The organism is Pseudomonas sp. TWI628, from assembly GCF_039673865.1.
GTDB lineage: Bacteria > Pseudomonadota > Gammaproteobacteria > Pseudomonadales > Pseudomonadaceae > Aquipseudomonas.
In genome coordinates this window covers 1-57,671 of the sequence record NZ_JBDJMM010000026.1, presented here as the reverse complement: position 1 = coordinate 57,671, position 57,671 = coordinate 1, and the positions used below count along the sequence as shown (strand labels likewise).

General features: G+C 64.1%; 48 protein-coding genes (1 of these 48 running past the window's edge). 24 read left to right on the top strand and 24 right to left on the bottom strand.

Annotated features, from left to right (window positions below; translation table 11 throughout):
- The 3 genes in view from mgrA to ABE528_RS20075 are tightly spaced (at most 28 nt apart) and all read right to left on the bottom strand, a layout consistent with a single transcriptional unit that may run on beyond the window.
- Positions 1-964, bottom strand: the 5' portion of a protein-coding gene (gene mgrA / locus ABE528_RS20085) for an L-glyceraldehyde 3-phosphate reductase (RefSeq protein ID WP_346653886.1). Its footprint begins 80 nt before the window's first position; the window shows 964 of its 1,044 coding nt (coding positions 1-964); it begins with the start codon at positions 962-964; its stop codon lies off the left edge, out of view.
- 8 nt (positions 965-972) lie between these two features.
- On the bottom strand, positions 973-2,295 hold the full coding sequence (locus ABE528_RS20080; protein ID WP_346653885.1) for an LLM class flavin-dependent oxidoreductase: 1,323 nt from the start codon (positions 2,293-2,295) through the stop codon (positions 973-975).
- A gap of 28 nt (positions 2,296-2,323) precedes the next feature.
- Positions 2,324-4,528: a TonB-dependent receptor gene (locus ABE528_RS20075; protein ID WP_346653884.1), complete on the bottom strand. Its 2,205-nt coding sequence runs from the start codon at positions 4,526-4,528 to the stop codon at positions 2,324-2,326.
- Between the two features lie 257 nt (positions 4,529-4,785).
- Here ABE528_RS20075 and ABE528_RS20070 point away from each other — a divergent pair, with 257 nt between their 5' ends.
- The 6 genes from ABE528_RS20070 (at position 4,786) to ABE528_RS20045 (ending at position 13,804) form a co-directional block, all read left to right on the top strand.
- Entirely contained in the window at positions 4,786-5,832 is a 1,047-nt protein-coding gene (locus ABE528_RS20070) for a LacI family DNA-binding transcriptional regulator (protein ID WP_346653883.1), read from the top strand.
- A gap of 109 nt (positions 5,833-5,941) precedes the next feature.
- Positions 5,942-6,874, top strand: a complete 933-nt coding sequence (locus ABE528_RS20065; RefSeq protein ID WP_152957911.1) for a LysR substrate-binding domain-containing protein — start codon at positions 5,942-5,944, stop codon at positions 6,872-6,874.
- Between the two features lie 115 nt (positions 6,875-6,989).
- Positions 6,990-8,435 (top strand): FAD-dependent tricarballylate dehydrogenase TcuA, encoded by a 1,446-nt coding sequence (gene tcuA / locus ABE528_RS20060; RefSeq protein WP_152957910.1) that lies wholly within the window; start codon positions 6,990-6,992, stop codon positions 8,433-8,435.
- Positions 8,422-9,582: a tricarballylate utilization 4Fe-4S protein TcuB gene (gene tcuB, locus ABE528_RS20055; protein ID WP_346653882.1), complete on the top strand. Its 1,161-nt coding sequence runs from the start codon at positions 8,422-8,424 to the stop codon at positions 9,580-9,582. Before tcuA ends, tcuB begins: the two co-directional genes overlap by 14 nt.
- 37 nt (positions 9,583-9,619) lie before the next feature.
- Positions 9,620-10,900, top strand: a complete 1,281-nt coding sequence (locus ABE528_RS20050; protein ID WP_346653881.1) for an MFS transporter — start codon at positions 9,620-9,622, stop codon at positions 10,898-10,900.
- Between the two features lie 108 nt (positions 10,901-11,008).
- On the top strand, positions 11,009-13,804 hold the full coding sequence (locus ABE528_RS20045) for an RHS repeat domain-containing protein (protein ID WP_346653880.1): 2,796 nt from the start codon (positions 11,009-11,011) through the stop codon (positions 13,802-13,804).
- 61 nt (positions 13,805-13,865) lie between these two features.
- Here ABE528_RS20045 and ABE528_RS20040 read toward each other — a convergent pair whose 3' ends face one another.
- On the bottom strand, positions 13,866-14,987 hold the full coding sequence (locus ABE528_RS20040; protein ID WP_346653912.1) for an MFS transporter: 1,122 nt from the start codon (positions 14,985-14,987) through the stop codon (positions 13,866-13,868).
- 240 nt (positions 14,988-15,227) lie between these two features.
- Between ABE528_RS20040 and mexE the strand changes: the two genes are divergently transcribed.
- The 5 genes from mexE to ABE528_RS20015 all read left to right on the top strand — a co-directional run bounded on the left by mexE (position 15,228) and on the right by ABE528_RS20015 (position 24,008).
- Entirely contained in the window at positions 15,228-16,469 is a 1,242-nt protein-coding gene (mexE, locus tag ABE528_RS20035) for a multidrug efflux RND transporter periplasmic adaptor subunit MexE (RefSeq protein ID WP_152957907.1), read from the top strand.
- A gap of 12 nt (positions 16,470-16,481) precedes the next feature.
- Positions 16,482-19,661: an efflux RND transporter permease subunit gene (locus ABE528_RS20030; protein WP_346653879.1), complete on the top strand. Its 3,180-nt coding sequence runs from the start codon at positions 16,482-16,484 to the stop codon at positions 19,659-19,661.
- Positions 19,658-21,076 carry a TolC family protein gene (locus ABE528_RS20025; RefSeq protein ID WP_152957905.1) on the top strand — a complete coding sequence of 473 codons (1,419 nt, stop codon included), beginning with the start codon at positions 19,658-19,660 and terminating at the stop codon, positions 21,074-21,076. Before ABE528_RS20030 ends, ABE528_RS20025 begins: the two co-directional genes overlap by 4 nt.
- A 167-nt stretch (positions 21,077-21,243) precedes the next feature.
- Entirely contained in the window at positions 21,244-22,299 is a 1,056-nt protein-coding gene (locus ABE528_RS20020) for a HEAT repeat domain-containing protein (RefSeq protein ID WP_152957904.1), read from the top strand.
- A gap of 104 nt (positions 22,300-22,403) precedes the next feature.
- Positions 22,404-24,008: a response regulator gene (locus tag ABE528_RS20015; protein ID WP_346653878.1), complete on the top strand. Its 1,605-nt coding sequence runs from the start codon at positions 22,404-22,406 to the stop codon at positions 24,006-24,008.
- Between the two features lie 6 nt (positions 24,009-24,014).
- Here ABE528_RS20015 and ABE528_RS20010 read toward each other — a convergent pair whose 3' ends face one another.
- Positions 24,015-26,039, bottom strand: coding sequence for a response regulator (locus ABE528_RS20010; RefSeq protein ID WP_346653911.1), 2,025 nt, complete (start codon positions 26,037-26,039; stop codon positions 24,015-24,017).
- Between the two features lie 275 nt (positions 26,040-26,314).
- Here ABE528_RS20010 and ABE528_RS20005 point away from each other — a divergent pair, with 275 nt between their 5' ends.
- A complete protein-coding gene (locus tag ABE528_RS20005) occupies positions 26,315-27,001 on the top strand; it encodes a type 1 glutamine amidotransferase domain-containing protein (RefSeq protein WP_152957902.1) in 687 nt (228 codons plus the stop codon).
- Positions 27,002-27,163: 162 nt separating this feature from the next.
- Complete coding sequence (locus tag ABE528_RS20000) at positions 27,164-27,940, top strand: CSS-motif domain-containing protein (protein ID WP_256669386.1); 777 nt, start codon at positions 27,164-27,166, stop codon at positions 27,938-27,940.
- 16 nt (positions 27,941-27,956) lie between these two features.
- Here the strand turns inward: ABE528_RS20000 and hppD are convergent, their stop codons facing one another.
- Entirely contained in the window at positions 27,957-29,033 is a 1,077-nt protein-coding gene (hppD, locus tag ABE528_RS19995) for a 4-hydroxyphenylpyruvate dioxygenase (RefSeq protein WP_346653877.1), read from the bottom strand.
- A 301-nt stretch (positions 29,034-29,334) separates the two neighbouring features.
- On the opposite strand from hppD, the gene ABE528_RS19990 reads away from it, so the two are divergent.
- On the top strand, positions 29,335-30,921 hold the full coding sequence (locus ABE528_RS19990) for a cyclic diguanylate phosphodiesterase (RefSeq protein WP_346653876.1): 1,587 nt from the start codon (positions 29,335-29,337) through the stop codon (positions 30,919-30,921).
- A 32-nt stretch (positions 30,922-30,953) separates the two neighbouring features.
- Positions 30,954-31,841 (top strand): EamA family transporter RarD, encoded by an 888-nt coding sequence (rarD, locus tag ABE528_RS19985; protein WP_346653875.1) that lies wholly within the window; start codon positions 30,954-30,956, stop codon positions 31,839-31,841.
- Here the strand turns inward: rarD and ABE528_RS19980 are convergent.
- On the bottom strand, positions 31,804-33,375 hold the full coding sequence (locus ABE528_RS19980) for a TerC family protein (RefSeq protein ID WP_152957897.1): 1,572 nt from the start codon (positions 33,373-33,375) through the stop codon (positions 31,804-31,806). The two genes, rarD and ABE528_RS19980, sit on opposite strands and share 38 nt — an antisense overlap.
- Positions 33,376-33,635: 260 nt before the next feature.
- Between ABE528_RS19980 and ABE528_RS19975 the strand changes: the two genes are divergently transcribed.
- Positions 33,636-34,217, top strand: a complete 582-nt coding sequence (locus ABE528_RS19975; protein ID WP_152957896.1) for a LysE family translocator — start codon at positions 33,636-33,638, stop codon at positions 34,215-34,217.
- On the opposite strand, the gene ABE528_RS19970 is transcribed toward ABE528_RS19975, so the two are convergent.
- Positions 34,202-34,981, bottom strand: coding sequence for an AraC family transcriptional regulator (locus ABE528_RS19970; protein WP_346653874.1), 780 nt, complete (start codon positions 34,979-34,981; stop codon positions 34,202-34,204). The genes ABE528_RS19975 and ABE528_RS19970 overlap by 16 nt on opposite strands.
- Before the next feature lie 10 nt (positions 34,982-34,991).
- Positions 34,992-35,534 carry a helix-turn-helix domain-containing protein gene (locus ABE528_RS19965; protein WP_346653873.1) on the bottom strand — a complete coding sequence of 181 codons (543 nt, stop codon included), beginning with the start codon at positions 35,532-35,534 and terminating at the stop codon, positions 34,992-34,994.
- Positions 35,535-35,686: 152 nt separating this feature from the next.
- On the opposite strand from ABE528_RS19965, the gene ABE528_RS19960 reads away from it, so the two are divergent.
- Both ABE528_RS19960 and ABE528_RS19955 read left to right on the top strand, forming a co-directional pair.
- Positions 35,687-36,469, top strand: a complete 783-nt coding sequence (locus tag ABE528_RS19960; RefSeq protein WP_152957893.1) for an aldolase — start codon at positions 35,687-35,689, stop codon at positions 36,467-36,469.
- 33 nt (positions 36,470-36,502) lie between these two features.
- Positions 36,503-37,390 (top strand): dihydrodipicolinate synthase family protein, encoded by an 888-nt coding sequence (locus tag ABE528_RS19955; RefSeq protein ID WP_346653872.1) that lies wholly within the window; start codon positions 36,503-36,505, stop codon positions 37,388-37,390.
- Positions 37,391-37,454: 64 nt separating this feature from the next.
- Here ABE528_RS19955 and ABE528_RS19950 read toward each other — a convergent pair whose 3' ends face one another.
- The 3 genes from ABE528_RS19950 to ABE528_RS19940 all read right to left on the bottom strand — a co-directional run bounded on the left by ABE528_RS19950 (position 37,455) and on the right by ABE528_RS19940 (position 40,413).
- Entirely contained in the window at positions 37,455-38,873 is a 1,419-nt protein-coding gene (locus ABE528_RS19950) for a TIGR00366 family protein (RefSeq protein WP_346653871.1), read from the bottom strand.
- A 149-nt stretch (positions 38,874-39,022) separates the two neighbouring features.
- Positions 39,023-39,679 carry a CoA transferase subunit B gene (locus ABE528_RS19945; protein ID WP_346653870.1) on the bottom strand — a complete coding sequence of 219 codons (657 nt, stop codon included), beginning with the start codon at positions 39,677-39,679 and terminating at the stop codon, positions 39,023-39,025.
- Between the two features lie 35 nt (positions 39,680-39,714).
- Positions 39,715-40,413, bottom strand: coding sequence for a CoA transferase subunit A (locus ABE528_RS19940; RefSeq protein WP_110635257.1), 699 nt, complete (start codon positions 40,411-40,413; stop codon positions 39,715-39,717).
- Between the two features lie 140 nt (positions 40,414-40,553).
- On the opposite strand from ABE528_RS19940, the gene ABE528_RS19935 reads away from it, so the two are divergent.
- Both ABE528_RS19935 and ABE528_RS19930 read left to right on the top strand, forming a co-directional pair.
- A complete protein-coding gene (locus ABE528_RS19935) occupies positions 40,554-41,459 on the top strand; it encodes a LysR family transcriptional regulator (protein WP_152957890.1) in 906 nt (301 codons plus the stop codon).
- Positions 41,447-42,268 (top strand): aldo/keto reductase, encoded by an 822-nt coding sequence (locus tag ABE528_RS19930; RefSeq protein WP_346653869.1) that lies wholly within the window; start codon positions 41,447-41,449, stop codon positions 42,266-42,268. The genes ABE528_RS19935 and ABE528_RS19930 overlap by 13 nt, the downstream gene beginning before the upstream one ends.
- A 13-nt stretch (positions 42,269-42,281) precedes the next feature.
- Here ABE528_RS19930 and ABE528_RS19925 read toward each other — a convergent pair whose 3' ends face one another.
- The 4 genes from ABE528_RS19925 to lexA are packed head-to-tail and all read right to left on the bottom strand — an operon-like array spanning position 42,282 to position 48,021.
- The gene (locus ABE528_RS19925) at positions 42,282-45,362 is read right to left on the bottom strand and encodes an error-prone DNA polymerase (RefSeq protein ID WP_346653868.1); all 3,081 of its coding nucleotides are present in this window, start codon (positions 45,360-45,362) and stop codon (positions 42,282-42,284) included.
- Positions 45,359-46,777 (bottom strand): DNA polymerase Y family protein, encoded by a 1,419-nt coding sequence (locus ABE528_RS19920; RefSeq protein WP_346653867.1) that lies wholly within the window; start codon positions 46,775-46,777, stop codon positions 45,359-45,361. Before ABE528_RS19920 ends, ABE528_RS19925 begins: the two co-directional genes overlap by 4 nt.
- Positions 46,778-46,783: 6 nt before the next feature.
- A complete protein-coding gene (gene imuA, locus ABE528_RS19915) occupies positions 46,784-47,404 on the bottom strand; it encodes a translesion DNA synthesis-associated protein ImuA (protein WP_346653866.1) in 621 nt (206 codons plus the stop codon).
- Positions 47,404-48,021 (bottom strand): transcriptional repressor LexA, encoded by a 618-nt coding sequence (gene lexA / locus ABE528_RS19910; protein WP_178120119.1) that lies wholly within the window; start codon positions 48,019-48,021, stop codon positions 47,404-47,406. Before lexA ends, imuA begins: the two co-directional genes overlap by 1 nt.
- 95 nt (positions 48,022-48,116) lie before the next feature.
- Between lexA and ABE528_RS19905 the strand changes: the two genes are divergently transcribed.
- The 3 genes from ABE528_RS19905 (at position 48,117) to ABE528_RS19895 (ending at position 51,404) form a co-directional block, all read left to right on the top strand.
- Entirely contained in the window at positions 48,117-48,776 is a 660-nt protein-coding gene (locus ABE528_RS19905) for an HAD-IA family hydrolase (protein ID WP_346653865.1), read from the top strand.
- Between the two features lie 195 nt (positions 48,777-48,971).
- On the top strand, positions 48,972-49,700 hold the full coding sequence (locus tag ABE528_RS19900) for a thioredoxin family protein (RefSeq protein WP_152957883.1): 729 nt from the start codon (positions 48,972-48,974) through the stop codon (positions 49,698-49,700).
- A gap of 123 nt (positions 49,701-49,823) precedes the next feature.
- Complete coding sequence (locus ABE528_RS19895; protein ID WP_346653864.1) at positions 49,824-51,404, top strand: sensor domain-containing diguanylate cyclase; 1,581 nt, start codon at positions 49,824-49,826, stop codon at positions 51,402-51,404.
- Here ABE528_RS19895 and ureG read toward each other — a convergent pair.
- The 8 genes from ureG to ABE528_RS19855 are packed head-to-tail and all read right to left on the bottom strand — an operon-like array spanning position 51,367 to position 56,929.
- Positions 51,367-51,990, bottom strand: a complete 624-nt coding sequence (ureG, locus tag ABE528_RS19890; protein ID WP_027916761.1) for an urease accessory protein UreG — start codon at positions 51,988-51,990, stop codon at positions 51,367-51,369. The two genes, ABE528_RS19895 and ureG, sit on opposite strands and share 38 nt — an antisense overlap.
- Positions 51,991-52,001: 11 nt before the next feature.
- Positions 52,002-52,676 carry an urease accessory UreF family protein gene (locus tag ABE528_RS19885; protein WP_152957881.1) on the bottom strand — a complete coding sequence of 225 codons (675 nt, stop codon included), beginning with the start codon at positions 52,674-52,676 and terminating at the stop codon, positions 52,002-52,004.
- On the bottom strand, positions 52,676-53,221 hold the full coding sequence (locus tag ABE528_RS19880; protein WP_152957880.1) for a HupE/UreJ family protein: 546 nt from the start codon (positions 53,219-53,221) through the stop codon (positions 52,676-52,678). Before ABE528_RS19880 ends, ABE528_RS19885 begins: the two co-directional genes overlap by 1 nt.
- Before the next feature lie 23 nt (positions 53,222-53,244).
- Complete coding sequence (gene ureE / locus ABE528_RS19875; RefSeq protein WP_346653863.1) at positions 53,245-53,736, bottom strand: urease accessory protein UreE; 492 nt, start codon at positions 53,734-53,736, stop codon at positions 53,245-53,247.
- A gap of 10 nt (positions 53,737-53,746) precedes the next feature.
- Positions 53,747-55,450: an urease subunit alpha gene (ureC, locus tag ABE528_RS19870; protein ID WP_346653862.1), complete on the bottom strand. Its 1,704-nt coding sequence runs from the start codon at positions 55,448-55,450 to the stop codon at positions 53,747-53,749.
- Positions 55,447-55,764: an urease subunit beta gene (locus tag ABE528_RS19865; RefSeq protein WP_099813958.1), complete on the bottom strand. Its 318-nt coding sequence runs from the start codon at positions 55,762-55,764 to the stop codon at positions 55,447-55,449. The genes ureC and ABE528_RS19865 overlap by 4 nt, the downstream gene beginning before the upstream one ends.
- A gap of 19 nt (positions 55,765-55,783) precedes the next feature.
- Entirely contained in the window at positions 55,784-56,086 is a 303-nt protein-coding gene (locus ABE528_RS19860; RefSeq protein ID WP_027916767.1) for an urease subunit gamma, read from the bottom strand.
- Positions 56,087-56,095: 9 nt separating this feature from the next.
- The gene (locus ABE528_RS19855; RefSeq protein ID WP_152957877.1) at positions 56,096-56,929 is read right to left on the bottom strand and encodes an urease accessory protein UreD; all 834 of its coding nucleotides are present in this window, start codon (positions 56,927-56,929) and stop codon (positions 56,096-56,098) included.
- 273 nt (positions 56,930-57,202) lie between these two features.
- On the opposite strand from ABE528_RS19855, the gene ABE528_RS19850 reads away from it, so the two are divergent.
- On the top strand, positions 57,203-57,562 hold the full coding sequence (locus tag ABE528_RS19850; protein ID WP_152957876.1) for a hypothetical protein: 360 nt from the start codon (positions 57,203-57,205) through the stop codon (positions 57,560-57,562).
- Positions 57,563-57,671: the final 109 nt, after the last annotated feature.

The window sequence follows — 57,671 nt, the reverse complement described above, 5'->3', positions numbered from 1 at the left end:
CTTCAGGGCTGAATGCCAGATTGTCGAGTGCCGCGACATTCTCGATGATCTGCTCGGGCCGGCTGGCACCGATCAGTGCCGAGCTCACCCGCGGATCGCGCAGGGTCCAGGCCAGCGCCAGTTGCGCCAGGCTCTGGCCGCGACGGCGGGCAATTGCGTTGAGCGCACGGGCGCGGGCCAGGTTGGCCTCGGACAGATGGTGCGGCTGCAGCGAGCCGCCACCGGGGCGATTGACCCGTGCATCAGCCGGGATGCCGTCCAGGTACTTGTCACTGAGCAACCCCTGGGCCAGGGCCGTGAACACGATGACACCGGCTCCCAACGCGTCGGTGGTGTCCAGCAGGTCGTGCTCGATCCAGCGGTTGAACAGGTTGTACGAGGGCTGGTGAATCAGCAGCGGCACCTTCAACTCGGCCAGCAGCGCGGCGATCTCGCGGGTCTTGCCGGCGGAATAGGAAGAAATCCCGATGTACAGCGCCTTGCCCTGGCGCACGATATCGGCCAGGGCGATCGCGGTTTCCTCCAGCGGGGTGTCGGCATCGAAGCGGTGCGAGTAGAAGATGTCCACGTAGTCCAGCCCCAGGCGCTTGAGGCTCTGGTCAAGGCTGGCAAGCAGATACTTGCGCGAACTGCCACCTTGGCCGTACGGCCCAGGCCACATATCCCAGCCGGCTTTGCTGGAGATGATCAGCTCGTCCCGGTAGCTGCGCAGGTCTTCACGCAGAAGGCGGCCGAAGTTGCGCTCGGCGCTGCCATAGGGCGGGCCGTAATTGTTGGCCAGGTCGAAATGGGTGATGCCGGCATCGAAGGCCGTGCGCAGCAAGGCGCGCTGGGTGTCGATCGGCGTCGCATCACCGAAGTTGTGCCACAGGCCCAGGGACAGGGCCGACAACACCAGGCCGCTGCGGCCGACGCGGCGGTACGGAATGCGCGCGTAGCGCTCAGGGTTGGCAATGTAGCTCATGGTTGACCTCACTCGGCAAAATAGGGGTTGGCGGGCCGCTGCAGGCCCAGGTGCTCGCGCAGGGTGCGGCCCTGATACTGGCGGCGGAACAGGCCCCGGCGCTGCAACTCAGGGACCACCAGGCTGGCGAAGTCTTCGAGCCCCTGCGGCAGGTGCGGCACCAGCACATTGAAGCCGTCGGCCGCGCGGTTTTCGAACCAGGCCTGCAGCGCATCGGCGATCTGCGTCGGCGTACCGATCAGGCTGTAGTGCCCTCGCCCGCCAGCGATACGTCGGCCCAGCTCGGCGAGGGTCAACTGCTCCTGCCCCGCCAGTTCGGTCAGCAATTGCTGGCGGCTGCGCTGGCCATCCTCGGTCAGCGGCAGCTCCGGCAGCGGGCCGTCCAGCGGGTAGCCGGACAGGTCGAAGTTGCCGAGCATGCGGCCAAGCAAGGCAACGCCCACACGGGGATCGACCAGGTCCTGAAACTGCTGGTACTTGGCCTGGGCCTCAACGGCACTGCGGCCGACCACGACGAACACGCCCGGCATGATTTTTAGCGCCTCCTCGCTACGCCCATAGCGGCCCAGGCGCCCCTTGAGGTCGGCGTAGAACGCCTGGGCGCGCGCCAGGCTGGGTTGCGCGGTGAACACCACCTCGGCGCTTTCGGCCGCCAGTTCGCGGCCGGCTTCGGAAGACCCGGCCTGGACCAGCACCGGTCGGCCCTGGGGCGAGCGGGCCACGTTCAGAGGACCGCGCACACGAAAATGCGCACCGGCGTGGTCGATGCTACGCACGGCCTGCGGCCGGTGAAACTGGCCGCTGGCCTTGTCACGGACGAAGGCGTCATCGGCCCAGCTGTCCCATAGGCCCTGCACCACCTGCTGGAACTCGCGAGCCCGGGCGTAACGCTCGGCATGGGGAATATGCGCATCGCGGCCGAAGTTGCCGGCCTCGGCTGCGGCGTCGGAGGTGACCAGGTTCCAGCCGGCACGGCCGCCCGAGAGATGATCGAGCGAGGCGTACTTGCGCGCCACATGGTATGGCTCGTTGTAACTGGTGGTGGCCGTGGCGATCAGGCCAATGCGCTCGGTCACCACGCTCAGCGCCGACAGCAGGGTCAGCGGTTCGAAATACACCGACCGGGCGCTGTGGCTGGCCAGTGCATCGCTGGGGGCGGCGACGCTGTCAGCGACGAACAGCGCATCGAAACAGGCAGCTTCGGCGATTTGCGCGGTACGCCGGTAGCTGGCGAAGTCCAGCGGGTCGGCGGGCACGTCCGGGTGACGCCAGGCGGCGACATGGTGCCCGGTGGCCATGAGGAAGGCACCCAGGCTCATTTGACGACTCATGCTCTGTCTCCTTGCAGTGCTCGCACAGTCAGAAATCCTTGCGCAGCTGAACGCCGAAATAACGCCCGTCATCACGCGGCACAGCCCGGTAGATATAGTCACCGCCACTGGCCAGCATCTGCGCGTAGGACTTGTCACCCAGGTTCTTGCCCAGCAACGCCACGCGCCAGCCGTCGTTGTAATCGGCCAGGGCGATACTGGCGTTCCAGATGCCATAAGCGCCTTGCACGGTGTCGGGGTTCTGGTCGAGGCTGAACTGCACCGAGTCCTGCCAGCTGTAGTCGCTGGCCAGTTCCACATCCAGGCCGTTATCCAGCGGGATCACGTAATCGGCGCGCACATAGGTCTTCCAGTCCGGGGTGAACGGCAGACGGCCGCCGTCGATGTTGCAATTGGCTGCCGCCCCGACCGGGCAGTTGAAATGATCGACCCGCGCCTTGGTGTAGGCCGCAGCGGCGGAAAACTTGAGCTGACGGGTAGCCTGGAAGCTGGCATCGAGTTCGACGCCTTGGGTCTTGACCTTGCCGGCGTTGACCAGGCGGGTCACCACCTGGTTGGCCACGGTGTCGAAGAAGTTGGCCTGGTAGTTATCGTAATCGGTGTGGAACACCGCCAGGTTGGCCATCAGCCGGTTATCCAGTGCGGTGCCTTTGAGGCCGACCTCGTAGGCGTCGGATGTTTCCGGCTTGAGCGCGCCGGTATCACGCGGCTGCATGTTGAAGAACACGTTGTAGGCCGGGCCTTTATAGCCACGCGAATAGGTTACGTAGCCGGTGAGGTTGTCGTTGAAGTCGTACTGCAGGCCGGTGCGGCCACTCCAGCCGTCCTCGTCCACCGAGCCGGAACTGGCGGTCGACGGCTGGATGCCGGTGACCGCCGTGGCGGAAGTCGACACGCGACGGTGGTCGTACTCAAGGTCGTCGTGGGTCCAGCGCAAGCCGAAGATCGCACGGAAATCCTCGGTGAAGTTGAAGGTGTTTTCACCAAACAGCGCGACGCTGTCGTTGCTGGTCGAGTAGTCCGCCCTGCCCGTGTTCGCCACCCCGCCGTTGACCGAGAGCCGCTGATACGTCTCGTTGGAGGTGCCGTGCATGTAGAAGGCGCCCAGCACGTACTCATTGAATTGCCCCTTGGGCGACGTCAGGCGAAACTCCTGGCTGTACTGGTCATAGTCCACGGTACCCTTGTCGTGGGAGGCCGTGACCGGCAGCAAGGCGCGGCGGTCGCCATCCTGGTACTGGGTGTTGTCCCAGCCGCGCCAGGCGCTGATGGACGTCAGCGTGTAGTCGCCCAGCTGCCAGTCGAGCTGTGCCGACAGGCCCTGGTTCTCGTCTTCGACGTGGGTCTTGAAGTCACTGTTGATGTCGCGGTTGTGGGCGCTGGGCACAACCGGGCGCAGCTGGTTGGTGATGGCTGTGCTGGCGCTGGTGATCACCCCGCTGGGCAAGCTGTCCTCACCTTTCATGTAGTCGGCGATCAGCGTCAGGCGCAGGTCGTCACTGGGCTCGAATTCCAGCTTGCCGCGGGCGCCCTTGCGTTCGTAGCCATTGACGTCGTGGCCATTGGCGACGTTCTCGACGTTGCCATCGTAGTCACCCCACAAGGTACTCAGCGAGCCTTTGAGCTGCTCGTTGAGACGGCCACCGATGCCGAAGCGCAGGCGGTTTTCGTCGCCACCGCCGAAGTGCGAGTAATCCACATAGCCTTGGGTCTGCTCGGGGATGGCCTTGCTGACCACGTTCAGCACGCCAGCGGAAGCATTCTTGCCAAACAGCGTACCCTGGGGGCCGCGCAGCACTTCGATACGCTCCAGGTCGAGCAGGTCGAGGGTGGACTGACCGGGGCGGCCGAACACCACGCCATCGACCACGGTAGCCACGGTCGGCTCGACGCCGGGCGAGGTGGATATGGTGCCCACGCCGCGGATGAACAACGACGTGTCCTTGTTCGACGCACCGGCGCGGTAATTGAGGGTCGGCACCTGCTGGACGATGCTGGCGACATTGTTGCGATTGTCACGTTCGAGTTGTTCGCCGTCGATCACCGAAACGGCCACCGGCACCTCCTGCAAGGTCGACTCGCGGCGGGTGGCGGTCACGGTCACCGCGTCCAGCGACGTGGCCTGCGGCGTTGGTTCGGCCGCTTGCGTGGATTGGCCGATGGCGGCCAGCAGTACAGCGGCAGCCAGCGGTTGACGTTGCTTGAACGGGAATGCCTTGCGGTGTTTGTGCATGATGCGACTGCCTTCAAAGACCAGACCATGGCCCGCACGGGGCCGACACGGGTGATGCTGTGGGTGTCTGGTCTCGCTCGTGCGAGTGGCAGGCGCTTGCCAACAGCAGCGCTTGTTAGCGCTAACATCAGCAAGTATCAGAGGCTCAGGATTAGCAGGTCAAATACTAAAAAATACGATTTATATTCCATAAAGCTATTTGTCAGGCTGGGGCTCGTTAGCGCTAACATCGCCACATCTCCCAACGAGGCCAGCCTGTGAGCCAAGCCAAGGAACCCACCCGCAAGCGCCGTGGCGCGGGCCGTGTCACGCTCGCTGAAGTGGCGCGGTCCGCCGACGTGTCGGCCATCAGCGTGTCGCGCTACTTCAACCAGCCCGAGCAGGTGTCCCCACCCCTGCGCGAACGCATCGAAGCAGCGGTACAAGCACTAGGTTATGTGCCGAACCTGGTGGCGGGAGGCCTGGCCTCTGCCCGTGGCCGTATCGTCGGCATGGTCATTCCGAACATCTCCGGGCCGATTTTCGCCCAGACCATCCAGGCCTTCAGCGACACCTTGAGCCGGCATGGCTACCAGCTGTTGCTGGCGTCCAGTTATTTCAGCGAGGCCCAGGAAGAAAGCGCCGTGCGGGCCTTTCTCGGCTGGTCGCCGGCAGCGTTGGTGGTGACCAGCCATTTCCACAGCCCGGCCACCGAGAAGATGCTGCGCGAGGCCGATGTACCGGTGGTGGAAATCTGGGACTATCGCCCGGAACGCTCCCCGTTGCAGGTTGGCTTCCTCCATCACCAGGTGGGTGTGCAGGCGTGCCGCTATCTGCTGGGCAAGGGCCATCGACGCATCGCCTTTGTGCAGAACAGCGCGGCAGGCGACTTCAGCGCGCTGGAGCGGCGCGATGGCTACATCGAAGCATTGCGTGAAGCTGGGCTTGAGCCCTGGGTGTTCGTGCCTTCGGCTGACTGCGCCCCGTTCGAGGCCGGCAAACAGGCCATGCAGGCGTTGATCCGCCGGGACCCTCGCCCTGAGGCGATCATCTTCGCCAACGACAACCTGGCCGCCGGCGCCCTCCTTGCCGGCCAGCGTGCCGGGCTGCGCTTGCCCGAGGACATGGCCATCGTCGGTTTTGGCGACTACCCGTTCGCCGAGATGCTGTTGCCCAGCCTGACCACGTTGCGGCCACCGTCGCGGCTAATTGGCGAATTGGCAGCCATGCGGGTATTGCAGCATTTGGGATGCGTGGAACATGAGGGCGAAGTCGAACGCCTGAACTTGCTGCAATGCGAATTGATTACCCGCGAAAGTGCATGACGCGTCACGGCGATTGCGAGTTGAGAGCACCGAACGCAGGCCTGACGCAGCAGGCAGGTTAGACTACTCGATCAGCCATCACCTCCTCTGCCATCGTCAGGAGCCCCCCTTGGAACTCAGGCAACTGCGCTACTTCGTCAAAATCATCGAACACGGCAGCCTTGGCCGCGCCGCGCTCGAACTGGAGGTTGGCGTCTCCGCCCTGAGCCAACAGATCGCCAAGCTCGAAAGCGAGCTGTGTACCCGTCTGCTCAACCGCAGCAGCACAGGTGTCACGCCAACCAGCGCCGGCATGGCGTTCCTGCACCATGCCCAGCTCAGCCTGCGCCAGGCCGAAAACGCCATCCTGGCCGCCCACCGCGGGCGCATGAGCGGCTACGTGACCGTCGGCTTGCCGCCCACCACCGCGACCGTGCTGGCGCTGCCGCTGATCAATGCCATGCGCGAGCGCTACCCCGATATCCAGCTGCACCTGGTGGAAATGCTCTCCGGGCACCTGGCCGCGCAGCTCAACGCCCGGCAAATCGACCTTGCCATCCTGTTCCAGCTCGAAGGCGGCAAACGCTGGAGCGTGACGCCGCTACTGGATGAGCGGCTGTTCGTCATCAGCCCGCCACAGCTGCCCCGCGCGCCCGAAAGCAGCGTGCAACTGGCCGACCTGGGCCAGCTGCCGCTGGTCATGCCCAGCGCCCAGCACGGCCTGCGCTCGACCCTGATGACGGCGTTCGAACGCTCCGGCCTGGTGCCGAACATCATCATGGAAGTCGATGGCCTGGCCGTCCTGATGAACGCCGTGCGCGCCGGCCACGCCGCCACCATCCAGCCGGGCGCCGCCGCTGCGCTCAGTGGTGAAAGCGGGCTGCGGGTCGCGCAGATCAGCGACGCCCACGTCGGCCGGCGCAACCTGCTGGCAACCCTGGCGGACGATGAGCTGTCACCTGCCGCGCTGGCCGCCCGGCGCGTAATCATCGACGTTGCGCACCAGCTGGTCAGCCAGCGGCAATGGCCCGGGGCGACCTGGATCGAAGAGGCCAGCCTTTAGAAAAACTGAACACCCCATGCCGTAGCCCGCCTTTCGACACTTGGCCGATCGCCCTACTTTCTCCTCACTCGCAAGGGGCCCTACGTTCATGCCTCCTTGCGACCGAGGAGCGAAAATGATCGATGTTCTTGTAATTGGTGGTGGCAACGCCGCCCTCTGCGCCGCGCTGATGGCCCGTGAGGCCGGCGCCAGCGTCATGCTGCTGGAGGCCGCGCCCAAGGCCTGGCGTGGCGGCAACTCGCAGCACACCCGCAACCTGCGCTGCATGCACGACGCGCCCCAGGATGTGCTGGTCGACGCCTACCCCGAAGAGGAGTACTGGCAGGACCTGCTCAAGGTCACCGGCGGCCTGACCAACGAAAAACTCGCGCGCATTGCCATCCGCGCCTCCTCCAGCTGCCGTGACTGGATGCGCAGCCATGGCGTGCATTTTCAGCCGCCGCTGTCCGGCGCCCTGCATGTAGCGCGGACCAACGCGTTTTTCATGGGCGGCGGCAAGGCGTTGGTGAACGCCTACTTCCGCAGTGCCGAACGGCTCGGCGTGCAGGTGCGCTACAACGCCCAGGTCAACGATATCGAACTGCAGGGCGGCAGGTTCGTCGCCGCTCACCTGCCCGCCCGCGAAGTCGAGGGCCGGCAGCTGCCTGCCGAACGTATCGAAGCCAAGACCTGCGTGCTGGCGGCGGGCGGCTTCGAGTCCAACCGTGAGTGGTTGCGCGAAGCCTGGGGCCAGAATGCCCGTGGCGAATGGCCGTCGGACAACTTCCTGATCCGCGGCACACGCTTCAACACCGGCATCCTGCTCAAGCGCATGGGCGAACTTGGCGCCGATATCATCGGCGACCCGACCCAGGCGCACATGGTCGCCATCGACGCCCGCGCACCGCTGTATGACGGCGGTATCTGCACCCGCATCGACTGCGTGTCACTGGGCGTGGTGGTCAACCGCGACGGCGAGCGTTTCTATGACGAAGGCGAAGACTTCTGGCCCAAGCGATATGCCATCTGGGGCCGCCTGGTGGCTGGCCAACCGGGTCAGCAGGCCTATTCGATCATCGACCAGCAGGCCATCGGCCGCTTCATGCCACCGGTATTTCCGGGTACCACGGCCAATTCCCTGACTGAACTGGCACACAAGCTGGGCCTGCCAGAAGCGCAGTTTTGCCAGACCATCGAGGCGTTCAACAATGCCTGCCAGGTCGGCACCTTCGACCATACCGCGCTCGACGACTGCCACACCACAGGCCTGGCCCCGGCCAAGACCCACTGGGCTCGCCCGCTGGTCAAACCACCGTTTTACGCCTACCCGCTCAAGCCAGGCGTCACGTTCACCTACCTGGGCCTGGCGACCGACGAAAGCGCCGCCGTGCATTTCGCCGGCAAGCCCAGCCCCAACCTTTTCGTCGCAGGAGAAATGATGGCCGGTAACGTACTGGGCAAGGGCTACACCGCCGGCATCGGCATGGCCATCGGCACGGCGTTCGGCCGTATCGCCGGTGTCCAGGCGGCCGCCAGCGCAGGCTTTGTCGACAACCAGGAGGCACGCCATGCAGCTGTTTGATCCGCAGGCACAAAAAAGCGAACTGATCCCGGTGCTGAACGTGCACGAAAGCGAAGTGCAGCGGCAGATGAGCATCTGCAATGCCTGCCGCTACTGTGAAGGTTTCTGCGCGGTGTTTCCGGCGATGACCCGGCGCCTGGAATTCGCCCAGGCCGACATCCACTACCTGGCCAACCTCTGCCACAACTGCGGCGCCTGCCTGCACGCCTGCCAGTACGCCGCGCCCCACGCGTTCGAGGTCAACGTGCCCAAGGCCATGGCCAAGGTACGCCTCGACACCTACGTCGAATACGCCTGGCCCCGTGCCCTGGGCCGTCTGTACCAGCGCAACGGCCTGACCCTGGCACTGGCCAGCGGCTTCGCCCTGGTGCTGTTCCTGTGCCTGAGCCTGCTGGCCATGGGCAACCTGTTCAGGCCCATGCCTGGGGGCAACTTCTACGGCATCTTTGCGCACAACACCCTGGCGCTGATGTTTGGCGCGGTGTTCGGCTTTGCAGTCATCGCCTTGGGCCTGGGCGTACGCCGGTTCTGGCGCGACGTTTCGCCACCTGCGGCCGCCGCCGGGCTGAAAACCGCCGCAGCAGTGGAAGCGACAGCCAGCGTGGCCACGCTCAAGTACCTGGACGGTGGCCACGGCGAAGGCTGCAACAACGCCGATGATCGCTTCACCCTGTGGCGGCGGCGCTTCCATCACCTGACCTTCTACGGCTTCCTGCTGTGCCTGGCGGCCACCGCCAGCGCGACGCTCTACCACTACCTGATGGGCCTGGCGGCGCCCTACCCGGTGCTGAGCCTGCCGGTCATGCTCGGCATCGCCGGAGGCCTGGGCCTGCTGGTCGGCCCTGCCGGGCTGCTGTGCCTGAACCTGCAGCGCAACCCCGCCCACGGCGACGCCGAGCAAAAGCCCATGGACCGCGGTTTCATCGCCCTGCTGTTGCTGGTCAGCGCCAGCGGCCTGGCCCTGCTGGCGTTTCGCGAAACCAGTGCCCTTGGCCTGCTGCTGGCCCTGCACCTGGGGCTGGTGATGGCGTTCTTCCTGACCATGCCCTACGGCAAATTCGCCCACGGCATCTTCCGCAGCGCTGCGCTGCTCAAGCACGCCATCGAGAAACGTCAGCCCAATCCGATCAATGCCGGCAGCGATTGAACATCCCAAAACAACAAAAGCGAGCAAAACGGTAGCCATGATGAAAACAACAACACAGACCAGGGGCGCCATCCTGCGGGTCACCAGCGGCAACTTCCTCGAACAGTTCGATTTCTTCCTGTTCGGTTTCTATGCCACCTACATCTCCCAGACGTTCTTCCCGGCAAGCAGCGAGTTCGCCTCGTTGATGATGACCTTCGCGGTGTTCGGCTCGGGCTTCCTGATGCGCCCGCTGGGCGCCATCGTGCTAGGCGCCTACATCGACAAGGTCGGCCGGCGCAAAGGGCTGATCGTGACGCTGTCGATCATGGCCGCTGGCACCGTGCTGATTGCGCTGGTACCGGGTTACGCCAGCATCGGCCTCCTCGCCCCGCTGCTGGTGCTGCTGGGGCGGCTGTTGCAGGGCTTTTCCGCTGGCGCCGAGCTGGGGGGTGTTTCCGTCTACCTCTCGGAAATCGCCACGCCGGGGCGTACCGGCTTCTACACCAGCTGGCAATCGGCAAGCCAGCAGGTGGCTATCGTCGTGGCGGCGGCACTGGGCTATACGCTCAATGCCTGCATGGATACCCATGAAGTGGCCAGCTGGGGCTGGCGTATCCCGTTCTTCGTCGGCTGCGTGATCATCCCGTTCATCTTCGTCATCCGCCGCTCACTGCAGGAGACCGAAGCGTTCAAGGCGCGCGCGCATCACCCGGGCGCGGCCGAGGTGTTCCGTTCGATGTGCGACAACTGGCGCACGGTGCTGGCCGGCGGCCTGCTGGCGGCGATGACCACCACCACGTTCTACCTGATCACAGTCTACACCCCGACCTTCGGCAAGACCGTACTGCAACTGAGTACCACCGACAGCCTGGTGGTGACCCTGCTGGTGGGCGTCAGCAACTTCATCTGGCTGCCCATCGGTGGCGCCCTCTCCGACCGCATCGGCCGGCGCCCGCAGTTGTTGGCGATTTCGCTGCTGTGCGTGCTGACCGCCTACCCGGCCATGCACTGGCTGGCCGAGGCCCCTAGCTTCGAGCGCCTGCTTGCGGTGTTGCTGTACTTCTCGTTCTTCTTCGGGATGTACAACGGCGCCATGGTCGCGGCGCTGACCGAGGTGATGCCGGCCAACGTGCGGGTGGTCGGCTTCTCGCTGGCCTTCAGCCTGGCCACCGCGCTGTTCGGCGGCTTCACGCCGGCGGTTTCGACACTGTTGGTACAGGCCACCGGCGACAAAGCTTCGCCGGCCTACTGGCTGATGTTCGCGGCGGTGTGCGGGTTTACCGCCACGACCGTGCTGTACCGTCGCCACAGACCACAGGCGGTAAGCGCCTCCTGACCCTGAGCCCATGGGCACCTGTCATTTTTATCAGGTTACGCACTGACGAATTTGCTGGAAGCTAGCCTCGCATCGAATCACGCCCTGATCCTGCGAGGTCGCTTTCCCATGGGTCGTATGGAAAAGGCAGTCTACCGCAACACCCCGACCGTAATGGCCCACGAAAGCCGTGGCCTTGCCGTGCGCGAGATTGCCTTTTACCGTCACCCTGACCCGCTGGATGAAACCCAGGTACGCATCACAGGTCACCGCTTCACTGCCTCTGGCTTCTTGAAGCAGAGCGCGGACCCGCGCCTCGCCGACCAGGGGCTTGCGAGCTTCATCTACACCTGCGATCTGCGAGGCAATGCCTTGCACACCCGCAGCGTGGACGCGGGCACCTCGGTCAACCTGAAAGACACCGCCGGCCGGCCACTGCTCACCGTGAGTGGCATCCTCGGCACTGGCGACAGTACCGGGGACCACAGCCAAGCCGTCAACCACACCTGGCATTATGAGGTGCCTACCCTGCCTGGTCGGCTGCTAGCCGTTTCCGAGCAGGTTGCCAGTGGCGACCCACGAACAACGCAGCGCTTCATTTATGCGGCCAGCACGGCTGCAGGCAAAGACCTGAACATCGCCGGGCTTTGCATCAACCATTACGATACCGCCGGGATGATGGCCACTGAATGCATGGCCCTTTCTGGCGTGCCATTGTCGACGACTCGCCGCTTGCCCAAAGCAGCGACCGCCCCCGATATCCAGGTCGATTGGCACGGCGCGGATCCGGCAGCCTGGAATACGCTGCTGGCGCCAGAAACGTACACCACCGTCACTTGCAGCGACGCCACGGGCAATGTGCTGCTCACACAGGATGCAGCCGACCATCAGCAACGTGTGACGTATGGCGTGAACGGGCAGCTGGCGTGCAGCTGGCTGACCGTGAAGGACAGCGCGGAGCAACCTGTGGTGACGACGCTGGCCCACTCGGCCGCGGGACAAAAGCTGAGCGAGACACACGGCAACGGCGTGACATGCACTTACCAATACGAGCCGCGAACGCAACGACTGGCAATCATCCGAGTAGAACGTGCAACCGGCTTGCTGCAGGACCTGCGTTACCAATACGAACCGGTAGGCAATGTGCTCAGTGCCCGGGACGAAGCTCAGCAAACACGTATTTGGCGCAACCAACGGGTGGAACCAGAAAGCCTCTACGGCTACGACAGCCTGTACCAACTGGTCAGTGCCAGCGGGCGGGAAATGGCCAATGCCGGTCGCCAGAACAGTCGATCAACCCCCGCATTCGTGCCACTTGCCAGTGACAACACCAGCTACACCCGATACACCCGCCACTACCACTACGACACCGCAGGCAATCTGACACAGATCCGCCACAGTGCGCCCGCCACCCACAACGGCTACACCACGGACATTACCATCAGCAACCGCAGCAACCGGGGGGTGACCAGTAGCTTGGCTGGCACCCCTGAGGAAGTGGATGCGCTGTTTACAGCCGCAGGCCATCAACGCCAGTTGCAGCCAGGCCAGGCACTGGAATGGACACCGCGGGGAGAACTGCAGAAAGTCACCCCCGTCGTGCGCGACGGCGCCCCGGGCGATCACGAACACTACCGCTACGATGCCCACTGTCAGCGTGTACTGAAAAGCAGCACGCAACAGCTGAACAGCCAGCAAGTCATCTATCTGGGCAATCTGGAGCTGCGAACGACGGGGAAGGAAAACCTTCAGGTGCTGTGCGTGGGTGAAGCCGGGCATGCACAAGCGCGCGTTTTGCACTGGGTGGCCGGCAAGCCGGCCGAGATTGCCAATGATCAGTTGCGCTACCAGTATGGCGACCTTATCGGCAGCCATGGCCTGGAGCTCGATGCTAGCGGCAACCTGATCAGCCAGGAAGAATATTACCCGTACGGGGAGACGTCGGTATGGGCGGCGCGCAGCGCGGTTGAGGCTGACTACAAGACCGTACGCTTTTCGGGCAAGGAGCGCGATGCGACCGGCTTGTATTACTACGGCTACCGGTATTACCAGCCCTGGACCGGGCGCTGGTTGAGTGCCGATCCGGCTGAGACAGTGGATGGTTTGAATGTTTACTGCATGGTCCGAAACAACCCTCACACCTATGCAGACTCAAACGGCCTCATGCTGACTATTACGGCATATGGGCTATCACAGTTCCCTCCGGATGAAGCAGAAACGGTAAAACAAGCACTGGATGCAGCGCACACCGCACTGAGAAAAGTTGTGACAACCGACCAGCCACCACACACAGATATAATGGAAACTTTCTTTGGGCCGGACTATCGAAGCGCACTACCAAACATAGTAAACAGTTGGAGAAGAATGGAGAGTATGCTAACCAGCTATGCCACGCCCGAAATAGGGTACAAGAAGATAATCCGATCAACAGGAGGCGCCAGCACCCTAACAGCTTTTATATCCAGCGCCGATATCCAAGGCAACATTCACATCGCGGATGGATTTTTTTATATAAGTTCTTTTACGGATACATTCCGCGCAGCGACAATCGCGCATGAAATTAGCCACCTTCGGCGGGTAGCAGGCATACCGTCAGTCGGTGCGGCTTCTCAGGACTTTTTTTACCATTACGGCCGCAACAATCCGGAAGGTTCTTTTAAAATCGCTTACCAAGGAAGACTCATGGTAAACGACGTCGTAGATCGAATTGGTTTATTCAATGAAATCGCCGCTGAAAACAATTACGAAATTATGCGAGTTGACGACCAATCCATACACTATATCGACCAACAAAGACTGTATCTCCTACCACTAAATGATGCAGTATCGAGATTCAATGCAAGCAGCTCTCTGCGCGCCCGCATCACCAGCAAAAACGCTGACAGCCTCGCTTACTCAGCCATGGCAATGGCTGCAAGGTTATGAATGCAACTCACTGTCTTCACCCTCATGATTAATATGGCGGCAAGATTACAGGCGATCTGAGCTAGCCAATACGAACCTTACGCATCACCGTGACCACCAGCAGCACATTGGTCAGCGCCAGCAGGCACAGCGTCAGCAACACCCCCATCGAGCCGAAATGCTCGAACAGAAAACCACCCACCACGGGCGTGAGTGCCTGCCCTATCAGCGAAGGCCGCGACATGCGTCCCATCAGCAACACATATTGCGCTGGCGGCATCATCGCCAGCGGCAGCAACCCCCGCACGATCGCCCGCAGGCCATTGCCGCAGCCGAACACCAGCAAGCCCACTGCGGTGGCGGCTGGCACAAAGGTCACCATCAGCAACCCGACCAGCACCAGGCTGACCCAGGCCAGCGCCGTCCAGATCGGGTGCCGTTTGCCCGCCAGAATCTGCAGCACCCGCGACGCCACCTGGCTGGGGCCGAGCATCGCCGCCAGGCCGATGGCCACCGGCAGCGAATGCCCCAACCCCTGCAGCACGGCCACCAGCTGCACGGCGATGGCGGTCATGATGATCGCGCCGATGGCGAACATGCTGGTCAGCAACCAGTAGAGCTGGCGGTCCACGCCAACCGCATCGCCTTGCGCCTGCGCCTTGGCCGGCACCTCGACCCGCCCTCCTGCAGGCAGCACTCGCCAGTACAACGGCGCCACCACCACGATCAGCACCAGCGCATAGCACACGCACGTCGCCCGCCAACCGAAATGTTCGATGGCCAGCGCCACGGTCGGCCACGAGATCGTCGAGGCGAAGCCAGCGATCAGGGTGATACCGGTAATCGCCTTGCCCGCGCCTTCGCCATACAACCCGCCAAGGGTGGCGAACAGCGCTTCATACAAGCCCATGGCCATGCCAATGCCGATCACCGCCCAGACCAGCAGAAACAGTCCGAGGGTGTGGCTGGCAGCCATGATCAGCAGCCCCACCGCTACCACCGCGCCGCTGGCAGCCATTTGCGGGCGGCCGCCGTAGCGGGCGACCAGTCGGCTGGACAACGGGGCCAACAGCGCCGAGACCATCAGGCTCAGGGACAGCGCGCCGTAGACCCATTGGCTGGGCCAGCCGGTATCACGGCTGATCGGGTCGGCCATCACCGCCATGAGGAAGAACGAGCCGCCCCAGACCAGGATTTGCAGCACGCCGAGCAGGACGATGCCGAGGGGGCCGGGCAGGCGGTGGTAGGTGTGCACGGTGAGGCCTTTTTCAGTCGCTATACGGCTGTTAGAGCGCTTGCCGGCAAGCGCCGTCACATGCCCGCCATCGATGATTGATCCAGACATATCATTGCGCGTGATATTAACCTTCGCTGCGTTCGATTCGTGCGTCACGCGCAAGGCACTCACACTCCGCCCACTACTAATACATTGGCGGAGTTCTCCATGGATCACTCACTCAAACCCTTGCGCTTCCCCCTTGCTGCCCTGGCAGTGGTGGTGCTCAGCGCTTGTGGCCGCACCCCCGACGCCGTGCAGGCTCCCGCCGCGCCCAAGGTCAGCGTCGCCAAGGTCATCGAGCAGCCGATCAACGAATGGGACGAGTTCACCGGCCGCCTGGAAGCGCCGGAAACCGTCGAAGTGCGCCCACGGGTCTCGGGCCAGATCGATCTGGTCGGTTTCACCGAAGGCGCCCAGGTGAAGAAAGGCGACCTGCTGTTCCAGATCGACCCGCGCCCGTTCCAGGCTGAAGTCCGCCGCCTCGAAGCGCAGCTGCAACAGGCCAAGGCCACCGCCATCCGCAGCGCCAACGAAGCCCGCCGTGGCGAGCGCCTGCGTGACAGCAACGCCATTTCCGCAGAGCTGGCCGAATCGCGCAGCAGCGCCGCTGCCGAAGCCCGCGCCGGGGTCGATGCGATTCAGGCCCAGCTCGACCTGGCCCGCCTGAACCTCAGCTTCACCCGCGTCACCGCGCCGATCAGCGGCCGCGTCAGCCGTGCCGAATTCACCGCCGGCAACATCGTCACCGCCGATGTCACGCCACTGACCAGTGTGGTGTCCACCGACAAGGTGTACGCCTACTTCGACGCCGACGAGCGCGTGTACCTCAAGTACACCCAGCTGGCGCGTGAAGGCCAGCGCGGCCAGAGCACCCCGGTGTACCTGGGCCTGACCAACGAAACCGGCAACCCGCACCTGGGCCAGATGAACTTCGTCGACAACCAGGTCAACCCGCGCACCGGCACCATCCGTGGCCGCGCCGTGTTCGACAACCGTGACGGCCAGTTCACCCCAGGCCTGTATGCGCGCCTGAAGCTGGTCGGCAGCGCCCAGTACGACGCCGTGCTGATCAACGACGAAGCGGTCGGCACCGACCTCGGCAAGAAGTTCGTGCTGGTCATGGACAAGGACAACAAGGCCGACTACCGCGCCGTGGAACTGGGGCCAAAGCTCGAAGGCCTGCGCATCGTGCGCAGCGGCCTGGCCAAGGACGACCGCATTGTGGTCAAGGGCCTGCAGCGCGTGCGCCCTGGCTCGCCGGTGACCCCGGAAGAAACACCGATGGCCAGTGAACAGACCCTCGCCGCCCTCGCCCAGCAGCGCCAGGCCCTGGAGGCCAGCAACCCGGCGCAGAAAGTAGCGGGCTCCACTGAAAAAGTCGCCAGCGCCCAGGCGCCACGCGGTTAAGGGACCACACCGATGAACTTTTCGAAATTCTTCATTACCCGGCCGATCTTCGCCGCGGTGCTGTCGCTGGTGCTGCTGATCGCGGGTTCGATCTCACTGTTCCAGCTGCCGATCAGCGAATACCCCGAAGTGGTCCCGCCGACCGTGGTGGTGCGCGCCAACTTCCCCGGCGCCAACCCCAAGGTCATCGGCGAAACCGTCGCCGCGCCGCTGGAGCAGGCCATCACCGGTGTCGAGAACATGCTGTACATGTCCTCGCAGTCCACCGCCGACGGCAAGCTGACCCTGACCATCACCTTCGCCCTGGGTACCGACCTGGACAACGCCCAGGTGCAGGTGCAGAACCGCGTCACCCGCACCCAGCCCAAGCTGCCGGAAGAAGTGACCCGGATCGGTATCACCGTCGACAAGGCTTCGCCTGACCTGACCATGGTCGTGCACCTGACCTCGCCGGACAACCGCTACGACATGCTCTACCTGTCCAACTACGCCATCCTCAACATCAAGGATGAGCTGGCCCGCCTGGGCGGCGTCGGTGACGTGCAGCTGTTCGGCATGGGCGACTACTCGCTGCGGGTGTGGCTCGACCCGAACAAGACCGCGTCGCGCAACCTGACCGCCAGCGACGTGGTGGCTGCGATTCGCGAGCAGAACCGCCAGGTCGCCGCCGGCCAGCTGGGCGCCCCGCCCGCCCCTGGCTCGACCAGCTTCCAGCTGTCGATCAACACCCAGGGCCGCCTGGTCAACGAGGAAGAGTTCGAGAACATCATCATCCGCGCAGGTGCCGATGGCGAAATCACGCGCCTGAAGGACATCGCCCGGGTCGAGCTGGGCTCCAGCCAGTACGCCCTGCGTTCGCTGCTGAACAACCAGCCGGCGGTGGCCATCCCGATCTTCCAGCGCCCGGGCTCGAACGCCATCGAAATCTCCGACGAAGTGCGGGCGAAGATGGCCGAGCTGAAGAAGGACTTCCCGGAAGGCATGGACTACAGCATCGTCTATGACCCGACCGTGTTCGTGCGCGGCTCCATCGAAGCGGTGGTGCACACCCTGTTCGAAGCGCTGATCCTGGTTGTGCTGGTGGTCATCCTGTTCCTGCAGACCTGGCGCGCCTCGATCATCCCGCTGATGGCCGTACCCGTCTCGCTGATCGGCACCTTCGCGGTGATGCACCTGTTCGGCTTCTCGCTCAACGCCCTGTCGCTGTTTGGCCTGGTATTGGCTATCGGTATCGTGGTGGACGACGCCATCGTCGTGGTGGAGAACGTCGAGCGCAACATAGGGCTAGGGTTGAAACCCCTGGAAGCCACGCAAAAAGCCATGAGCGAAGTGACCGGGCCGATCATCGCCACGGCGCTGGTGCTGTGCGCGGTGTTCGTGCCTGCCGCGTTCATTTCCGGCCTCACCGGGCAGTTCTACAAGCAGTTCGCGCTGACCATCGCCATCTCCACCGTCATTTCGGCATTCAACTCGCTGACCTTGTCGCCCGCCCTGGCTGCCGTGCTGCTCAAGGACCACCACGCACCGAAGGACCGTTTCTCGCGCTTGCTGGAAAGGCTCCTGGGGGGCTGGCTGTTTGCGCCGTTCAACCGCTTCTTCGACCGCGCCAGCCATGGCTATGTCGGTGGCGTACGCCGTGTGATCCGCGGCAGTGGCATCGCCCTGTTCGTGTACGCCGGGCTGATGGGCCTGACCTACCTGGGCTTCTCGTCGACGCCGACCGGTTTCGTCCCGGCCCAGGACAAGCAGTACCTGGTGGCCTTCGCCCAGCTGCCTGACGCTGCCAGCCTGGACCGCACCGAGGCGGTGATCAAGCGCATGAGCGAAATCGCCCTGAAGCAACCTGGTGTGGCCGACTCGGTGGCCTTCCCTGGCCTGTCGATCAACGGTTTCACCAACAGCCCCAACAGCGGCATCGTGTTCACCCCACTCAAACCGTTTGACGAGCGCAAGGATCCGAGCCAGTCGGCGGCCGCGATCGCTGCCGCGCTGAACGCCCAGTTCGCTGACATCCAGGACGCCTACATCGCGATCTTCCCGCCACCACCGGTACAAGGCCTGGGCACCATCGGCGGCTTCCGTCTGCAGATCGAAGACCGTGGCAACCTGGGTTACGAGGCGCTGTACAAGGAAACCCAGAACATCATCGCCAAGAGCCACAACGTGCCGGAGCTGGCGGGCCTGTTCACCAGCTACCAGGTCAACGTGCCGCAGGTCGATGCCGCCATCGACCGGGAAAAGGCCAAGACCCACGGCGTGGCGATCACCGACATCTTCGACACCCTGCAGGTTTACCTGGGCTCGCTGTACACCAACGACTTCAACCGCTTTGGCCGCACCTACCAGGTCAACGTCCAGGCCGAGCAGCAGTTCCGCCTCGATGCCGAGCAGATCGGCCAGTTGAAGGTGCGCAACAACCTCGGCGAGATGATTCCGCTGGCGACCTTCCTCAAGGTCAGCGACACCTCCGGGCCTGACCGGGTGATGCACTACAACGGCTTCATCACCGCCGAGATCAACGGCGCCGCAGCCCCAGGCTACAGCTCCGGCCAGGCCGAGGCGGCGATCGAGAAGCTGCTCAAGCAAGAGCTGCCCAACGGCATGACCTTCGAGTGGACCGACCTGACCTACCAGCAGATCCTCTCGGGCAATACCGCGCTGTTCGTGTTCCCGCTGTGCGTGCTGCTGGCCTTCCTGGTACTGGCCGCCCAGTACGAGAGCTGGAGCCTGCCGCTGGCGGTGATCCTGATCGTGCCGATGACCCTGCTGTCGGCCATCACCGGGGTGATCGTGTCGGGTGGCGACAACAACATCTTCACCCAGATCGGCCTGATCGTACTGGTGGGCCTGGCGTGCAAGAACGCGATTCTGATCGTCGAGTTCGCCAAGGACGAACAAGCCAAGGGCCTCGACCCGCTGACTGCGGTGCTGGAAGCCTGCCGCCTGCGTCTGCGGCCGATCCTGATGACTTCGATCGCCTTCATCATGGGCGTGGTACCGCTGGTGTTCAGCTCCGGTGCCGGCTCGGAAATGCGCCATGCCATGGGTGTGGCGGTGTTCTCGGGGATGATCGGCGTGACCGTGTTCGGGCTGTTCCTGACCCCGGTGTTCTTCTTCCTGATCCGCCGTTTCGTCGAGCGTCGCCAGGCCCGCAAGGCCGAACACGCGCCCGTGCTGGAGAACCACGCATGAACCTGCTCAAACCCCTGACCCCGAGCCTGCTGGCGCTGGCCCTGGCGGCCTGCGCAGTCGGCCCGGACTACAAGACCCCGGACACCGAAGCCGCGCACTTCGACAGCACTGATGTGCAGGCCAAGGCCTTCGACCGCAGCCGCTTCGAAAGCGTGTGGTGGAAGCAGTTCGACGACCCGGTGCTGAACCAGCTGGTGCAAGCATCGCTGGACGGCAACCGTGACCTGCGCGTGGCCTTCGCCCGGCTGAAGTCGGCACGGGCAATTCGTGATGACGCCGCCAACGACCAGTTGCCAGTGGTTACCAGCCGCGCCAGCAGCGAGATCGGCAAGGGCCAGATTCCCGGCCAGACCACCCAGCGGGTCAATCAGGAGCGCTACGACCTGGGCCTGGACATGGCCTGGGAGCTTGACCTGTTCGGCCGCATCCAGCGCCAGATCGAGGCCAGCGAAGCCCAGGAAGCAGCAGCCCAGGCCGACCTGCAACAGTTGCAGGTGAGCCTGATCGCCGAACTGGTTGACGCCTACGGCCAGCTGCGCGGGGCGCAACTGCGCGAAAAGATCGCCATGGCCAACCTCAAGACCCAGCAGGAATCACGCAGCATCACCGTGACCCTGCGCGACGCCGGGGTTGGCAACGATCTCGACGTCGTGCGTGCCGATGCCCGCCTGGCGGGTGTCGAGGCCACGGTGCCGCAGTTGCAGGCCGAACAGGCCCGGGCGCGGCACCGCATCGCCACCCTGCTCGGCCAGCGCCCGGACGCGCTGAGCGTCGACCTGTCGCCCAAGGCCTTGCCGGCCATCGCCAAGGCCTTGCCGGTGGGTGACCCGGGCGAGTTGCTGCGCCGCCGCCCGGATATCCGCAGCGCCGAGCGCCAACTGGCCGCCGCCACCGCCAATGTCGGCGTGGCCACCGCCGACCTGTTCCCGCGGGTGAGCCTCAGCGGCTTCCTCGGCTTTACCGCCGCCCGTGGCTCGCAGATCGGCTCCTCCGCGGCCAATGCCTGGGCCTTGGGGCCAAGCATCACCTGGGCCGCCTTCGACATGGGCAGCGTGCGCGCCCGCCTGCGCGGCGCCAAGGCGGACGCCGAAGGCGCCCTGGCCAACTATGAGCAGCAGGTGCTGCTGGCCCTGGAAGAGTCAGCCAACGCCTTCAGCGACTACGACAAGACTCAGCAGCGGCTGCTGTCGCTGATCCGACAGAGCGAGGCCAGCCGCAAGGCAGCCGACCTGGCCTCGGTGCGTTACCGCGAAGGCACGGTGGATTACCTGGTGCTGCTCGATGCCGAACGCGAACGCCTGAGCGCCGAAGACGCTCAGGCCCAAGGTGAAGTCGAGCTGTATCGCGGCATCGTCTCGATCTACAAGGCCCTCGGCGGTGGCTGGCAGCCAGAGACCGTCGCCAGCGCGCGCTGATCCACCCCGTTTCAACGACTCCTTTGGTTGGTTACTCCCCCAACCGTTTGCCCCGCCGGCCTTGGTCTGCGGGGCTTTTTTATCGCCTGGTGACGACCCTGTGGCTTGCAGCCCAGGGCATTCTGCCCCAAGCTCTGCCTTCCCACCGCCATGGATCGCTGCGCCCGATGCCCAGACGCCACAGCTACCTGATCGCCGTACTGCTGCTGATTCTGGTGTCGATCGCCATCGTTTTCCTGCGCCGGGACGACAAGCCCGCACCGCCGGTGCTGCCGCCGCACAGCTATGGCAAGGCGCTGCGCCAGGCCCATGACGGCCTGCCAGGTGCCGCCCGGGTGCTGTACCAACAGTTGCAGCGCGATGACCTGACGCCGATCCGCCGCGCCGCGCTGTATGCCGAATTACCCAACTACCCCTCGCCGCAAGCACTCAAGCTGGCCCGCCTGGACCTGGAAAACGATGACCCGCTGGTGCGTCGCGCAGCCATTGCCAGCATCCGCAAACTGCTGCCGCCGTCTCAGCGCAGCCTGGTGCTGGGGCCTCTGCTGGACGATGACGAGCAGAGCGTGCGCTTCGCCGCCGTGGATGCCTTGCTCGGCCTCGACCCCGATGCCATCGGCCTGTACTTCGGCCCGTTGCAGATCGCGCTGGAGCAATACCAGCAGGCCCTGGAAAAACAACCCGACGACGCCGCGGCCCAGGTACACCTGGCGCGCCTGTACCTGCACGAAAATGACTACGATCAGGCAGCCGCTGCCCTGCAGCGCAGCCTCGCGGTGGCCCCGGATGGCCTCGACGCCCTGGCCACGCAGGCGCGCCTTCTGGAGCGCCAGGGCCATCACGATCAATCCCGCCAGGTGCTGGCCAAGGCCCTGGCGCTGCGCCCGGACTCGGCGTTCCTGCAGTACGAGCTGGGGCTGTGGCTGATCCGCCATGATCAGCGCGAATACGCCCTGCTGGCCTTGTCGCGCGCGGTGGAGCTGGAGCCGGAGAATGCCGACTATCGCTACACCCTGGCGGTCACCCTGCATGAGCTGGATCAGTCCGATGCCGCGCAGAAACAACTGGAAACCCTGCTCAGCCGCCAGCCAGCCAACCGCCGGGCGCGTGTGCTGCTGATCCAGTACTGGAAAGAAACCGGCCAATTGCAGAACGTTCAGGTTCTGCTGGCCGAACTGGAGCGGCAGAACCCGGATGATCCCTTCCTGCAACAGGGGCTGTAGATTGCGTTGAACCCTGGGAGAGCGCCTGTGGTCCAGTAGGTATCGGACCCTTTCAGGCGGCAAGGACACAGACCGACCTTGCCGACCGTTTCAGGAGAATCGCATTGGCCAGTTCGTTGTCGATGGACGAACGTGCTGTGATCCTGGCCCCCGACCCGCTTGCCAGCAATGCTACGAAGTTGCTCGCGGCTGCCGGTGTCGACTGTCTGTGCGCGCCAGATATCGCCAGGCTGCAGGCCTGCCTGATCGAGGGCGCAGCCCTGGCGATCATTGCCGAGCAGGCCCTTGACGTCGAAGCAGCCGAACTGTTGAAGGGCTATATCGACCAACAGCCGGCCTGGTCGGACCTGCCAATCCTGCTGTTGACGTGCACGCCTGCGGCCACCTCTTCTAGCGCCACGCTTGCCCAGGGCAACCTGAGCCTGCTGGCCCTGCCTTTCGAAGATGGGAGCTTGCTGCAGCTGGCCCAGACAGCGTTGCGCAACCGACGCCGTCAATACTTGGCGCGCGACCAGATGCTCGACCTGCAACAGCGCCTGGATGCGCGTAGCGAGGAACAACCTGCCATCGACCAGGCCTTGCAGCAGACCCGCAAGATGGAGGCAATCGGCCAGCTGGCCGGCGGTGTGGCGCATGACTTCAACAACTTGCTGACCAGCATCGGCGGCAGTTTCGAGCTGATCGACCGGCGCCTGAAACACGGGCGCAGTGACGGCCTTGAAGGGATCCTGCGCAGGGGCCAGGAAGCCGTGTCACGGGCCGCGGTGCTTACCCATCGCCTGCTGGCTTTTTCGTCCAGGCAGTCGCTGCACAGTCAGCGCATCGACCTGCTTGCACTCCTGCAACCGCAGCGCCTTGAAGCCATCCTTGACCCACGGGTAAATCTGCAACTGGACCTGCCCGCAGACCTCTGGGCAGTGCAGGCAGACGACGAGCAATTGCAAGAGGCGGTGAACAACCTGTTGATCAACGCCTGCGAGGCCATGCCCAACGGGGGCTTGTTGCGTTTAGAGGCCAGCAACCAGAGGGTAGACACGCAGCGGTTCGCCGGCAGTGTGCTGGATGGCGGTGATTATGCCTGCCTGCGCTTCATCGACGAGGGCCAGGGCATGTCACAGAGCACCCTGGAACATGCCTTCGAGCCCTTCTTCAGTACCAAACCGGTTGGCCAGGGCATTGGCCTCGGCCTGTCGATGGTCTACGGCTTCAGCAAGCAGTCCAATGGCCATGTAGCGCTGTTCAGCGAGCTCGGCCATGGCACCCAGGTGGACCTTTACTTGCCACGCCACCTGGATACGCCACACCCCCAGGCAGCCGAACCGCACCCATCCCCTGCAGGCAAAAGCCGGAATGTGCTGGTGGTCGAGGATGATCCCCATGTCCGCGACCTGCTTTGCCAGTCGTTGCAGGACGAGGGTTACCCCTGCCACAGCGTCAGCAACGCCAGCGAAGCCTTGCAGTTGCTGCGTTCAGCGCAGGCGATCGACCTGCTGCTCAGCGACGTCGGGCTGCCGGGCATGAACGGCCGGCAACTGGCCGAGATCGCCCGCACGCTACGCCCGCACCTTCCGGTGCTGTTCATCACTGGCTACGCCGAGACGGCGGTAGCGCGCGAAGGGTTTCTCGCGCCGGGCATGCAACTGATCTGCAAGCCGTTCGAGCTCAAGCAGTTGCGGGCACAGGTTGCCAACATGCTGGGCAAGCCCTGAACCCGTTCAATCGCTCAGCATCAGCAGGGCCTGGTCCATCAGGCTGGCCAACGCGAACGGTTTGAGCATCAAGGCCGTGCCTGGTGTCTCGGACAGTTGCGGGTCCAGCGGTTGGTCGTTGAACCCGGTAATAAGCAGAATCCTCTGATCGGGCTTGAACATACGCATCGCCCTGGCGACCTGCCGCCCACTGAAACCACCCGGCAGGCCGATGTCGGTAATCACCAGATCGAAAGGACCGTGGTGGCGGAAGCGATCCAGCGCCGAATTCGCGTCGCCCACATCGCACACGACGAAGCCACGCTCCTGCAGGTATTCCTTCATCACCGAACGCAGGTTTACCTCGTCATCGACCAGCAGCACGCGTTGGCCACTGGCCCCTGTCACGGCCGGTACCGGCTGAGGGGGGGCTTGCACGATGTGTTCAAGGCTACGCGGGAACAACATACAGACCTTGAGGCCGTGATCAGGCGCTGGCTCGAGCCACACGTGGCCACCCGACTGGCCGACGAAGCCATAAACCATCGCCAGCCCCAACCCGGCGCCATGCCCCAAGGGTTTGGTGGTGAAGAACGGCTCGAATGCACGAGCCATATCCATTTCGGGCATACCATGGCCATCGTCCGTGACATACAAGGCGACATAATCACCAGGCGGGACGCCTTGCTCGTCGGGGAATGGCGCATCCAGGCGCTTGTTGATCGTGTGCAGTGTCACCAGGCCACGCCCAAGGCATGCCTCACGTGCGTTGGCGAACAGGTTGACCAGGGCATTCTCCAGCTGTGCAACATCCAGGCAGGTGGTCCAGGGTTCTATGTCCAGTTCCCAACTCACCCGCATTTCAGTCCCCAGCACCTGACGCAACAGCGGCTCCATGGCGGTCAGCTGGCGATTGATGTCCAGCGGTTTGGGTGACAACGGCTGATGACGGGAGAACGCCAGCAGTCGGTGTGTGAGCCGCATGGCACTTTGCACAGAATCGCTGGCCAGCGTCACATAACGGTCGATGTGCTCCAGGCGCCCTTGCTCCATGCGGCGCTGCAACAGCTCCAGGCTGCCGCCGATACCCGATAGCAGGTTGTTCATTTCGTGGGCCATGCCGCCTGCCAGGTGGCTAACCGCATCCAGGCGCTGGGTTGTCCGCATCAGGGTTTCGGATTGGCGCAAGGCCTCTTCATGATCCTGTGAAATGTCTCGGCCTACGGCCGTCAGCAGCGTGCCGTCGAAACTCGCCGTCCAGCAGAATATGCAATAGTGCCCGTCCTTATGGCGCAAGCGCGTCTCGAGCTGCTCGGCCCCGCGGTCGTTAATGAACTCCATGACCGCAACTTCCACCTCGGCCCTGTCGCCAGGATGGACAAGCTCCAGGACCGATTCACCGCGCACCTCGTCTTCAGTCCAGCCCAGAACGCGCTGCCAGGTCGGATTGACCGCATGCAGGCGCAAATCGCGGGTCACGATGATCATGGCATCGCGAGACAGCTGCCAGATGTGATCACGATCGGCCATGACGCGCTCGATCTTGCGTTCGAACGCCAACGCCTGCTCACGCCATACAGCATGTGCATCGCCACTGGCACTGGTTTCGATCACCGTGTGCAGGAACCCCACCACCTCATGCTGCTCATCACGTAACGGCGTGTAGCTGAAGGCGTAGCGGGCTTGAGCACCCGTTTGCTTGTTGATTAGTGTTAGCGGCTGGTCTTCGACAAAGTTCGAGCCACCTTCAAGCACGTTGAACACCCAGGGGCCGATGGCCTTCCAGGCTTTAGCCCATAGTTTGTCGAACGCCTGCCCCAAGGCGTGGCCGTCACATTCGAGCAATTTCGCGTAAGCATCGTTGTGAATCACGGTCATCTGGGCGCCCCAGACCACCGCGCAGGGAAACGGCGAAAGCACCATCATGTCGACAGCGATGCGCAGGGGGGCCTGCCAATGCGGCAGCGGCCCAAGAGCGCTGTATGACCAGTCGAACCGCGTGACCTGCTCAGCCATGCCCTGAGCCGTTGACGACCGAGTGGCGAGCTCCATGCCTTGCGCAGAAGGGTTGCGCGGTGTGTCGTTTACGAACACTGTCGGGATTCCATCATTGCTCTTGGGTAAAAATTCCGTTTGCGCATCATCGGCCCGACGGCTTGCCGCTGCAATAGTTGCACGTATCACAGCTTCACATCAGGCGCACCGCGCAGGCACTAGCATAGAGCCATTACCAGAATGGCGCCTTCGCAAACGGGAGCTATGCTCAATAGGTTTTCCCCGCGCCAAGCAACGCATTGCCCTTCAACGACAAACCAGGGAGCGTGGTGATGAGCAAGAAGATTCTGGTAGTACTGACCAATACCGCCAAATACCCGACCCTGAAGCGGGCCACCGGCCTGTGGCTGGGTGAAGCGGTGCATTTTGTCGAGGTCGTGCAGAAAGCCGGGTATGAAGTCGATTACGTGAGCCCCGATGGCGGCTATGTGCCAGTCGACCCGCACAGCCTGCAAATGGCCCCCGAGCTGGACTGGCAATGGTACGACGACAAGTCGTTCATGAGCCGTCTGGGCGCGTCGTCAAGCCCGGGCAAGGTCAGGGCTGGCGATTACTGCGCCATCTACTACACCGGTGGGCACGGGGTGATGTACGACTTCCCGGACAACCAACCTTTACAGGAACTGGCACGCAAGATCTACGAGAACAATGGCATCATCGCCGCCGTCTGTCATGGTGTCGTGGGGCTGTTGAACATCAAGCTCAGCGACAACAGCCTGTTGCTCAAGGACCGGCAGATTACCGGGTTTTCCAACACCGAAGAAAAACTGGCAGAGCTGGACAAGGTGGTGCCCTTTCTCACTGAGAACGAACTGGTTGCCAGGGGCGGCATCTACAGCAAGGACGATGACCCGTGGAAGCCGTTCGTGGTTTGCGACGGCCGGCTGATCACCGGGCAGAACCCCGCCTCGACTGGCCTACTGGCCGAAAAGGTCATCGCTGCACTCAAGCCGAAATGAGTCCTACACCTTAGTGGCCAAATTCGCAAAGAAGGCATGGCGTTAGATTACAGCAGGAAGGGTCATTGATTCATAGGCTCTGCATTGGGCTAGCCATGTCGGGTAGCCCAGTGAATTTGGGGCTGACCACTTATGTCAAAGAGCAGAACTGCAGGGCACAGCTTGGTAGAGTTGTTGCTGGCATTGGCAATCAGTTTGCTGCCCGTTCTCAGCGGGCTGATGATCTTGTTCTATCAGCATGACAAGAAACTTGAAGAAACCGCACGTATTTCAGTCAACGAAGCGATCTATTCCGTGGACCTGGCACTCGACCGAATACACGCATCGGCTTCGGCAGCACTGATGTTGGCAGGGGCTACCTGCGAGAGCGCCGAACCGCAATTGCTCGATCAGATAGCGAAAGCACCGCACTTGCGCTCGCTGGCATTGACCGTTGACGGCAGTACGTATTGCAATACCTTGAAAACGCCGTTTCCACCGGATCACATGTTCCCAGATGCACAATCGCAATTTCGTCTGGCGCTGGACCCGCCCGCAACACCTAATGCCGTCCTGCTCGCCTATCAACTTACTGAGCAGAATCTGGGCGTTATTGCCACATCCTATGGCATGTTGCTGCGCAATGAACTGCGTGCGTTTCAGACAGGGCTGACGTTGTTGCTCGAATTCGGAGATTTATACATCTGGACCGATGGCGACAGTCGCGATCCGGCGCGGCCATCGCAAGATGAATTTTTCAGCGAGGGTGTCTCGACCAAGTATGGCTATACCGTCAAGGCGGGCTATGCAGCAGGTTACTCGGCACGAGAGACGCGCCAGACGATGAAACAGCTTTTCCCCTCCCTGGCACTGGTCGGGATCATTACCGGCTCGATCACTTACTGGGGTTTGTTCAGGCAACGTAACCAGCGTGTTCGTAGCGCCGCCAGCCAGGGCTGACGGCGCTGCGCTTCACTTATTTGGCATTGAGCACGCCACGGCGCACCTGATCACGTTCGATGGACTCGAACAACGCCTTGAAGTTGCCTTCACCGAAGCCGTCATCCCCTTTGCGCTGGATGAATTCGAAGAACACCGGGCCGAGCAGCGTTTCCGAGAAAATCTGCAGCAACAGGCGCTTGTCGCCCGGCTCGGATGCGCCATCCAGCAGGATGCCGCGGGCTTGCAGCTGGTCGACCGGCTCGCCATGCCCCGGCAGACGTTCTTCGAGCATTTCGTAATAGGTCTGTGGCGGCGGGGTCATGAAACGCATGCCCAACCCCTTCAGCGCATCCCAGGTCTTGAGCAGGTCATCGGTGAGGAAGGCCACATGCTGGATGCCCTCGCCATTGAACTGCATGAGGAACTCTTCGATCTGCCCGGCGCCCTTGGAAGACTCTTCGTTGAGCGGAATGCGGATCATGCCATCAGGCGCAGTCATGGCCTTGGAAGTCAGGCCGGTGTACTCGCCCTTGATGTCGAAGTAGCGAATCTCGCGGAAGTTGAACAGTTTCTCGTAGAAGCCGGCCCAGTAAGCCATGCGCCCGCGATAGACGTTGTGGGTCAGGTGATCGATGATCTTCAGGCCTGCACCCGGCGGGTTGCGGTCAACGCCTTCGATGAAATTGAAGTCGATGTCATAGATCGAGCTGCCTTCATCGAAACGGTCGATCAGGTAAAGCGGTGCCCCACCGATGCCCTTGATGGCCGGCAGGCGCAACTCCATCGGGCCGGTTTCGATCTCGACTGGCTGGGCGCCCAGCTCCAGGGCCCGGGCATAGGCTTCATGGGCGTTGCGCACGCGGAACGCCATGCCGCACACCGACGGGCCATGCTCGGCAGCGAAGTAAGAGGCGATGCTCTTGGGTTCGTTGTTGAGGATCAGGTTGATGCCGCCCTGGCGATACAGGTGCACGTCCTTGGAGCGGTGAGTGGCCACCTTGGTGAAACCGAGTATCTGGAATACCGGCTCCAGTACGCCCGGCGTCGGCGAAGCCAGTTCGATGAACTCGAAGCCCATCAGGCCCATTGGATTGTCAAAGATATCAGCCATGTTCGTACCCTCATCTGCAGCGAAAATTAATGAATGCGTAGGATGTGGAACGGCAATGGTGGAGAGCACGGGATACCACGCACGCTGCGGGCGAGGAAGTCACCAATGATCAGCTTGAACCCATGGTATGTCATATGGACCCATTCTCGGCGGGGGTGATCCTTCAAGAACGAAGGACTTTATTGTTGTATTCGTAAATCGATTCTACATTGCGTAAATAGCTTTGTCGCGCTTTAGTTCGCCACCTGCGCCGACAAACGGCTATCCTCAGCACGTCAGTCATCAGGAAGATCACCCCAGCATGCCCCTCACGGTCAAACGTCCCGCTCGCTGGAGCTGGCGCACGCTACTGCCCTGGATCGTCGGCGTGGTGCCGCTTGCCTGTGGCCTGGCGGTGATGAACTGGCAAATCGAACGCGAACTGCGCACCCGCAGCGAGGCGACCACACGCCAAGTGGTCGAGCATGTCGATCACATTCTAGACAACCTGGCCAGTGCCGCGCAGGCCCTGCTGCCGCTGGCTGGCAAGCCCTGCGCGGACGCCCAGCTGGCCTTGCGCAGCGAGGTCACGCGCAATGCCTTCGTGCGTTCGACCAACCTCATCCAGCACCATAACCTGTACTGCAGTTCGCTGTTCGGCGACTTCGAGGAACAGGTAGAGGCCAATGACTACACCGATGGCCGGCTATGGCTGATGGATGGCAACTCGGTAACGCCTGGCCATGCCCTGCTGGTCTATCGGGCCAGTGATGGCGACCGCGGCGCGATCGCCACCGTGGATGGCGACCATCTGCTCACCGCCTTGCGCCTGATCGGCCCGGAGGAAGCCCTGCAGATCCGCGTCGGCAATGCCTGGATGGGCAAGGACGGCGTGGTGCATCCCGGTGTCCCACCGGCAGCCGCCGCTGCCGATGTAACCCTGGGCTCGGCCCGCTACCCGTTCAGCGTGCACGGCGGCTACGCAGCAGGCAAACAAGGTGAGGTGCTGCGCAGCCACTACCCCGCCCTGCTCAGCCTGCTGCTGGTGCTCGGCGTGGTGGCCGGTTGCGCCTGCCGCTGGCAGATTCGCCGGGCCAGTTCACCGCGTGCCGAACTGCGCCGCGCCCTGGAGGCGGACGAATTTCTGCCCTACTTCCAGCCGGTGGTGCGCAAGGGTGACTACCGCTGGGCCGGGGCTGAAGTGCTGATGCGCTGGAACCACCCCCGTGAAGGCCTGGTACGCCCGGACCTGTTCATCCCTTACGCCGAACACAGCGGCCAGATCGTTGCCATGACCCGGGCCCTGATGCTGCACACTGCGCAGAGCCTTGCGCCCTACACCTCGCTGCTGGAAGACGGTTTCCATATCGGCATCAACATTACCGCCGACCACTGCCGCGACCTGAGCCTGCTCGACGACTGCCGCACCTTCCTCCAGCACTTTCCCCCCGGGCGAGTCCGGCTGACCCTGGAGCTGACCGAGCGCAAGCTGCTCGAAGCCACCCCGGTAGCCCTCGAACTGTTCGCCAAACTGCATGACATGGGGGTGATGATCGCCCTGGATGACTTCGGCACCGGCCAGTCGAGCCTCAACTACCTGCGCCAGTTCAAGGTCGATTACCTGAAGATCGACCAGAGCTTCGTCGCCATGATCGGTGGCGACGCGTTGTCGCAGCACATTCTCGACAGCATCATCGAACTGTCCGCCAAGCTGGGCCTGGGCATCGTTGCCGAGGGGGTGGAAACCGACGTCCAGCGTGACTACCTGGCACGCAGCGGGGTGGACTTCCAGCAAGGCTATCTGTTTGCCCGGCCAATGCCGGCGGCCGACTTCCTCAAGGCACTCGCCACCCACCCAGGTGTCGCGCGGTTGCCGCAGGACGCGCCCCCTGAGATCATGCGCGGCTGATCCACCCGCTCACTCCCCCATCAGAGGCATTCGTGTCAAAAGGCATTATTTCGTCGGTCATGGCGTCCTGTCTGTTCGCCGTGATGTATTTCTATACCTCCTTGCTGTCGCCGCTCGATGGCGAAGAGATCTTTGGCTGGCGCACGCTGTTGACCCTGCCCTGCCTGACCCTGTTCATGTGGCTTAGCAAAGACTGGAAGCGCGTTGGCGAACTGCTCGCCCGCGTGCGCCAGACGCCGGCCCTGCTGCTGGGCATGCTCGGTACTTCGTGGTTGATGGGGGTGCAGCTGTGGCTGTTCCTCTGGGCGCCGCTGCACGGGCGCAGCCTGGAAGTGTCGATGGGCTATTTCCTGCTGCCGCTGGCGATGGTGCTGACCGGGCGCGTGGTTTATGGCGAGCGCCTGTCACGCCTGCAGAAAGTGGCGGTCAGCTGCGCCGCGCTGGGTGTCGGGCACGAGTTGTACCAGAATGGCAGCTTCGCCTGGGAAACCTTGTTGGTGACGATCGGCTACCCGATCTACTTCGTCTTGCGGCGACGCTGCCGCACCGACCACCTCGGTGGCCTGTGGTGCGACATGTGCCTGTTGCTGCCCTGGGCGGTGTACTTCGTGACCCAAGGGCCGTTGTCGACCGCCGACCTGCACGAACACCCAGGCCTCTACGGGCTGATCCCGCTGCTGGGGGCGATCAGCGCCTGCGCACTGATCGCCTACGTACTGGCCAGCCGCCTGTTGCCGTTCAGCCTGTTCGGCCTGCTCAGCTACGTCGAGCCGGTGTTGCTGGTGGGCGTGGCCCTGCTGCTGGGCGAAACCATTGGCCCGGATCAGTGGCTGACCTACCTGCCGATCTGGGCCGCAGTGCTGGTGCTGGTGCTCGAAGGCTTCAAGCACCTGCTGCGTCAGCGTCGGCGCTCGGTGTAAGGCGCACCTGGCGCACCCGGCGCTCCTCCACCGCCACCACGGTCATGCTCCAGCCGTTCCAGGCCAGCTGATCACCCACCATCGGCAGGCGGTCCAGCAAGCTCATCACCAGGCCCGCCAGGGTCTGGTAGTCCTCGGTGGCGCGGGCGCTGAAGCCTGTACGCGCCTGGACCTGGCTCAGGTTCAGCGCGCCACTGACGACAAAGCTGCCGCCTTCTTCGACGATCGCCGGGCCTTCCACCTCGCTGGCATCCGGCAGCTCACCGGCGATCGATTCGAGGATGTCGGTCATGGTCAGCAGGCCGGTGAAATCACCGAACTCGTTGATCACGAAGGCGATGTGCGTCGACTGGCTGCGCATTTGCTCCAGGGCGTTGAGGATGCTGAAACTCTCCAGCAGGTTCAACGGCGCTCGGGCCATGCGTTCAAGGTCCGGCTGGCTGCCGGTCAACAGCTCCTTGAGCAGCTCTTTCTTGTGCACGAAGCCCAGCGGTTCCTCGATATGGCCGTCGCGAATCAGCGGCAGGCGCGAGTACGGCGAGTTGGCCAGCGCCTCGGTAATGGCGTGCGCAGGTTGCGCCAGGTCGATCACGTCGACTTCGGCACGCGCGGTCATCACCGTGCGGATCGGCCGCTCGGCCAGGTTCAGCACGCCGCTGATCATCACGCGCTCACGGCGGTCGAACAGCACCTGCTCCTCACCCCCTTCGACCAGGTCGGCGATTTCCTCACCCACCTCGTCAGCCTCGACCCGGCGGCCACCCAGCAGGCGCAGCACGGCATGCGCGGTGCGTTCACGCAGTGGCCGGTGCTGCTGCAGGCTGCGCTTGCGGCGGGCACGGGCCAACTGGTTGAACAGCTCGATGAGGATCGAGAAGCCGATGGCCGCATACAGGTAGCCTTTCGGGATGTGGAAGCCCAGGCCTTCAGCGGTCAGGCTGAAACCGATCATCATCAGGAAGCCCAGACACAGCATGATCACTGTCGGGTGGGCGTTGACGAAGCGGGTCAGCGGCTTGCTGGCGACGATCATGATGCCGATCGAGAAGATCACCGCGATCATCATCACCGACAACTCTTCGACCATGCCCACGGCGGTAATCACCGCATCCAGCGAGAACACCGCGTCGAGCACGACAATCTGCGCCACGATGGGCCAGAACGCGGCATGGCGCACCGCGCCACTGGCCTGGGTGACATGCCCTTCCAGGCGCTCGTGCAGTTCCATGGTGGCCTTGAACAGCAGGAACACACCACCAAACAGCATGATCAGGTCACGGCCGGAGAAGCTCTTGCCGAATACCTCGAACAACGGCGCGGTCAGAGTGACCATCCACGAGATACTGGCGAGCAGGCCCAGGCGCATGATCAGCGCCAGGCTCAGGCCAATGACCCGGGCGCGGTCGCGCTGATGCGGCGGCAGCTTGTCGGCGAGGATGGCGATGAACACCAGGTTGTCGATACCCAGCACCAGCTCGAGGACGATAAGCGTCAACAGGCCTAGCCAGGCCGTGGGATCGGCTAGCCATTCCATTAGCGGGTACTCACGAAGAAGGCGTCACGGGGACGGAGGGGGGATGGCCGGGATGGCCGGGGACTGGGGGGTTCCGCGAAGGTGCTCATATAGACCTTGATTGAAAACAGGGACAACGATCCTACAAGCACAGCAGGTTTTTCTGATAGCGCGAAACTATTACAAAACCTGTAACAACCTTGCAGGAGACTTTTCTTCAATACACCCGCTGCCAGAGGCCCCAGGATGGCGCCATCGTCCAACACACGGAGTTACGGAACATGAGCCTTTCCCTTTCCATGGCCGCCTTTGCCCTTGCCGCGTCGATCTCTCCCGGGCCGGTCAATGTCGTCGCCCTCGGCAGCGGTGCCCGTCATGGCCTGCGGGCGAGCCTGTGGCATGTGACAGGCGCGACGTTGGGCTTTTGCCTGTTGCTGGTGCTGGTTGGCCTGGGGCTGCACGAACTGCTGTTGCGCTGGCCGCTGCTGGGGGTGGTGCTGCACTGGGGAGGCGTGGCGTTTCTGCTGTACATGGCGTGGAAGCTGGCCAGCGATGATGGCCAACTGGGTGGCGCCGATCAGCAGCGCGCACCTTCGGCCTGGCATGGCGCGGCGATGCAATGGCTGAACCCCAAGGCCTGGCTGGCGGCGGTGGCAGGGGTGGGTGCCTATACCGGTGGCGAACAGCAACTGCTGTGGTTGTTCACCTGGATCTACGGGCCGATCTGTTTCGTTTCGGTGGCCTGCTGGGCCTGGGCTGGCAGTGTGATTCGCCAGTATCTGCGCGAGCCGCGGTATCTGCAGTGGCTGAATCGGGGGCTGGCAGTATTGCTGGTGGGGAGTGCGGTTTATCTGCTGGTTTGATAATGCCCGGGGGTCGCCGCCAGGTGCTGCTTGAACGCCCGCTGCAGATGCGCCTGGTCGGCGAAGCCCGCCTCCAGTGCCACCTCGGCGATCGCCCGGCCCTTGCGCAGTTGCGCCCGTGCAAGCTGCACCCGCTGATCCAGCAGGTAACCGTGAGGCGTCAGGCCGAAGCGCTGGCGGAACGCACGGATCAGGTAGGACCGGGACAGGCCGCAAGCGGCGCAGATATCTGCCAGGCACAACGGGTCGCCGCGGTGCGCTCGCATGAACGCCGCCGCGGCATCCAATTGTGGATGTTCGCTTGCCACCTTGTGCGCACTGGGCTGCAGATAGCCGGGAAGATCGGCGAAAAAAGCGGCCAAGCGTGCTTCTCGATCACTCAGTTCAGCGTCGAACAAGTCGGCAAACAGTTGCAGCAACCGGCTGTACAACCCAGCGCAATGGGTGAAGGTCTGCGTTGGCAATACGAAGCCCCGAGCCTGCAACCACGGCATGTCGACGAACAGCATCAGGTATGACCAAGGCTGCCCGGCAATCGGGTTGCAGGTGTGTACCACACCTGGGTTCATCAATACCGTGGTCCCGGCCATCACCTCGACCTGGCTGGCGCCGCTCAGGTAGGTACTGCAACCAGCGGTGATCACGCCGATGGAAAAGCTCTCATGGGAATGGGCGGCATAACAGACCTTGCGCCCATCCCCCACGCGCCGCGCTTCGACGAAGGGCAATGCCGGATCCCGCCAGAACCGCGATACCTCGATCATCGCCCTGCCCTCATTCGCCGCTGTGCTGCACCACCACCAGCAGCTGCGCCGGCTGCTCGCCGACCGAGCGCAAGCGGTGCGGGGTCTGGGCATTGAAGTGCAGCGCATCGCCCTGCTCCAGCAACACCCGCTCATTCATGAAGTCGACCTCCACCTGGCCGGCGTGGACGAACAAAAACTCCTCACCCTCATGCTCCTTGAAGGTCGGGTCGCTGAACTCGGTCGGCGGCTGGATCAGGAACGGCAACAAGCTGTGCTGCCCGAACTGGCGGGTCAACGCTGCGTAGCCCGGCCCGTGGCCATCGCCCACCAACGGCTGGCGCTCGCCCTTGCGGACCAGGCTGTAACGGCTCTGCCCGGCCTGCTCTTCGGCGAACAACTCTTCGACATTGACATTCAGCGCCCGCGCCAGCTTTAGCGCAGCAGCAATTGACGGCGTGTTCAGCCCACGCTCGACCTTGGACAGGTAGCTCTTGGTCATGCCGGATTTTTCGGCCAGTGCCTCAAGCGTGACGCCAAGTTTTTTTCTCAACACTTTCAATCGGTTAGACATGCGACGCGATATTCCCGGGTCCACAGGCTTGTCTATGACACTTTGTGTCATATAGGATTATTTGTGTCACGCACTGACAGGTTCCTCGACCGACCAAAGCTTTGGAACCGGCCAGCGCTGACATCGCGCATCACGCCACAGAGGAAAACCCCATGGCCAAGACCCTGACACACAGCAAGGACCAACTGGTCCAGCAGGCGCTGACGCAGATGCAAGGCTCGCTAGCCGATAATACGTGGACTGTGCGGGAAAAGCTGGCCCTGACCTGCCGAATTCTTTTCGACCACGGCCACGACTCCGGTCTGGCCGGGCAGATCAGCGCCCGCGGCCCGCAACCTGGCACCTTCTACACCCAACAACTGGGCCTGGGTTTTGATGAAATCAGCGCCAGCAACCTGTTGTTGGTCAACGAGGACCTCGAAGTGCTCGAGGGCCAGGGCATGCCCAACCCGGCCAATCGCTTCCACAGCTGGGTGTACCGCGCCCGGCCGGATGTGAACTGCATCATCCACACCCACCCTACCCATGTCGCCGCCCTGTCGATGCTGGAAGTCCCGCTGCAGGTCTCGCACATGGACCTGTGCCCGCTGTACGACGATTGCGCCTTCCTCGAAGCCTGGCCAGGCGTGCCGGTGGGCAATGAGGAAGGCGCAATCATCAGCGCCGCACTGGGGGACAAGCGCGCCATACTGCTCTCGCACCATGGCCAATTGTCCACCGGCACCAGCATCGAACAGGCCTGCGTGTATGCCCAGCTGATCGAGCGCGCAGCGCGCCTGCAACTGCTGGCGATGTCGGCCGGCACCGTCAAGCCCATCGCCCCGGCACTGGGCCGCGAAGCCCACGACTGGATCGACCGGCCCAAGCGCCACGCCGCTGCCTTCAACTATTTTGCCCGGCAGAGCCTGCGCGCCCACGCCGACTGCCTGAACTGACCCCTGATTGCCTTGCTTGCGGAGCCTATCACCATGAACACTGAATTCCACGGCATCATCGGCTACACCATCACCCCCTTCCGCGCGGGCGGCGAACAGCTCGACCTGCCTGCACTTGGCCTGTCCATCGAACGCCTGATCGACGGTGGCGTGCAGGCCATCGCGCCGCTGGGCAGTACCGGCGAAGGCGCCTACCTGAGCGACAGCGAATGGCAGCAGGTGGCCGAGTACAGCCTTGCCCAGATCGACAAGCGGGTGCCAAGCATCGTCAGCGTCTCCGACCTGACCACTGCCGGCGCCGTGCGCCGCGCGCGCTTTGCCCAGGCCCATGGCGCCATTGCGGTGATGGTACTCCCGGCCGCCTACTGGAAGCTCAGCGAGGCCGAGATCCTCCAGCACTACCGCGCTATCGGTGACGCCATCGATATCCCGATCATGCTCTACAACAACCCCGCCACCAGCGGCACCGACATGTCGGTGGAGCTGATCCTGCGCATCGTCCGCGAAGTGGCCAATGTGACCATGGTCAAGGAGAGCACCGGCGACATCCAGCGCATGCACAAGCTGCAGTTGCTGGGTGAAGGCCAGGTACCGTTCTACAACGGCTGCAACCCGCTGGCGCTGGAAGCGTTCGTGGCCGGGGCCAAGGGCTGGTGCACGGCGGCGCCGAACTTGATTCCAGCGTTGAACCAGGCGCTCTACCAGGCTGTTCTAGGGGGCGACCTGGCGCGGGCCAGGGCGTTGTTCTATCAGCAGCTGCCGTTGCTCGACTTCATTCTCAAGGGCGGGTTGCCTGCGACCATCAAGGCGGGCCTGGGGCTGACCGGGTTGCCGGTGGGTGAGCCACGCAAGCCGGTGTTCGGGCTGGATGAGAACGGTCGAGCGACCCTGGCGGCATTGCTGGCAACGCTGGCTGATTGAAAACCTGCACCGGCTTCTTCGCGAGTTCAACCGAGAAGAAGCCGGTGCAGGCAACCCGACTACGTCAAGGCATCACCGGCGGCACATACTGCAATGTGCTTCCCAGTGCCCACAACAGCACCAGCACCAGTGGCACATGCACCAGCAACTGCACGAACGAGAACCCGATCAGGTCACGTGCCTTGAGCCCTAGCACGCCCAGCAGCGGCAGCATGTAGAAGGGGTTGATCAGGTTCGGCAGCGCTTCGGCAGCGTTGTAGATCTGCACCGCCCAACCCAGGTGGTATTGCAGGTCGTTGGCCACCAGCATCACGTACGGCGCCTCGATGATCCACTTGCCACCGCCCGACGGGATGAAGAAGCCCAGCACGGCGGAGTACACGCCCATCAACAGCGCGTAGGTGTCATGGGTGGCGATCTGGGTGAAGAACAGCGAGATGTGGTGGGCCAGGGTCTGTTCATCCACACCCTTGACCTGGGTGAGGATCGCTGCAATCGAGCCGTACAGCGGGAACTGGATCAGCACCCCGGTGGTGGTCGGCACGGCGCGGGCCACGGCATCCAGGAAGCTGCGCGGGCGCCAGTGGAGCAAGGCACCGAGCATGATGAACAGCAGGTTGTAGGTGTTCAGCCCGGAAATCGCGGTGATCGCCGGCTTGGTGGCGAACTCCTGGTACAGCCAGCCACCGGCCAGGGCCACCAGCATCAGGATCAGGATCGGGCTGTGCTCCAGCCACTCACCCGGGCGGGTACGCTTGGGTGCCGGTGGCGCGGTGAAGCTGGGGTCGACACCACAGTCTTCGGCGCTGCGCGCACTGTTCGGGCCCGGCGCGGTGGCGTAGGCGATCACCAGCGAGACAACCACCAGGGCCGCCAGCATCACACCGGACTGCCAGAGGAAAATGGTTTCGGTGAACGGGATCACGCCAGTGATCGACAGGATCGATGGCGGCAGGCTGGCCGGGTTGGCCTGCAACTGCGCAGCCGACGACGACAGGCCCAGCGCCCACACAGCACCCAGGCCCAGATAAGCGGCGGCACCGGCGGCGCGGTAGTCCATCTTCAGTTCAGTGCGACGGGCCAGGGCACGGACCAGCAGGCCGCCAAACACCAGCGACAGGCCCCAGTTGAGCAGCGAGGCCAGCATCGAGATCAGTGCAACCCAGCACACCGCCGAGCGACCATTCTTGGGGATACGCGCCAGGCGGTCGATCAGGCGGGCAGCAGGTGGCGAGCTGGCCACGACGTAGCCGCCGATGACCACGAAGGCCATTTGCATGGTGAACGGGATCAGGCTCCAGAAGCCATCGCCAAAGGCTTTGGCAGTGTCAGTCGGCTTGGCGCCCATGGCCAGAGCGCCGATGCACACCAGCAACACGGCAAGGGCGGCGAATACCCAGGAGTCGGGGAACCAGCGTTCCGCCCAGTTGGAACAGCGCAGGGCAAAGCGGGCGGAGCGGCTGTCTTGGATTTCAGCGGCCACGGTTACTTCCTTTTATTGGTTTTATGAGGCGGAGCAGTTTTGCATTGGCAATGCAAAACCCTGTGGCAGCGGGTTCACCCGCGAAGGCGGCGGTGAAAGTACCGACGCTTTCGCGGGAGAGCCCGCACCCACAGGGACAGTGTGATGCTTTAGAAGGTCATTTCCTTTACATCGTCCGGCACGATCAGCTTGCCGGCGGTTTTCTCGATGATTTCTTCAACGCTCACCCCCGGCGCGGTCTCGCGCAGGATGAAGGCGCCGTCTTCGATCTCCAGGTAGGCCAGGTCGGTCAGCACCTTGCGGATACAGCCGGCACCGGTCAGCGGCAGGCTGCAGCGTGGCAGCAGCTTGGACTCGCCATCCTTCGAGGCGTGGGTCATGGTGACGATGATGTTCTCGGCACCGGCCACCAGGTCCATGGCGCCGCCCATGCCCTTGACCAGCTTGCCGGGGATCATCCACGAGGCGATGTTGCCTTCCACGTCCACCTCGAAAGCGCCCAGTACGGTGAGGTCGACGTGGCCGCCACGGATCATGGCGAACGATTGCGCCGAGTCGAAGATCGACGCGCCACGGCGGGCGGTGACGGTCTGTTTGCCGGCGTTGATCATGTCGGCATCGATAGTGCTTTCGGTGGGGAATTCGCCCATGCCGAGCAGGCCGTTTTCGGACTGCAGCATCACGTCCATCTCGGCCGGTACATAGTTGGCCACCAGGGTCGGGATGCCAATGCCGAGGTTGACGTAGTAGCCGTCCTTCAGTTCACGGGCGACGCGTTGCGCCATCTGTTCGCGGGTCAGTGCCATGGTCAGGATCTCTTTGTTGTTCTGATGGACGGCGCTCAGGCCTTGACGGTGCGCTTTTCGATGCGTTTTTCGAAGGTGCCGACGATCACCCGGTCGACGTAGATGCCCGGGGTGTGGATTTCGCTGGGCAGCAACACGCCAGGCTCGACGATTTCTTCAACTTCGACCACGGTGATCTTGCCAGCGGTGGCCGCCAGCGGGTTGAAGTTCTGCGCAGTGTTGCGGTACACCACGTTGCCGTAGTGGTCGGCCTTCCAGCCCTTGACGATGGCGAAGTCGCCGGTGATGGACTCTTCGAGGATGTACTTGCGGCCCTTGAACTCGCGCACTTCCTTGCCGTCGGCAACCGGGGTGCCGTAGCCGGTGGCGGTGTAGAAGGCCGGGATACCGGCGCCGCCAGCGCGCATCTTCTCGGCCAGGGTGCCTTGCGGGGTCAGTTCGACTTCCAGCTCGCCACTGAGCAGCTGGCGTTCGAATTCGGCGTTCTCGCCGACGTAGGAGGCGATCATCTTGCGGATCTGCCGGTCTTCCAGCAGCACACCCAGGCCGAAGCCGTCGACGCCGCAGTTGTTGGAGACCACGGTCAGGCCCTTGACGCCAAGGCGCTTGATTTCGGCAATGAGGTTTTCGGGGATGCCACACAGGCCGAAGCCGCCGGCCAGTACCGTCATGTTGTCGGTCAGGCCTGCCAGGGCCTCTTCATAGGTTGCTACGCGCTTGTCCAGTCCGGCCATGCTGATCCGCCTTTTGTAGTTGTTGAACCGACGAGGCTGTCGGTGAGCGTGTGCAGCCATCTTCACCGCTGGCGACTGATTTGTTAATTTTGTTTTCATCATCGATTGATAATTTTTCCAAAACAGCGATCGAGGCTGTCATGAACGTCAAGCAACTGCGCGCCTTCGTTGCCGTCGCCAAATACCAGAGCTTCGCCCAGGCCGGTGAACACCTGCATGTGTCACAACCGGCCCTGAGCCTGACCATCAAGGCACTGGAGGACAACCTCGGCGGCGCCCTGCTCACCCGCACCACCCGCAGTGTCAGCCTGACCGCCGAGGGTGAGGTGCTGCTGCCGCTGGCCCGGCGCCTGCTGGCCGACTGGGACGACACCGAAGAGATGCTGCGCCAGCGCTTCACCCTGCAGCTTGGCCGCGTCTCGGTGGCGGCCATGCCGGCCTTTGCCGGCAACCTGCTGCCGCAATCGCTCAAGGTGTTCCGCCAGCGTTACCCCAAGGTCAACGTCACGGTGCACGACGTGATCAACGAACAAGTGCTGGAACTGGTGCGCCATCGCCGCGTCGAACTGGGCATCGGTTTCGAGCCGGATAACAGCGAAGGTTTGAATTTCCACCCGCTGTACATGGACCGCTTCGTCGCCGTGGTGCCGGCCGACTCACCACTGGCCTTGCAAACCCAGGTCACCTGGGCGCAGTTGCTGGCGGAAGACTTCATTGCCTTGCAACGCCCGTCGGCGGTGCGCCTGCTGCTGGAACAGAACGTCGCGGCGCGCCACGGCAAACTGGCGGTGGCATTCGAAAGCCACCAGCTGTCGACCATCGGCCGCATGGTTGCCAGCGGTCTTGGCGTCAGCGCGGTCCCCGCGTTGTGCATCAACCAGATGCAGGAACTTGGCGCACGTTGCGTGACGCTGGTCGAACCCGCCGTCGAACGGCGCATCAGCGTGATCGCCCTGGCCGACCACAAGCTTTCCACCGCAGCCCAGGCGCTGCTCGAGGTACTGCTTTCCCATACCCAGACTCCGGAGGTGACATGCGTTACGTGAAACTGGCAGGTTGCAGCGTGCCGGCCATTGGCCAGGGCACCTGGTACATGGGCGAAGACCCGGCGCACAGGGCGGCCGAAGTGGCGGCCCTGCAACAGGGTATCGAACAGGGCCTGACCCTGATCGACACCGCCGAGATGTATGCCGAAGGTGGCGCCGAGGAAGTGGTTGGCCAGGCCATTGCCGGGCGCCGTGACCAGGTGTTCCTGGTCAGCAAGGTCTACCCGCACAACGCCAGCCGCCGTGGCGTGCCTGACGCCTGTGAACGCAGCCTGAAGCGCCTGGGTACCGAGGTCATCGACCTCTACCTGCTGCACTGGCGTGGCCAGTATCCGCTGGAGGAAACGGTCGAAGCGTTCGAGCGCTTGCGCGAGCAGGGCAAGATCCGCCACTGGGGGGTGTCCAACTTCGATGTCGACGACTTGCGCGAACTGCACAACCCGGATTGCGCCACCAATCAGGTGCTGTACAACCCGGCGCAGCGTGGCATCGAATTCGACCTGTTGCCGTGGAGCCGCCAGCGCGGTTTGCCGACCATGGCCTACTGCCCGCTGGCCCAGGCCGGGCGGCTGTTGCAGCACCCGGTGCTGAGCGAGATTGCCGAGCGCCATGGCGCGACGCCGGCACAGGTCAGCCTGGCCTGGGTGACGCGGCAGAATGATGTGATTGCCATCCCCAAGGCGGTGTCATCGGAACATGTGCGGCTGAATGCGGCGGCCGGGGCCTTGACCCTGACCAGTGAAGACGTGCGGGCGATCGACCGGGCGTTTCCAGCGCCGACGCGCAAGCAGCATCTGGCGATGGTCTGACGGGCCATCAAGGTCAGTGGAAGTCCCGGCTCTTTACATCCAGCCCCTGTAGCAAGGGGCTGATGTCCTCCAGCCGCCGGGCAATCAAATGCCGCACGCCGTTCTCCTGCTCCAGCCGCCCGCTCACCTTGAGCAGCTGCGATCCCACCAGTGCCCGCCGCTGCCGCTCGGCCAGGTCACGCCAGACCACCACGTTGACCATGCCGAACTCATCCTCCAGCGTAACGAAGGTCACCCCGCTGGCAGTCTGCGGCCGCTGCCGCCCCACCACCAGCCCGGCCACGGCAATCGCATCGCCATGCTCCACCCCCACCAGCTCGGCGCAACTGCGACAGCCCAACGCCCGGAGCCGTGAACGCAACAGCCTGAGCGGATGCGGGCCCAGGGTTGTGCCCAAGGTGGTGTAATCAGCAACCAGGTCTTCGCCAACCGTGGGTGCGGGCAACGCCACCTGCGCTTCCGGCACGGCCAGCACCTCGGCGAACAGCGGCAACTGCGCCTGCACCGCCGCCACCTGCCAGCGCGCCTGGTGGCGGTCGCGAGCCAGGGCTCGCAGTGCCCCCGCATCGGCCAGCCGGGCGCGGGCACGGCTGTCGAGCCCGGCGCGCAGGCACAGGTCTTCGACATCCCGCCAAGGGCGCTGCGCCCTCGCCTGCGCCAGCCGACGGGCATCCGCCTCGCTGAAACCGCGAATCTGCCGCAGCCCAAGGCGGATGGCCAGAACACCCTGATGATCGGGCTCCAGCGTGCAGTCCCATTCGCTATGGAACACGTCCACCGGACGGACTTCGATCCCTTGCCGCCGCGCCTCCTGCAACAGCTGATCCGGGCTGTAGAACCCCATCGGCCAGCTGTTGACCAGCGCGCAGGTGAAGATCGCCGGCTCATGGCACTTGAGCCAACTGCTGGCATAGCAGAGCAAGGCGAAGCTGGCGGCGTGCGACTCGGGGAAGCCGTAACTGCCAAAGCCTTTGATCTGCTCGAAGATGCGCTCGGCGAACGCCAGGTCGTAACCGTTGCGCAGCATGCCCTCGACCAGCCGTTGGCGATGTGGCTCCAGCCCGCCATGGCGCTTCCAGGCCGCCATGCTGCGGCGCAGCTGGTCGGCCTCGCCGGGGCTGTAGTCGGCGGCGACCATGGCCAGTTCCATCACCTGCTCCTGGAACAACGGCACGCCGAGGGTACGCTCGAACACTTCCTTGAGCTTTTCCGAGGGGTAGGTCACCGGTTCCTGCTTGAGGCGCCGACGCAGGTAAGGATGCACCATGTCGCCCTGAATCGGCCCAGGGCGCACGATGGCGACCTCGATCACCAGGTCATAGAAGGTATTGGGCCTGAGCCGCGGCAACATGGCCATCTGCGCCCGCGACTCGATCTGGAACACACCCATGGTTTCGGCGCGGCTGATCATTGCGTAAGTCGCCGGGTCTTCACTGGGGATGGTCGCCAGGGTCAACTGCCGACCGCGGTGCCGCTGCAGCAGGTCGAAACAACGGCGCAAGGCGCTGAGCATGCCCAGGGCCAGCACATCGACCTTGAGCAGGCCGACCATGTCCAGGTCGTCCTTGTCCCACTGGATCACCGTGCGCTCAGCCATGGCGGCGTTTTCCACCGGCACCAGCTGGTCCAGCGGCTGTTCGGAAATGACGAAGCCACCTGGGTGCTGGGACAGGTGACGGGGGAAACCGATCAGTTCACCCGCCAGCACCAGGATGCGCCGCAGCGACGGGCTGCCGGGTTCGAAACCGGCCTCAGAGAGCCGTTGATCGTCCGGGATACGGTCGCTCCAGCGGCCGCAGCACTTGGCCAGGGCATCCACCTGGTCGGCCGGCAGGCCCAACACCCTGGCCACATCACGCACAGCGCCGGCAGCGTGATAGGTATTGACCACGGCGGTCAACGCAGCGCGGTGCCGGCCGTAACGGCGGAACACGTACTGAATCACCTCTTCGCGCCGATCATGCTCGAAGTCCACGTCGATGTCGGGCGGCTCGTTACGCTCGCGCGACAGGAAGCGCTCGAACAACAGGCGATGCTCCATCGGGTCGAGCTCGGTGATGCCCAGCACGAAGCACACCACCGAGTTGGCTGCCGAACCGCGGCCCTGGCAAAGAATGTGCTGGCTGCGGGCAAAGGCGACGATGTCATGCACAGTCAGGAAATAGCTTTCGTAGCCCAGCGCCTCGATCAGCGTCAGTTCCTTGTCCAGCACCGCGCGCACCTTGCTGCTCGGCCCGGCCGGCCAGCGCTGCGGCAAGCCCTGCTCGCACAAGGCGCGCAGCCAGCTGGCGGGGGTCTGGCCCTCGGGTACCAGCTCGCGTGGGTACTGGTAGCGCAGTTCGCTCAGGTTGAACTGGCAACGCTCGGCAATGCCCAGGCTCTCGGCCAGCAGGTCTGCCGGGTACAGCTCGGCCAGTTGCTCCCGCGAACGCAGGTGGCGCTCGCCATTGGCGAACAGATGGCGCCCTGCCTCGGCCACGTTGCAGTGCTGGCGGATGGCGGTCATGCAGTCCTGAAGGGCGCGCCGGCCGCGCACGTGCATGTGCACGTCACCACAGGCCACAGCGCGGATGCCCAGCTGCGCCGCCAGTTCGCGCAAGCGGGCCAGGCGCCGGTCATCATCGCTGCCACGGTGCAGGTGCACGCCCAGCCACAAGCGCTCGGCGTACACATCGCTCAGCCAGCGGCCTGTCGCCTGGTCGTCGCCATCATCGGCAATCCACAGCGCCAGCAAACCCTCATGGTGTGGCTGCAGATCGTCAGCGAACAACTGGTACTCACCCTTTTCGGCCCGCCGTCGGGCACGGGTGATCAAGGCACAGAGGTTCTGGTAACCCGTGAGGTTCTGCACCAGCAACACCAGTTTGGGGCCATCCTGCAGGCGCACTTCGCTGCCGACGATCAGGCGCAACTGCTGTTCTTTGGCGGCCTGCCAGGCGCGCACGATACCGGCCAGGGTGCACTCGTCGGTGATCGCCAGGGCCTGGTAGCCCTGCTCGCGGGCGCGGCGGAACAGCTCTTCGGCGCTGGAGGCACCGCGCTGGAAACTGAAGTTGGACAGGCAATGCAACTCGGCGTAGCCCGGTGTACTCATGCGAACCAGCCCTGCAGCCACAGTGGGCCGGGTTGGGCCAGGTCGTGATAGGCCCAGCCACGCAGGCCATCGCGGGTTTCGATGCGGTAATAGTCACGGCGAACGTCGCCACCGTCCCACCAGCCCGACTCGATGCGCTCGGCCTGGCCAAGCAACCGGTGGTCAGCTGCACCCAAGGCCTGCGGCGTGGGCAGCAACCAGCCTGGGCGGCTACCTGGCAAGGCCGGCAGGCTGCCCTGGGCGCCCTGCTCCGCCTGCTGCCAAGCGTATTCTGGGCGGTGGTCGGCCTCGGCGCGCAGCCCCTTGACGGCTTCATCACCCAGGCGCGCACGCAGGCGTTCGCGCAGTTGCTCCCAGGGCTGGGCCTGCTTGGCGCGGGGGTCGAACAGTGCCTGGTGCTGGGGCACGAAGGGCGGCAGGTCATCGGCGACCAGCCGCAGGTTGCGTACCGGTGCCGGGATGCGCAGCGGTTCAAGGCGCCCGCGGGCCAGCTCGAACAGCATGGCGGCGTCTCGTTCAGCGGCCAGCAGCCCAACGTGCAGCAGGGTGTCCGGCCCTTCGACGTGCTCCAGGTACAGGCTAAAGCGCTGCACACCGCAGTCGCGCCCGGCGAGGAAGGCCGCCAGGTCATTGAGCATGCGCCGCAACGGGAACAGCAAGGCCTGATGCGATTCGACGTCGAAGTTGAGTTCCAGGCGCGCTTCGAAGCGGTCCGGTGGCTGGTAGAAGTCCAGCCCCATGGAACGTAGCCCAAGCAATTGGTCCAGGTACAACTGCACCTGGGCGGAGAAGCGCCTGGCCAGCGCATCACGCGGCAAGGCCAGCACCTGGCCCAGCTGGCGCAGGCCCATGCGGGCAAAGGCTTGGGCAGCGTCCGCTGGCAACCCGACCCGCTCGATCGGCATACGCGCCAGCGCCGCCCGGGTCTGGTCGGCGCAGGTCAGTGCCAGGCCGTCATGGCCGTTGGCAAGCATGCGGGCCGCTACCGGGTTGGTCGCAAGCACGATGCGCTGGCGCAGGCCCAGTGCAGCCAGTTCCTCGCGCAGGCGGGCCTCGAACAGCGGCCATGGGCCGAACAGCTGCAAGCTGGAGCCGACTTCAAGCAACAGGGCACGGGGGTAGTGAAGGCTCACCTGGGCACTGAACCGGTAGGCCCAGGCCGCCAGCAATTGCTGCAACTGCTCGATGCGGGCCGGGTCAGCCTCGACACAGTGGAAGCCATCGGCCAGGGCCCGCGCAGCCGTCAGCGTTTGCCCCGCCCGCAGGCCAAGCGCCGCCGCCGCGGGGTTGACGGCTTGCAGCAGGCGACGCTGAACCGGCCCGCCGATCAGCACCAGAGGCTTATCGGCGTCGTCACGCTCGCGCAGGATCGAGTCCAGCGCCAGCTGGGGCAGGAGAATGCAGGCCCAGAGCATGGTGCATCAGCCCCGCCCTGGGCAGGCGATTGGCATGGCCGGTGGCATGCCGCCACGGCACTTGAGCACCCGCCACTGCGCCGGGCGCGTATCCACGGCAATACGCAGCGCCGCGGGCGACGGGTTGTGCGCAGCCTGTTGCGGCCGACAGGCGAAGGCCAGTGCCTGCCCTGTTTCGGCGGCCACCTGCAGGCGGCGCAGGGCGCGGTCATCGGCACGCTCCGGCCAGCACAGCACCGCTGCGCAGCTGCCAGAGCGCAAGCACTGTTCGGCTGCCCACAGGGCATCGGCCTGCCCGGCGTCGACCTGCACCAGCCAGCGCAAATCCACACCTGCGGCCTGCCAGGCCGGCGCATAAGGAATGAACGGCGGCGCCACCAGCACCACCCGCCCGCCTTCAGCCGTCAGGCGTGACAGGGATGGCCAGAGCAGTTGCAACTCGCCACAGCCCGGGCTGGCCAACAGCAGCTCGCTGAGGGCTGCGGCCGGCCAGCCGCCATCCGGCAGGCGTTGGTCGAGCATCGCGTGGCCAGTGGGCTGCAAACCGGCAGGGCGCACCTGGCCCTGCCGCCCACGCCAGACCTGGCGCTGGTCGAGCAGCCGATCGAGATCGACCACCGCGCCCATCAGTCGCGCCTCAACAGGCCACAGAACACGCCTTCGATGAAGAACTCGCGCTCAGGCCCCACGTCGATCGGCGCATAAGCCGGATTGCGCGGCAACAGTCGGTAACCGCCGGGCTGGCGCTGCAGGCGCTTGATGGTGACCTCGCCGTCCAGGCGCGCGACCACGATCTGGCCATCACGTGCCTCACCCTGCTGGAGGATGCCGACCAGGTCACCGTCGAAGATGCCGTCCTCGATCATCGAATCGCCGCGCACCTTGAGCAGGTAATCCGGTGTGCGGCGGAACAGGCTGGGGTCGAGCAGCAATTGCTCGTGAATGCCCAGGTCCGGGCCGATCGGCGCACCGGCTGCCACCTGCCCCAGCACGGGAATTTCGAGGATTTCCGGCCGGCGCAGCGGCTCGGCCAGGCGAATACCCCGCGCCTGGTTGGGCGTGACGTCGATGTAGCCGGCCTGGCACAACGCGGTGATGTGCTTGCGCGCGACGCTACGCGAAGCAAAACCGAAGCGGCTGGCGATATCGGCCAGGCTCGGTGGCTGGCCGTGGTCGGCAATGCGCTCGCGAATGTAGTCGAGGATTGCACGGCGTTTTGGGGTGAGATTGTCCATGGAGTACATTTGTACTCTTTTCGGCGTACGCTGAACAGCCCCCTTTGTCGTCAGGTTTGGTTATCATCCCCAGGCTTTTGTTTTTTGAAGACCTTGGATACCTGATGCTGACTGCCCTGCTGTTCGATCTCGATGGAACCTTGACCGACACCGACACCCTGCATTTGCAGGCCTTCCGCCAACTACTTCACGACCATGACGGCAGCGAGCTGAGCCAGGAGCAATTCGATGCCCAGGTCAGTGGCCGGGCCAATGGCGAACTGTTTGCCGAATTATTTCCACATGCCGATACGGCCGAGTGCCAAGCGCTGGCCGATCGCAAGGAAGCGCTTTTCCGTGAACTGTCACCTGTGCTGCAACCCCTGCCCGGCCTGCTGCGCCTGATGGACCATGCGCGGGCCTGGGACATCGGCATGTGCGTGGTGACCAATGCGCCGCGGCTGAATGCCGAGCATATGCTCACGGCCATGGGGCTTGGCGATCGCTTCGAACAGGTATTGGTGGCGGAGGAGCTGGAGCGGCCCAAGCCTGATCCGCTGCCTTATCTGACCGGGCTGCAGCGCCTGGAAGCGGTGGCTGGCGAGGCGCTGGCGTTCGAGGATTCGTTGCCGGGGGTGACGGCTGCGAGTGGGGCCGGGATCTTTACCGTGGGGGTTGCCACGACGCAGACACCGGAGCGATTGCTGGCTGCCGGGGCCAGGCTGGTGGTGAAGGATTTCAATGATCCAGCGCTGTGGGAGTTGATCGAGACCATGCACGGGTGAGGGCCACCAGGCCGCCCGCCGAGAGACATTCAGCGCCCGTGAGATCGAGCGCCGCGCGGGCGGCGCTCGGTCTCACAGGCGCCACACCTCTCCCGCCTAACCTCCCCGAACCACTCATCGCCCACCTGCCCTGACTGTCGATTCCCGTCCCCTCAAATCGACCAAAAGCTGAATCCCCCAAGCGGAGTCAGCACCATGAGCCCCCCCGATCAGAAACACCCGGTCACCTCACGCGAGCAATGGCTGGCCGCCCGCCGCCAACTGTGGCTGCACGAAAAAGCCTTCACCCACCAACGCGACGAACTGGCCGCCGCCCGCCGTGCCCTGCCCTGGGTCAAGGTCGAACAGCCCTACCGCTTCCATGGTCCGGACGGCGAACTGAGCCTGACCGACCTGTTCGCCGGGCGTAGCCAGCTGCTGGTCTATCACTTCATGTTTGCCGAGGGCTGGAGCGAAGGCTGCCCAGGCTGCTCGTTCCTTGCCGACCATTTCGATGGCGCCAACCTGCATCTGGCCCACCACGACGTCTCGCTGGTCGCCGTGTCACGTGCGCCCTACCCCGAATTCCAGGCTTTCCGCCAGCGCATGGGCTGGCGCTTCCCCTGGTATTCGTCCCACGGCAGCGGTTTCAACGAAGACTTCGGCGTCAGCGTCGGCACCGAGGGCCAACGCCAGTACAACTACGCGCCGTACACCGGCAATGAGGCCGAGCTGCCGGGCCTGAGCGCGTTCTACAAGGACCCGGAAGGCACGCTCTACCATACCTACTCCACCTACGCCCGTGGCCTGGACATCCTGGTCAACACTTACAACTTCCTCGACATCGCGCCGCTGGGGCGCAACGAGGCCGGGACCATGGACTGGGTACGGCACCACGATCGCTACGAGGGCCAGCCTGGCAAGCCCCATTGCTGCCATGAGTGACCCATCGCCCAAGTGCCGCCTGCCGCAAGGTGGCGGCACTTGGGGCAGCAGCCGGGCAGAAACCGGCCATACTTGAGCCCGTCGCCCTTGCCAGACAGGCCCGCCATGCCCAAGCGCTTGCCCATGATCAACCTGCGGACCCTGGTGCTCGGCATCGTCGTGCTGGCGTGCCTGGCGACGCTGGGCAATGTCCTGTATGTCGCCTACCGGGTGCAGCACAACACCTTGGTGCAGTTTTCCCTGCAGGCCAACCAGGCGTATGCCAGCAAAGTGGCTTCGAGCATCACCGAGTTCCTGCGCTCGGCCCGCAGTCACCTGACCTACAGCGCCTGGCAACTTGCCGGCGGCCTGGACGACCCGGCGTTACTGCAAGCCGAAGCCAAGCGCCTGCAAGCCCAGGATGATGACTTCAACTCCATCGTCATCGTCGATGCCCAGGGGCAAGTGCGGGTGGCGTACCCGGATATTCGCCAGATCGCCAGCCACCGCCAGCGTTCGTCGGAGATTCAGCAGGCCGTCGATGCCCGCAAGCCGTTGGTCAGCCCTGCCTACACCTCACGAGGTGGCGAGCTGGTAGTGTTCATCTCGGAGCCGATCTTCGCGGCGGACGGTCGTTATCTGGGCATTGTCGGTGGCTCGGTGTTCCTCAAGAAAGAAAGCGAACTGCACGAGGTGATCGGCCAGCACTACCAGAATGACGGCACCTTCGCCTTCGTTGCCGACGCCAACGAACGCCTGCTCTACCACCCCGACCATGAGCGCATCGGTACCGTGGCCACCGGCAGCCCGACCATCAAGGCAGCCCTGCGCGGCGAAACCGGCAACCTGGAAGCGCCCAACTACCTCGCCATCCCCATGCTCGCCGGCTTCGCCCCGGTACCTGAAACACACTGGGCGGTGGTCGCCCAGCAACCGCGTGAACTGGCCCTGGCGCCCCTGCATGAGCTGATGCGCAAGGTGCTGTTGTACATTCTGCCGACCAGCCTGATCGGTTTCCTGCTGATGCTGTGGATGGCCTACCGGCTGATCAAGCCACTGCGCCAGCTGGCACACAGCGCCACGCACCTGTCGTCCAGCGAGACCGCCGATGAACTGCGCGGCATCGACGCCTGGTACGTGGAGGCTGCCGCCATCCGCCGCGCCCTGCTCACGGCCGAGCGCCTGATGCAGGAAAAGTTCGGCAAGCTGCGCCAGGAAGCCCAGAGCGACGCCCTCACCGGCCTGGCCAACCGCCGGGCGCTGCAACTGGCACTGGCTACCTTGATGGAAAGCGAACGGGCATTCGCCGTACTGGCGTTGGACATCGACTTCTTCAAGCGGGTCAACGACACTTATGGCCATGACGCCGGCGATGACGTGCTCAAGCACCTGAGCGAACTGCTGCGGCAGAACTCCCGCCTGCATGACCTGCCCTGCCGGGTTGGCGGCGAAGAGTTCACCATGCTGTTGCCGGACACCACCCTGGCCGATGCCCGGCGTATCGCCGAGCGCATCCGTGAGGCGGTCGAACAGGCCGACACGCCCCACTGCGGCAAACTCACCCTATCGGTTGGCGTGGCCTGCCGCCAGCCCGATACCGAGCTGGCCGAGACCCTGCTCAAGCAGGTTGACGAGATGCTCTACAAGGCCAAGCAGAATGGCCGCAACCGCGTCGAGGTGCTGGACTTCAGCCCCTCACACCCAGCATCCCCCGCTCCACGATGAAGTCGATCACCGCCTGCAGGCCCTCACCCTTCTTCAGGTTGCTGAAGGTCCAGGGGCGCTGCGGGCGCATGCGCTGGGTGTCACGCTCCATCACTTCCAGCGAGGCGCCCACATAGGGCGCCAGGTCGGTCTTGTTGATCACCAGGAAGTCTGACTTGGTGATGCCAGGGCCGCCCTTGCGCGGGATCTTCTCGCCCTCGGCCACGTCGATGACGTAGATGGTCAGGTCGGCCAGCTCCGGGCTGAAGGTAGCGCTGAGGTTGTCGCCACCGCTTTCGACGAAGATCACTTCAAGGTTGCCGAACTTGCGCGCCAGCGCTTCGACGGCCGCCAGGTTCATCGAGGCATCCTCGCGGATGGCGGTGTGCGGGCAGCCACCGGTCTCGACGCCAACGATACGCTCAGGCTCCAGGGCACCGGCCTCGGTGAGGATGCGCTGGTCTTCCTTGGTGTAGATGTCATTGGTGACCACGGCGATCTGGTAGTGATCGCGCATGGCCTTGCACAGGCATTCGAGCAGCGCGGTCTTGCCAGAGCCGACCGGGCCGCCGACACCGACGCGCAGGGGTTGCTGATAGCTTTGCATGTAGGCAGTCCTCAGGAACGGAACAAACGGGTGTATTGGGTTTCGTGACGCGAAGAAGCGATTGCCAGCAACGGCAGGCCGCCGCCGAGCTGGTCATCAGCCAATGCCAGGGCCTGGTCCAGCACGCCCGGCAGTTCAGCGCCCAGGTCGCGTAGCAGGGTCTGCGCCGCCTGCTGGCCGAACGGCACCAGCTTGACCCCGGCCATCACCGCGCCTTCGAGCCAGGCGAAGGCATGGCCGAGGGCGAGCTGACGCAGCGGGATCTGCCAGTGCGCGGCAAGCCAGGCCATGCCGCCGAGCTGGCTGAGTTCGAGGCTGGCACGCCAGGCCGGGTCCTGGCCCAGCTGCCAACCATCGAGCAGGCGTGCCAGGGCCGCGCCGCGCTGTTGTTCTTCAAGGCGCAGTTCGGCCGTTTCGCGATTGGCCAGCAGGAAGCCGCTCCAGTGCGCGAATGCTGCTGCATCGCCCGCCTCGCAGGCGCGATACAGGCGCGCCAGCACCGGCCAGTCCAGACACCCCAGGGTGTCGTGCAACTGCTCGCGTTGCCAGGCGCTGAAGCTGGCAGTGTCTTGCACCCAGCCAGCCTCGACGGCCCACTCCAACCCTTGCGAGTAGGTGAAACCACCCACCGGCAGGCCGGGGCTGGCCAGCTGCAGCAGGCGCAGCAGTGCCAGGTCGCTGTTCATCAACCGGCCAGCACCAGTGCGGCGCCGGCCAGCATGCCGCCACCGAAGGCCTTCTGCAGGCCGCTGTGGCGGCGCAGCAGGCAACCGACGCCGAAGCCAACGGCCAGCAGCAGCCCGCTGACGGTGACGAAGCCGGCGCTGAACAGCCAGAACGCGCTTGGCGTGGCCTCCACACCGTGCGCCCAGCCGTGGAACAGGGCGAACACCGGCATGGCCAAGGCCAGCAGCAACTGACGGCTCGGCAGCAGCACGGCGGCGCCAGCCACCAGCACCGACACGGCAATCATGGCCTCCATGCCCAGCACGTCACCGAACAGGTGGCCGCACACGGCACCGGCAAACATCGACGCCAGCGTCGCCAGCGGCAGGGCCAGGTTGCGCCGGGTCAGTGCGGCCAGCACACCGGTACCCAGCAGCATCAGCAAGTGGTCGAGGCCGGTCAGCGGGTGCAGCAGGCCGTCGTGCAGCGGGCTGCCGTCGTGGCCGGGGTGGGCGAAGGCCGGCAGTGCGACCATCAGCAAGGCAAGGGCGAAAATCTTTTTCATGGTGGGCTCCTTATATGAGGGATTCAGGAATGGGCTGACAGGCGCACGAACGGATGGTCGTTGCCATGGCTGTGACTGTGGCTGTGCGGGGCGCTCTGGTAGGCACCGGCCTCAGGCTCGAACGGTGCCTGCTCGGCTTCCACCGTCAGGCCCAGGCCGCGCAGCATCTCGTCGAGCACATAATCGTGCTGGTAACGCAGCAGGCCTGGCTCGATCTGCAACGGCACATGGCGGTTACCCAGATGGTAGGCGGCACGGGCCAGCAGATGTGGGTCGTCGCAGCGCACCGTCGACACCGCTTCAGGCGCAGCCAGCACGCGGATCACATGGCTGCCTGCGGCATCGGCGAGCAGCTCGCCGCCGCGCAGCAGGTGGCCACGTTCGAGCATCAGGCCGGCTTCGCGACCGTCGTCGAGGGTCACGCGCAGGCGGCTCTTGATGCGGCTGTCGACGTCCAGGGTCACGCTTGCGGTAACGCTGTCGGATGCCTCGATCCGGCGGGTCAGGACAATCATCTTCACTCCTTCAGAACAGGAAATAACGCTGGGCCAGCGGCAGTTCGCTGGCCGGCTCGCACACCAGCAACTCGCCGTCGGCACGCACCTGGTAGGTCTGCGCATCGACTTCGATCACCGGCTGCAAGGTGTTGTGGAGCATGTCGGCCTTGCGCACCCGGCGGCAGCCGTGGGCCACACCGATCAGGCTCTGCAGCCCTAGTTCCTGGTGCAGGCCACGCTCCATGGCAGCCTGGGACAGGAAGGTCATGCGCGTGGCGTGACGGGCCGCGCCCATGGCGCCGAACATCGGCCGGTAGTGCACGGGCTGCGGGGTCGGAATCGAACCGTTGATGTCACCCATTGGCGCCGTGGCGATCATCCCGCCCTTGATCACCAAAGCCGGCTTGACCGCGAAGAACGCCGGCGACCACAGCACCAGGTCGGCCAGCTTGCCCACCTCCAGTGACCCGACTTCATGGGCGATGCCGTGGGTCAGTGCGGGGTTGATGGTGTACTTGGCGATGTAGCGCTTGACCCGGAAGTTGTCGCTGTAAGCGGTGTCCGGCGCCAGCGGGCCGCGGCGCAGCTTCATCTGGTGCGCCACCTGCCAGGTGCGCAGCACCACTTCGCCGACCCGGCCCATGGCCTGGGAGTCGGACGAGGTCATGGCGAAGGCGCCCATGTCGTGGAGGATGTCCTCGGCAGCGATGGTCTCGCGGCGGATGCGCGACTCGGCGAAGGCCACGTCCTCGGCAATGCTCGGGTCCAGGTGGTGGCAGACCATCAGCATGTCGAGGTGCTCGTCGACGGTGTTGACCGTGTACGGCAGGGTCGGGTTGGTCGAGGACGGCAGCACGTTGGCCTGCCCCGCCGCGCGAATGATGTCCGGCGCGTGGCCGCCACCGGCACCTTCGGTATGGAAGGTATGGATGGTGCGGTCACCGATGGCGGCCAGGGTGTCTTCGATGCAGCCCGACTCGTTCAAGGTGTCGGTGTGGATCGCCACCTGGATGTCCATTTCCTCGGCCACGCCCAGGCAGCAGTCGATGGCGGCCGGGGTCGAGCCCCAGTCCTCGTGCAGCTTCAGGCCTACGGCACCGGCGGCGATCTGCTCGCGCAGCGCTTCGGGGCGCGAGGCGTTGCCCTTGCCCAGCAAGCCGATGTTGATCGGCAGGCAATCGGCGGCCTGGAGCATCCGCGCCAGGTACCAGGGCCCCGGCGTGCAGGTGGTGGCATTGGTGCCGGTGGCCGGGCCAGTGCCGCCGCCAATGAAGGTGGTGACGCCGCTGGTCAGCGCTTCCTCCACCTGCTGCGGGCAGATGAAGTGGATATGCGAGTCGATGCCACCGGCGGTGACGATCTTGCCCTCGGCGGCGATCACTTCGGTACCTGGGCCGACTGGCACGTTCACGCCCGGCTGCACGTCGGGGTTGCCGGCCTTGCCGATGACGGCGATACGCCCGTGCTTGACACCGATATCGGCCTTGACGATGCCCCAGTGGTCGATGATCAGGGCATTGGTCAGCACCAGGTCCATGGCCTCGGCGGCGAGCATCTGGCCCTGGCCCATGCCGTCGCGGATGACCTTGCCGCCACCGAACTTGACCTCTTCGCCATAGATCGTGAAGTCCTTTTCGACTTCAACCCACAACGCGGTGTCGGCCAGGCGCACGCGGTCGCCTACGGTGGGGCCGAACATGTCGGCGTAGGCCCGACGGGAAATACGGCTCATGCCCTGCCCTCCAGTGCGCCATTTACCTTGCCTTGGAAGCCATACACTTCACGCTTGCCGGCATAAGCCACCAGTTGCACGGTGCGCGCCTGGCCCGGCTCGAAGCGCACGGCGGTGCCGGCCGGGATATCGAGGCGAAAACCACGGGTCGGCTCACGCTCGAACACCAGCGCATCGTTGACCTCATAGAAGTGGTAGTGCGAGCCGACCTGCACCGGCCGGTCGCCATGGTTGGCCACGCTGACGCTGACCGTGTCACGGCCAACGTTGAGTTCGATGTCGCCAGCGGCGACCTGAATTTCACCTGGGATCATGCTGGGCTCCTGCTCCAGGTCAGACGATAGGGTCGTGCACGGTCACCAGCTTGGTGCCGTCGGGGAAGGTCGCCTCGACCTGCACGTCATGCAGCATCTCGGCGACGCCCTCCATGACCTGCTCACGGCCGATCACTTCGCGGCCCAGGCTCATCAGCTCGGCCACCGTGCGGCCATCGCGGGCGCCTTCGAGCACCGCGGCGCTGATCAGCGCCACCGCCTCCGGGTAGTTGAGCTTCAAGCCACGGGCCAGGCGCCGTTCGGCCAGCAGCGCGGCGGTGAACAGCAGCAGTTTGTCTTTCTCTCTCGGGGTCAGCTCCATGGCGCTCTCTCAAGTGGCCCAGATGCGCGGCGGGCATGCGGCCAGGCCAAGAACGGCCGGGCGCAGGGCATGCCAGAGGCGCTGCAGGGTGTGTTGCAGGTGTTGGTTATCGTGATCGAGCAGGCGGATCACCAGCAGCGAGCCAAGCAAGGTCGCGCCTGCGGGGGTGTCGAGTGGGTCGAGCAGCGCGCGCACCTGCTCCAGCACGGCCGGGGTCGCGGGCGCTGCGCAGAAGGTCGCGACCAGCGGGTAGCCGCCGACCTTGGCCAAGTGCCCGTCGGCAATGCGCAGGCGCTCATGCAGGCCGGGCTCGCCGGGCAGCTCGATGCACAGGCGGCTGTCCAGGGCGCCTTGCTCGAAGCGCTCATTCATCACGGGCCGGCCCAGGCACAGGGTTTCCCAGGCCAGCAACTTGGCACCCGGCTCCAGGCTGAAGCGGCTGTCGAGGCTGGCGCGGGCGCCGTTGAAGAAGATGCTGTCTTGCGGCAGCCATTCCAGGGTGCTGCCGGCCTGCAGGTGGAAGCGCTGGGCCAGCCGCGCGGTGGGGCCGATGCTGCGGTAGAACTTGCTGGCACCAGGCATGGTCAGCAGCGCATGGCTGCCGGGTTCGAGGTGGATGTCCAGTTCCAGGCGGTCACCCGCGACGATGCCGCCGGGTGGGTGCAGCACATAAACGTGGCACGGTGCACCCTCTGGGTAGAACGGGCGCTGCACCAAAAGCGGGCCGAAATGCCGACGCGCACCAAGGCGGGTCACACCATCGCGCTCGACGAAGCGTAGATGCAGATGGGCGCTCCAGCCGGCGTCCTGTTCAGATGATTCGATCTGCTCCGCGAGCGACATCCTGCGGCCCCTTGATATCCGTGGCCTGGCGGCCGTTTAGAGGGTCATGCGTGGCCTTTTCGGGCAACTGCAGACTGACCACTCGATCAAATTTCGTTGCCTGGATATAGCAGGTTGCGGGCCAACTTCGCAGGTGAACGAAGATGAAACCTTCACGGCGATGGCTCTGGCATGGGGCATACGGGGTTGCAGCGCACATTGCAGGGGCGGCACTTGGCCCTGTTTCGGTGCTGCGCTAAAGTCTTTCACTAGCCTTCGGTATGGGAACCGGTTTTGAAAAACATGAGCAAACGTGACCTGGCGCGCCTGGAGCGCGAATTGGTCGCCTGCCTGACTGACGCTTGCGAAAGCGCCAAGGCAGAGATCGTGGGGTTCAGCTGGCTGACCCATCGGCTGGATCCGGATGACTTTCCGGCTAGCTTGCGCATTACCTGGGTGTTCGAGCGTGAGGCCGAAAAAGCAGCAGCGTTGGCTGGAGAGGCCAAGGCACGCATGCTGGCGCTGACGGCCCAGGCGCTCGATGAGGCGGGCGTGCAGTTGGACCACGTGGCCTGGCATGTACGCTTTGACAGCGAGGAAGCTTGCGTGCGCAACCACGCTGGGGACTGGAACCGGCGCCTGAAGCACCCCTGAAGTCAGCCGGACCTTGTTTTTCTGGACTGGCCGGGTGGCCGGGTTTAACCCCCCCCAGGCCGCCCCCGCCAACCAAAAACGTAAAAAAAATGGCCAAAAAAGAAATGGA

Excerpts from the sequence above, each read along its gene's own strand:
- ABE528_RS20080 (WP_346653885.1), bottom strand. The coding sequence starts at position 2,295 with ATGAGTCGTCAAATGAGCCTGGGTGCCTTCCTCATGGCCACCGGGCAC.
- ABE528_RS20075 (WP_346653884.1), bottom strand. The coding sequence starts at position 4,528 with ATGCACAAACACCGCAAGGCATTCCCGTTCAAGCAACGTCAACCGCTG.
- tcuA (WP_152957910.1), top strand. The coding sequence starts at position 6,990 with ATGATCGATGTTCTTGTAATTGGTGGTGGCAACGCCGCCCTCTGCGCC.
- tcuB (WP_346653882.1), top strand. The coding sequence starts at position 8,422 with ATGCAGCTGTTTGATCCGCAGGCACAAAAAAGCGAACTGATCCCGGTG.
- ABE528_RS20050 (WP_346653881.1), top strand. The coding sequence starts at position 9,620 with ATGATGAAAACAACAACACAGACCAGGGGCGCCATCCTGCGGGTCACC.
- ABE528_RS20045 (WP_346653880.1), top strand. The coding sequence starts at position 11,009 with ATGGGTCGTATGGAAAAGGCAGTCTACCGCAACACCCCGACCGTAATG.
- mexE (WP_152957907.1), top strand. The coding sequence starts at position 15,228 with ATGGATCACTCACTCAAACCCTTGCGCTTCCCCCTTGCTGCCCTGGCA.
- ABE528_RS20030 (WP_346653879.1), top strand. The coding sequence starts at position 16,482 with ATGAACTTTTCGAAATTCTTCATTACCCGGCCGATCTTCGCCGCGGTG.
- ABE528_RS20025 (WP_152957905.1), top strand. The coding sequence starts at position 19,658 with ATGAACCTGCTCAAACCCCTGACCCCGAGCCTGCTGGCGCTGGCCCTG.
- ABE528_RS20020 (WP_152957904.1), top strand. The coding sequence starts at position 21,244 with ATGCCCAGACGCCACAGCTACCTGATCGCCGTACTGCTGCTGATTCTG.
- ABE528_RS20010 (WP_346653911.1), bottom strand. The coding sequence starts at position 26,039 with ATGGAGCTCGCCACTCGGTCGTCAACGGCTCAGGGCATGGCTGAGCAG.
- ABE528_RS20005 (WP_152957902.1), top strand. The coding sequence starts at position 26,315 with ATGAGCAAGAAGATTCTGGTAGTACTGACCAATACCGCCAAATACCCG.
- hppD (WP_346653877.1), bottom strand. The coding sequence starts at position 29,033 with ATGGCTGATATCTTTGACAATCCAATGGGCCTGATGGGCTTCGAGTTC.
- ABE528_RS19990 (WP_346653876.1), top strand. The coding sequence starts at position 29,335 with ATGCCCCTCACGGTCAAACGTCCCGCTCGCTGGAGCTGGCGCACGCTA.
- ABE528_RS19980 (WP_152957897.1), bottom strand. The coding sequence starts at position 33,375 with ATGGAATGGCTAGCCGATCCCACGGCCTGGCTAGGCCTGTTGACGCTT.
- ABE528_RS19975 (WP_152957896.1), top strand. The coding sequence starts at position 33,636 with ATGAGCCTTTCCCTTTCCATGGCCGCCTTTGCCCTTGCCGCGTCGATC.
- ABE528_RS19970 (WP_346653874.1), bottom strand. The coding sequence starts at position 34,981 with ATGATCGAGGTATCGCGGTTCTGGCGGGATCCGGCATTGCCCTTCGTC.
- ABE528_RS19965 (WP_346653873.1), bottom strand. The coding sequence starts at position 35,534 with ATGTCTAACCGATTGAAAGTGTTGAGAAAAAAACTTGGCGTCACGCTT.
- ABE528_RS19960 (WP_152957893.1), top strand. The coding sequence starts at position 35,687 with ATGGCCAAGACCCTGACACACAGCAAGGACCAACTGGTCCAGCAGGCG.
- ABE528_RS19955 (WP_346653872.1), top strand. The coding sequence starts at position 36,503 with ATGAACACTGAATTCCACGGCATCATCGGCTACACCATCACCCCCTTC.
- ABE528_RS19945 (WP_346653870.1), bottom strand. The coding sequence starts at position 39,679 with ATGGCACTGACCCGCGAACAGATGGCGCAACGCGTCGCCCGTGAACTG.
- ABE528_RS19940 (WP_110635257.1), bottom strand. The coding sequence starts at position 40,413 with ATGGCCGGACTGGACAAGCGCGTAGCAACCTATGAAGAGGCCCTGGCA.
- ABE528_RS19935 (WP_152957890.1), top strand. The coding sequence starts at position 40,554 with ATGAACGTCAAGCAACTGCGCGCCTTCGTTGCCGTCGCCAAATACCAG.
- ABE528_RS19930 (WP_346653869.1), top strand. The coding sequence starts at position 41,447 with ATGCGTTACGTGAAACTGGCAGGTTGCAGCGTGCCGGCCATTGGCCAG.
- ABE528_RS19925 (WP_346653868.1), bottom strand. The coding sequence starts at position 45,362 with ATGAGTACACCGGGCTACGCCGAGTTGCATTGCCTGTCCAACTTCAGT.
- ABE528_RS19920 (WP_346653867.1), bottom strand. The coding sequence starts at position 46,777 with ATGCTCTGGGCCTGCATTCTCCTGCCCCAGCTGGCGCTGGACTCGATC.
- imuA (WP_346653866.1), bottom strand. The coding sequence starts at position 47,404 with ATGGGCGCGGTGGTCGATCTCGATCGGCTGCTCGACCAGCGCCAGGTC.
- lexA (WP_178120119.1), bottom strand. The coding sequence starts at position 48,021 with ATGTACTCCATGGACAATCTCACCCCAAAACGCCGTGCAATCCTCGAC.
- ABE528_RS19905 (WP_346653865.1), top strand. The coding sequence starts at position 48,117 with ATGCTGACTGCCCTGCTGTTCGATCTCGATGGAACCTTGACCGACACC.
- ABE528_RS19900 (WP_152957883.1), top strand. The coding sequence starts at position 48,972 with ATGAGCCCCCCCGATCAGAAACACCCGGTCACCTCACGCGAGCAATGG.
- ABE528_RS19895 (WP_346653864.1), top strand. The coding sequence starts at position 49,824 with ATGATCAACCTGCGGACCCTGGTGCTCGGCATCGTCGTGCTGGCGTGC.
- ureG (WP_027916761.1), bottom strand. The coding sequence starts at position 51,990 with ATGCAAAGCTATCAGCAACCCCTGCGCGTCGGTGTCGGCGGCCCGGTC.
- ABE528_RS19885 (WP_152957881.1), bottom strand. The coding sequence starts at position 52,676 with ATGAACAGCGACCTGGCACTGCTGCGCCTGCTGCAGCTGGCCAGCCCC.
- ABE528_RS19880 (WP_152957880.1), bottom strand. The coding sequence starts at position 53,221 with ATGAAAAAGATTTTCGCCCTTGCCTTGCTGATGGTCGCACTGCCGGCC.
- ureE (WP_346653863.1), bottom strand. The coding sequence starts at position 53,736 with ATGATTGTCCTGACCCGCCGGATCGAGGCATCCGACAGCGTTACCGCA.
- ureC (WP_346653862.1), bottom strand. The coding sequence starts at position 55,450 with ATGAGCCGTATTTCCCGTCGGGCCTACGCCGACATGTTCGGCCCCACC.
- ABE528_RS19865 (WP_099813958.1), bottom strand. The coding sequence starts at position 55,764 with ATGATCCCAGGTGAAATTCAGGTCGCCGCTGGCGACATCGAACTCAAC.
- ABE528_RS19860 (WP_027916767.1), bottom strand. The coding sequence starts at position 56,086 with ATGGAGCTGACCCCGAGAGAGAAAGACAAACTGCTGCTGTTCACCGCC.
- ABE528_RS19855 (WP_152957877.1), bottom strand. The coding sequence starts at position 56,929 with ATGTCGCTCGCGGAGCAGATCGAATCATCTGAACAGGACGCCGGCTGG.